Annotated in this window: 51 protein-coding genes and 2 pseudogenes (1 of these 53 running past the window's edge); 27 read left to right on the forward strand and 26 right to left on the reverse strand. The window is 71.0% G+C overall.

Translation table 11 applies throughout. The features are described 5' to 3' along the window. Positions 1–195 (reverse strand): hypothetical protein (locus ABZS54_RS13810; RefSeq protein WP_355534445.1); only part of this gene is annotated, 195 nt, incomplete at its 3' end. Positions 196–640: 445 nt separating this feature from the next. Here ABZS54_RS13810 and ABZS54_RS13815 point away from each other — a divergent pair. Beyond that, positions 641–2761 (forward strand): phosphocholine-specific phospholipase C, encoded by a 2121-nt coding sequence (locus ABZS54_RS13815; RefSeq protein ID WP_355534447.1) that lies wholly within the window; start codon positions 641–643, stop codon positions 2759–2761. Between the two features lie 261 nt (positions 2762–3022). Here the strand turns inward: ABZS54_RS13815 and ABZS54_RS13820 are convergent, their stop codons facing one another. Then, entirely contained in the window at positions 3023–3853 is an 831-nt protein-coding gene (locus tag ABZS54_RS13820; RefSeq protein WP_355534449.1) for an SDR family NAD(P)-dependent oxidoreductase, read from the reverse strand. Positions 3854–4151: 298 nt separating this feature from the next. Here ABZS54_RS13820 and ABZS54_RS13825 point away from each other — a divergent pair, with 298 nt between their 5' ends. Beyond that, positions 4152–5081 carry a LysR family transcriptional regulator gene (locus ABZS54_RS13825; RefSeq protein ID WP_355534451.1) on the forward strand — a complete coding sequence of 310 codons (930 nt, stop codon included), beginning with the start codon at positions 4152–4154 and terminating at the stop codon, positions 5079–5081. 214 nt (positions 5082–5295) lie between these two features. On the opposite strand, the gene ABZS54_RS13830 is transcribed toward ABZS54_RS13825, so the two are convergent. Together ABZS54_RS13830 and ABZS54_RS13835 are read right to left on the reverse strand one after the other, a co-directional pair. After that, positions 5296–5778 carry a hypothetical protein gene (locus ABZS54_RS13830; RefSeq protein ID WP_355534452.1) on the reverse strand — a complete coding sequence of 161 codons (483 nt, stop codon included), beginning with the start codon at positions 5776–5778 and terminating at the stop codon, positions 5296–5298. A 216-nt stretch (positions 5779–5994) separates the two neighbouring features. Continuing rightward, complete coding sequence (locus ABZS54_RS13835) at positions 5995–6519, reverse strand: hypothetical protein (protein WP_355534454.1); 525 nt, start codon at positions 6517–6519, stop codon at positions 5995–5997. Positions 6520–7044: 525 nt separating this feature from the next. On the opposite strand from ABZS54_RS13835, the gene ABZS54_RS13840 reads away from it, so the two are divergent. Then, the gene (locus ABZS54_RS13840; RefSeq protein ID WP_355534456.1) at positions 7045–8265 is read left to right on the forward strand and encodes a damage-control phosphatase ARMT1 family protein; all 1221 of its coding nucleotides are present in this window, start codon (positions 7045–7047) and stop codon (positions 8263–8265) included. A gap of 40 nt (positions 8266–8305) precedes the next feature. Here the strand turns inward: ABZS54_RS13840 and ABZS54_RS13845 are convergent, their stop codons facing one another. From ABZS54_RS13845 to ABZS54_RS13860, 4 genes are all read right to left on the reverse strand, one after another. Continuing rightward, complete coding sequence (locus ABZS54_RS13845; protein WP_355534458.1) at positions 8306–9079, reverse strand: hypothetical protein; 774 nt, start codon at positions 9077–9079, stop codon at positions 8306–8308. Continuing rightward, positions 9060–9614: a sigma-70 family RNA polymerase sigma factor gene (locus ABZS54_RS13850; RefSeq protein ID WP_355534460.1), complete on the reverse strand. Its 555-nt coding sequence runs from the start codon at positions 9612–9614 to the stop codon at positions 9060–9062. Before ABZS54_RS13850 ends, ABZS54_RS13845 begins: the two co-directional genes overlap by 20 nt. A 383-nt stretch (positions 9615–9997) precedes the next feature. Then, the gene (locus ABZS54_RS13855; RefSeq protein WP_355534462.1) at positions 9998–10384 is read right to left on the reverse strand and encodes a hypothetical protein; all 387 of its coding nucleotides are present in this window, start codon (positions 10382–10384) and stop codon (positions 9998–10000) included. Positions 10385–10643: 259 nt separating this feature from the next. Next, positions 10644–10907, reverse strand: coding sequence for a hypothetical protein (locus tag ABZS54_RS13860; protein ID WP_355534552.1), 264 nt, complete (start codon positions 10905–10907; stop codon positions 10644–10646). A gap of 76 nt (positions 10908–10983) precedes the next feature. Here ABZS54_RS13860 and ABZS54_RS13865 point away from each other — a divergent pair, with 76 nt between their 5' ends. From ABZS54_RS13865 to ABZS54_RS13890, 6 genes are all read left to right on the forward strand, one after another. Then, positions 10984–11166 carry a hypothetical protein gene (locus ABZS54_RS13865; RefSeq protein ID WP_355534464.1) on the forward strand — a complete coding sequence of 61 codons (183 nt, stop codon included), beginning with the start codon at positions 10984–10986 and terminating at the stop codon, positions 11164–11166. A 293-nt stretch (positions 11167–11459) separates the two neighbouring features. Beyond that, positions 11460–12374 (forward strand): helix-turn-helix domain-containing protein, encoded by a 915-nt coding sequence (locus tag ABZS54_RS13870; RefSeq protein WP_355534466.1) that lies wholly within the window; start codon positions 11460–11462, stop codon positions 12372–12374. A gap of 89 nt (positions 12375–12463) precedes the next feature. Then, positions 12464–12943, forward strand: coding sequence for a DUF3291 domain-containing protein (locus ABZS54_RS13875; RefSeq protein WP_355534468.1), 480 nt, complete (start codon positions 12464–12466; stop codon positions 12941–12943). A 411-nt stretch (positions 12944–13354) separates the two neighbouring features. Next, the gene (locus ABZS54_RS13880) at positions 13355–13897 is read left to right on the forward strand and encodes a DUF3995 domain-containing protein (RefSeq protein ID WP_355534470.1); all 543 of its coding nucleotides are present in this window, start codon (positions 13355–13357) and stop codon (positions 13895–13897) included. Between the two features lie 233 nt (positions 13898–14130). Continuing rightward, positions 14131–14571, forward strand: coding sequence for an RNA polymerase sigma factor (locus ABZS54_RS13885; protein WP_355534472.1), 441 nt, complete (start codon positions 14131–14133; stop codon positions 14569–14571). After that, complete coding sequence (locus ABZS54_RS13890) at positions 14568–15149, forward strand: hypothetical protein (protein ID WP_355534474.1); 582 nt, start codon at positions 14568–14570, stop codon at positions 15147–15149. The genes ABZS54_RS13885 and ABZS54_RS13890 overlap by 4 nt, the downstream gene beginning before the upstream one ends. Positions 15150–15203: 54 nt before the next feature. Here ABZS54_RS13890 and ABZS54_RS13895 read toward each other — a convergent pair whose 3' ends face one another. Continuing rightward, the gene (locus ABZS54_RS13895; RefSeq protein ID WP_355534476.1) at positions 15204–16181 is read right to left on the reverse strand and encodes an Lrp/AsnC family transcriptional regulator; all 978 of its coding nucleotides are present in this window, start codon (positions 16179–16181) and stop codon (positions 15204–15206) included. Between the two features lie 161 nt (positions 16182–16342). On the opposite strand from ABZS54_RS13895, the gene ABZS54_RS13900 reads away from it, so the two are divergent. The 3 genes from ABZS54_RS13900 to ABZS54_RS13910 all read left to right on the forward strand — a co-directional run bounded on the left by ABZS54_RS13900 (position 16343) and on the right by ABZS54_RS13910 (position 20041). Next, entirely contained in the window at positions 16343–17929 is a 1587-nt protein-coding gene (locus ABZS54_RS13900) for an MFS transporter (RefSeq protein ID WP_355534478.1), read from the forward strand. Between the two features lie 386 nt (positions 17930–18315). Continuing rightward, positions 18316–19479 (forward strand): MFS transporter, encoded by a 1164-nt coding sequence (locus ABZS54_RS13905; protein WP_355534480.1) that lies wholly within the window; start codon positions 18316–18318, stop codon positions 19477–19479. A gap of 157 nt (positions 19480–19636) precedes the next feature. Beyond that, entirely contained in the window at positions 19637–20041 is a 405-nt protein-coding gene (locus ABZS54_RS13910; RefSeq protein WP_355534554.1) for a RidA family protein, read from the forward strand. 151 nt (positions 20042–20192) lie between these two features. Here the strand turns inward: ABZS54_RS13910 and ABZS54_RS13915 are convergent, their stop codons facing one another. From ABZS54_RS13915 to ABZS54_RS13930, 4 genes and pseudogenes are all read right to left on the reverse strand, one after another. Next, positions 20193–21338, reverse strand: a complete 1146-nt coding sequence (locus tag ABZS54_RS13915; RefSeq protein WP_355534482.1) for a DUF6596 domain-containing protein — start codon at positions 21336–21338, stop codon at positions 20193–20195. Next, positions 21335–21742 carry a YciI family protein gene (locus tag ABZS54_RS13920; protein WP_355534556.1) on the reverse strand — a complete coding sequence of 136 codons (408 nt, stop codon included), beginning with the start codon at positions 21740–21742 and terminating at the stop codon, positions 21335–21337. The genes ABZS54_RS13915 and ABZS54_RS13920 overlap by 4 nt, the downstream gene beginning before the upstream one ends. A gap of 161 nt (positions 21743–21903) precedes the next feature. Then, on the reverse strand, positions 21904–22401 hold the full coding sequence (locus tag ABZS54_RS13925; RefSeq protein ID WP_355534484.1) for a pyridoxamine 5'-phosphate oxidase family protein: 498 nt from the start codon (positions 22399–22401) through the stop codon (positions 21904–21906). A gap of 582 nt (positions 22402–22983) precedes the next feature. Further along, positions 22984–23121 (reverse strand): annotated as a pseudogene (locus ABZS54_RS13930) (YbhB/YbcL family Raf kinase inhibitor-like protein); the annotation flags it as partial. A gap of 352 nt (positions 23122–23473) precedes the next feature. On the opposite strand from ABZS54_RS13930, the gene rox reads away from it, so the two are divergent. Continuing rightward, a complete protein-coding gene (rox, locus tag ABZS54_RS13935) occupies positions 23474–24919 on the forward strand; it encodes a rifampin monooxygenase (RefSeq protein WP_355534486.1) in 1446 nt (481 codons plus the stop codon). 763 nt (positions 24920–25682) lie between these two features. On the opposite strand, the gene ABZS54_RS13940 is transcribed toward rox, so the two are convergent. Both ABZS54_RS13940 and ABZS54_RS13945 read right to left on the reverse strand, forming a co-directional pair. Beyond that, entirely contained in the window at positions 25683–25865 is a 183-nt protein-coding gene (locus tag ABZS54_RS13940) for a hypothetical protein (protein WP_355534488.1), read from the reverse strand. A 4-nt stretch (positions 25866–25869) separates the two neighbouring features. Continuing rightward, the gene (locus tag ABZS54_RS13945; RefSeq protein ID WP_355534560.1) at positions 25870–26136 is read right to left on the reverse strand and encodes a hypothetical protein; all 267 of its coding nucleotides are present in this window, start codon (positions 26134–26136) and stop codon (positions 25870–25872) included. 2815 nt (positions 26137–28951) lie between these two features. Between ABZS54_RS13945 and ABZS54_RS13950 the strand changes: the two genes are divergently transcribed. Together ABZS54_RS13950 and ABZS54_RS13955 are read left to right on the forward strand one after the other, a co-directional pair. After that, positions 28952–29779, forward strand: coding sequence for a ParA family protein (locus tag ABZS54_RS13950; protein WP_079026817.1), 828 nt, complete (start codon positions 28952–28954; stop codon positions 29777–29779). Then, entirely contained in the window at positions 29779–31092 is a 1314-nt protein-coding gene (locus tag ABZS54_RS13955) for a hypothetical protein (RefSeq protein WP_355534490.1), read from the forward strand. Before ABZS54_RS13950 ends, ABZS54_RS13955 begins: the two co-directional genes overlap by 1 nt. A 653-nt stretch (positions 31093–31745) precedes the next feature. On the opposite strand, the gene ABZS54_RS13960 is transcribed toward ABZS54_RS13955, so the two are convergent. From ABZS54_RS13960 to ABZS54_RS13970, 3 genes are all read right to left on the reverse strand, one after another. Next, positions 31746–33713: a hypothetical protein gene (locus ABZS54_RS13960; protein ID WP_355534492.1), complete on the reverse strand. Its 1968-nt coding sequence runs from the start codon at positions 33711–33713 to the stop codon at positions 31746–31748. A gap of 387 nt (positions 33714–34100) precedes the next feature. Further along, positions 34101–34568, reverse strand: a complete 468-nt coding sequence (locus ABZS54_RS13965; protein WP_020554288.1) for a hypothetical protein — start codon at positions 34566–34568, stop codon at positions 34101–34103. A 15-nt stretch (positions 34569–34583) separates the two neighbouring features. Beyond that, positions 34584–34724, reverse strand: coding sequence for a hypothetical protein (locus ABZS54_RS13970; protein ID WP_355534494.1), 141 nt, complete (start codon positions 34722–34724; stop codon positions 34584–34586). A gap of 857 nt (positions 34725–35581) precedes the next feature. Between ABZS54_RS13970 and ABZS54_RS13975 the strand changes: the two genes are divergently transcribed. Continuing rightward, entirely contained in the window at positions 35582–36298 is a 717-nt protein-coding gene (locus ABZS54_RS13975; protein ID WP_355534496.1) for an HAD family hydrolase, read from the forward strand. Between the two features lie 76 nt (positions 36299–36374). Here the strand turns inward: ABZS54_RS13975 and dnaN are convergent, their stop codons facing one another. Further along, positions 36375–37538 carry a DNA polymerase III subunit beta gene (dnaN, locus tag ABZS54_RS13980; protein WP_355534498.1) on the reverse strand — a complete coding sequence of 388 codons (1164 nt, stop codon included), beginning with the start codon at positions 37536–37538 and terminating at the stop codon, positions 36375–36377. 378 nt (positions 37539–37916) lie between these two features. Continuing rightward, positions 37917–39239, reverse strand: coding sequence for an amidohydrolase family protein (locus ABZS54_RS13985; protein ID WP_355534500.1), 1323 nt, complete (start codon positions 39237–39239; stop codon positions 37917–37919). Between the two features lie 118 nt (positions 39240–39357). Between ABZS54_RS13985 and ABZS54_RS13990 the strand changes: the two genes are divergently transcribed. Then, complete coding sequence (locus ABZS54_RS13990) at positions 39358–39891, forward strand: MarR family transcriptional regulator (protein ID WP_355534502.1); 534 nt, start codon at positions 39358–39360, stop codon at positions 39889–39891. Positions 39892–40098: 207 nt separating this feature from the next. Here the strand turns inward: ABZS54_RS13990 and ABZS54_RS13995 are convergent, their stop codons facing one another. The 3 genes from ABZS54_RS13995 to ABZS54_RS14005 all read right to left on the reverse strand — a co-directional run bounded on the left by ABZS54_RS13995 (position 40099) and on the right by ABZS54_RS14005 (position 43586). Then, entirely contained in the window at positions 40099–41166 is a 1068-nt protein-coding gene (locus ABZS54_RS13995) for a DUF4328 domain-containing protein (RefSeq protein WP_355534504.1), read from the reverse strand. A gap of 626 nt (positions 41167–41792) precedes the next feature. Beyond that, positions 41793–42488 (reverse strand): SUMF1/EgtB/PvdO family nonheme iron enzyme, encoded by a 696-nt coding sequence (locus ABZS54_RS14000; protein WP_355534506.1) that lies wholly within the window; start codon positions 42486–42488, stop codon positions 41793–41795. 324 nt (positions 42489–42812) lie between these two features. Further along, the gene (locus ABZS54_RS14005) at positions 42813–43586 is read right to left on the reverse strand and encodes an MBL fold metallo-hydrolase (RefSeq protein WP_355534508.1); all 774 of its coding nucleotides are present in this window, start codon (positions 43584–43586) and stop codon (positions 42813–42815) included. A gap of 86 nt (positions 43587–43672) precedes the next feature. On the opposite strand from ABZS54_RS14005, the gene ABZS54_RS14010 reads away from it, so the two are divergent. Next, entirely contained in the window at positions 43673–44299 is a 627-nt protein-coding gene (locus tag ABZS54_RS14010; RefSeq protein WP_355534510.1) for an ABATE domain-containing protein, read from the forward strand. Positions 44300–44456: 157 nt separating this feature from the next. Here the strand turns inward: ABZS54_RS14010 and ABZS54_RS14015 are convergent. Further along, a pseudogene (locus ABZS54_RS14015) lies at positions 44457–44867 on the reverse strand (ADP-ribosylglycohydrolase family protein); the annotation flags it as partial. Positions 44868–45006: 139 nt separating this feature from the next. Next, on the reverse strand, positions 45007–45648 hold the full coding sequence (locus tag ABZS54_RS14020) for an NAD(P)H-binding protein (protein WP_355534512.1): 642 nt from the start codon (positions 45646–45648) through the stop codon (positions 45007–45009). 147 nt (positions 45649–45795) lie between these two features. Here ABZS54_RS14020 and ABZS54_RS14025 point away from each other — a divergent pair, with 147 nt between their 5' ends. The 8 genes from ABZS54_RS14025 (at position 45796) to ABZS54_RS14060 (ending at position 55140) form a co-directional block, all read left to right on the forward strand. Next, a complete protein-coding gene (locus ABZS54_RS14025) occupies positions 45796–46293 on the forward strand; it encodes a MarR family transcriptional regulator (RefSeq protein WP_355534514.1) in 498 nt (165 codons plus the stop codon). A 155-nt stretch (positions 46294–46448) separates the two neighbouring features. Further along, positions 46449–46973, forward strand: coding sequence for an SRPBCC family protein (locus ABZS54_RS14030; RefSeq protein ID WP_355534516.1), 525 nt, complete (start codon positions 46449–46451; stop codon positions 46971–46973). A gap of 795 nt (positions 46974–47768) precedes the next feature. Further along, a complete protein-coding gene (locus ABZS54_RS14035; RefSeq protein WP_355534518.1) occupies positions 47769–48959 on the forward strand; it encodes an ROK family transcriptional regulator in 1191 nt (396 codons plus the stop codon). Between the two features lie 452 nt (positions 48960–49411). Then, on the forward strand, positions 49412–50845 hold the full coding sequence (locus ABZS54_RS14040) for an APC family permease (RefSeq protein WP_355534520.1): 1434 nt from the start codon (positions 49412–49414) through the stop codon (positions 50843–50845). 124 nt (positions 50846–50969) lie between these two features. Then, the gene (locus ABZS54_RS14045) at positions 50970–52196 is read left to right on the forward strand and encodes an alanine racemase (protein WP_355534522.1); all 1227 of its coding nucleotides are present in this window, start codon (positions 50970–50972) and stop codon (positions 52194–52196) included. Positions 52197–52270: 74 nt separating this feature from the next. Then, positions 52271–53254: an ROK family protein gene (locus ABZS54_RS14050; RefSeq protein ID WP_355534524.1), complete on the forward strand. Its 984-nt coding sequence runs from the start codon at positions 52271–52273 to the stop codon at positions 53252–53254. 236 nt (positions 53255–53490) lie between these two features. Next, positions 53491–54534 (forward strand): SIS domain-containing protein, encoded by a 1044-nt coding sequence (locus ABZS54_RS14055; protein ID WP_355534525.1) that lies wholly within the window; start codon positions 53491–53493, stop codon positions 54532–54534. Positions 54535–54645: 111 nt separating this feature from the next. Next, entirely contained in the window at positions 54646–55140 is a 495-nt protein-coding gene (locus ABZS54_RS14060; RefSeq protein WP_355534527.1) for a metallophosphoesterase, read from the forward strand. Positions 55141–55541: 401 nt separating this feature from the next. Here ABZS54_RS14060 and ABZS54_RS14065 read toward each other — a convergent pair whose 3' ends face one another. Next, on the reverse strand, positions 55542–56354 hold the full coding sequence (locus ABZS54_RS14065) for an alpha/beta fold hydrolase (protein ID WP_355534529.1): 813 nt from the start codon (positions 56352–56354) through the stop codon (positions 55542–55544). A 98-nt stretch (positions 56355–56452) separates the two neighbouring features. Between ABZS54_RS14065 and ABZS54_RS14070 the strand changes: the two genes are divergently transcribed. Further along, positions 56453–56843, forward strand: partial view of a TetR/AcrR family transcriptional regulator gene (locus ABZS54_RS14070; protein ID WP_355534531.1) — the 5' portion only. It continues 218 nt past the right edge of the window; the window shows 391 of its 609 coding nt (coding positions 1–391); the start codon lies at positions 56453–56455; the stop codon falls past the right edge of the window.

Genomic DNA, 56843 nt, shown 5'->3' on the forward strand with positions numbered 1-56843 from the left:
GGCGCGGCCTGCCCCACCGCCCGCGCCGGTGCGGCCCGCGCAAGCACTTCGGCGACCACGGCCCGGCCCCGCCCGTTCGAGCCCGGTCACGCGGGCGGTCGAGCCCGGGCGGCCGCGCGGCCGGCCGCGCAGGACAGAGCCGATCACGTCGTGACCGACCGAGGTGAGCAGGGAGACCAACAGGCCGCCGATCACGCCGGTGGCTCCCGCAACGGGTACGCGTCGGCGACTGCCCCTTGGTACAGCCCCGCCCCAGGAGCGCTGTCCGGTGCCGGCCCGACGGTCGGATGCGCCGCACCCCGGCATCCCCGGACGCCGCGTCCCGGCCTGGCGAGGCGCTTCGGGATCGGGATGGCACACCCCCGCGCGATGTGACGGTCGACGCACGCGCGAGGCGGAGCACAGCCCCGCACGCCGGCAGTCCCGCACACCGACAGCACCGCACGCCGGAGGAAGTTTGCCTGCCCGTCACCCGCGATCCGCTCCCCGGTCGACGGCGGACCGATGAACTGCGTTCGTCCGAACACCTCCGCACGCCCGAACCATCCCCCTACGTGCGAACAGCTCGGCACACCCGAATCACCCCATCCGTGCGAATCCCTCGCACGGGCGCTGCTCCCCGCATCCGAAAGGGCTCTTCGTGTCGGCCTCCCCCCAGCCTCCCTCCGGCGTTTCCCGCCGCCGCCTGTTCCAGCTCGGCGCGGGCGGCGCGGGACTCGCCGTCGCCGGCTCGCTCCTGCCGCCGTCGGTCCAGCAGGCCCTCGCCTCCCCGCCCCGGCGCGGCGGGTTGAAGGCGATCAAGCACGTGGTCGTGCTCGTCCAGGAGAACCGGTCGTTCGACCACTACTACGGCACGCTGCGCGGCGTCCGGGGCTTCGGCGACCGCAACGCGATCCGGCTGCGGGACGGGCACGGCGTGTTCGAGCAGCCGGGCGGCCCCGCCGGTCGCGTGCTGCCGTTCCCGGTGCGCAAGGCGGCCCAGGACGCGTCCAAGGACCTGCAATACATCGGCGCGCTCGACCACAGCTGGGACGGCGGGCACAAGGCCTGGAACGACGGCTGGAACGACGGCTGGATCGGCGCCAAGTCGCCCGCGACGATGGCCTACTACGACCGCACCGACCTGCCGTTCCACTACGAGCTGGCGGACACGTTCACGATCTGCGACGCATACCACTGCGCGCTGCCGTCGTCGACCTCGCCCAACCGCAACTACCTGGTCAGCGGCTACACCGGCTACGAGCCCGGCAGCAGCACCCGGCGGGCGATCGACAACGCCGCCTACTCCGAGGACACCCACGCGGGCTACTCGTGGACCACCTACGCCGAGCAGCTCCAGCGTGCGGGCCGGTCCTGGAAGGTCTATCAGGAGTGGGACAACTACCAGGACAACAACCTGGAGTTCTACGTCACCTTCAAGCAGGTCGCGCGGAAGGCGCTGGCCGCGGCCGGCGACTTCAAGAGCCTGGACTCGTTCTACGGCAAGCTCGGCGGGCTGCCGGCCGCCGAGCAGGACGCGCTGCTGGCCAAGCTGGAGCAGGGCGTCGCCGCGCTGCCCGCCGCCGACCGGGTGCTGTACGAGCGTGGTCTGCGGCGCGGCCGGCCGCACTCGCTGGCGGACTCGCTGCGCGCCGACATCGCGGCGGGTGCCCTGCCCGAGGTGTCCTACCTGGTGCCCTCGGCGGCCGACTCCGAGCACCCGAGCGCGTCCTCGCCGGCCGCCAGCGCGACGATCACCTACCAGGTCCTGGACGCGATCGCGTCCAACCGGGAGGTCTGGGACTCGACCGTCGTACTGCTCACGTTCGACGAGAACGACGGCTTCTTCGACCACGTGCCGGCGCCGTGCCCGCCGGAGGAGGTCACGGACGAGTTCTACAACGGGCTGCCGATCGGGTTCGGCGCACGCGTGCCGATGATGGTCGTGTCGCCGTGGACCGTGGGCGGGTACGTCTCCTCGGAGATCTTCGACCACACCTCGGTAACCCGGTTCCTGGAGACCTGGACGGGAGTTCGCGCGCCCGACATCAGCGCGTGGCGACGGACCGTGTCCGGTGACCTGACCGGCGTCTTCGACTTCGATCGGGCCCGCCGTTCGCACGTGCCGCCGCGCCCGGCGCCGGCCCCGGCGTTCACCTCGCGCTGGCGGCCCGCGCCGCCGGCCGACCAGAAGCTGCCCGAGCCCGAGCGCGGTCGCCGCCCGGCCCGCCCGCTGCCGTACCAGCCGAACGCCTCCGCGCGGCTGGACGCCGCCAAGCGCACGCTGACGCTCGACCTCGCCAACGGCGGGCAGTCCAGTGTGCACCTCCAGCTGTTCCCGTACTCGGGCGACCTGCCCAAGCCCAAGCACTACGACGTGCGCGGGCGGCGCTCGGACACGATCGCGCTCAAGGGCGACCGCTACGACCTGACGCTGGTGGGCCCGAACGGCTTCCGCCGCGAGTTCGCCGGAACCACGGTGACGGCCGGCATCGAGGTCACTTCGCAGATCCGCGGCACCGGCCGGGTGCTGGATCTGGAACTGACCAACCATGGCTCCCAGTCGGTGACCTTCAAGCTCACCCCGAACGCCTACGGCCTCGGTTGCTCCGACCGAGAGCGTACGATCACCCTCAAGCCGGGCCGGGACCGTACGGTGCACTGGTCGACGGGTTCGGCCGACGGCTGGTACGACGTCACGGTGACGATCGAGGGCAACGACGGCTTCACCCGACGCCTGGCCGGTCACATCGAGAACGGCCGGGAGAGCGTCAGCGGCTGACCGGCAGGTCGCGGCGGCGACCCGCACCATCGCGCACGTCCCGGCGACTTCCCCACGCCGGGACGTGCGTTCCCCCGTTCCCCGGGTGCCGGCGTCCGCCTTGCCGGGCGGTGGGCGGCGGCGGCAGAGGGCCGGACAGCAAACGGTGGGCGGTGGGCGGCGATTCAGGCAGCGTTGCGCGCCGTGCCATCCGGCGGGTGCGTGGCCGCCCCGTCGCCGGCTGCCGGGGCCCGGGCGAACGCACCCCGGGGATGCGCGCGGTCACGCCCGGAAGGGGAGTACCGTGCGGGCGCGGACCAGTTCCCCGTACGGTTCGGGCGTCCCGGCCGCAAGCGTGGCCAGCCACAGGACGTCGGCGGCGGCGCGCTCGACCTCCGCGTCCCGCTCGGCGGGGTCCACCGGTTCGATCAGGTCCGCGCGGCACACGCTCGCGGCGTTGACCACGATGTCGCGCCGGGCCGCGTCCTCGGCCAGATCCCGGGCCAGGATCTTCATCGCCGCGACCCGGCCGATCATCGACGGAACGCCGATCCACGCCGGCCAGCCCTCGGCCGCCGCCCGGCCCTCCTCGACGGCGTGCACGTAGTCGTCCATCACCTCGGCCAACTCGGCCAGACTCGCCCGATCCACGTCGAAGCGCGCTCGCAGCCGGTACGGGAGGTGCCGCAGGCCGCCGAAGTCGCCCGCCAGGAGTACGAATCGGGCCCCGTCCGCGAGCAGCGGCACGAACGCCTCGATCAGTCGGTGGGTGCCGTGGTTGTCGGTCTGTACGTAGGACCTGACCTGTTCCTGATTGCGCACCCCGAAGGCGATCCGGGCGGCGGCGCCGGCGATCACCACGTCCACGCCGCCGTGTCGGTCGGCGAGCATATCGGCCAGCGCGCCGACGCCGGCCGCGTCGCCCGGTTCGAGTACCGCGAGCTGCGGCGCAAACCCCTCGCCGCGCAGCCGGGCGACGGCGGCCCGCCCATGTTCCGGGTCCCGGGAGGTCAGGTAGACCACGCCGTCGTCGCCGAAGCGACGGCACAACCCGCGCACCAGCGCGAGACTCAGCGCGCCGGTCGTGCCGGTGACGAGGGCGGTCTTGGCCATGGTGATCCCCGATTCCGTGAGGGTGGAGGTGTGCGGCAGTCGCCTCGATCAGTCGCCTCGATCCGGTGTTCGGGCGTTTCGTTCGGCGTATCTCTACGATCGTGCCGGGACGGCGCCCGAGCAACGACGAAGCTCGCAACCCTCGTTAACCCACGGGTTACCGATCACGAAGCGGGAATCGAAACCCGCTCCGCTCGGCTGACATCGGCGGGGCGCCGCGCGGGACCACGAGGCACCAGGGCAACCGGGCGCGGCGCAACACGACACGGCATGGTACGGAAACGAACGGCGGGGGCGTATGGAGCTGCGAGACATCGAGATCTTCCTGGTGCTGACGGAGGAGTTGCACTTCGGCCGCACCGCCGAGCGGTTGTTGGTCTCCTCGGCCAGGGTCAGCCAGGCGATCAAACAGCAGGAGCGTCGGATCGGCGCGCCCCTGTTCGAGCGGACGAGCCGACGCGTGGCGCTGACTCCGATCGGCCGGCAACTGCGCGACGACCTCGCGGCGGGCTATCAGCTCATCCAGGACGGGATCGAGCGGGCCGCCGCGGCCGCGCGCGGCCTCTCCGGAACGCTGCGTCTGGGCACGATGGATGCGACGCTGGCCGAGATCCCGGACGTCCTGGACACCTTCCGGACCCGGCATCCCGACTGCGAGCTGCGGATCCGCGAGGCGCACATCGGCGACCCGTTCGGCCTGCTGCGCAGCGGCGAGGTCGATCTGCAACTGGTGTGGCTGCCGGTGGAGGAGCCCGATCTGACGGTGGGTCCGATTGTGCTGACCGAGCCGCTGGTTCTCGCGGTGTCGGCCCGGCACGAATTCGCCGGCCGTACCTCGGTCTCGATCGAAGACCTGGCGATCGGGCCGGTGTTCCGAACCGACGACTCGGTCCCGGCGTACTGGGCCGAGGCGATCAACCCGACCCAGACGCCCAGCGGCAAGCCGATCCCGCGCGGCCCCTCCAGCGCCACGGCCCACGAGACGCTCACCGCGATCGCGGCCGGCCTGGGCATCTCGCCGGTGCCCCTGCACGCGGTCAAGTACTTCCCACGGGGCGACATCGCGTACATCCCCATCCACGACTCGCCCACCCTGGCCTGGGGCCTGGTCTGGCGCACAGCCGCCTACTCCCCACTCGCGCAGGCCTTCACCCGAGCCGCCACCGACACATTGGCGGCACCGACGGAGCCGACCAAGAATCCGACCTCCTCAACCCGCCGCCCCTGACCGCACGACCAAATCGGCAGCCGCCCGGGCCGACCGGAACACCACCCGGGCGCACGCCCGTCCGCTCCTCGGGCGCGCGGTTCCGCTCCACAAGCGAACCACCTCGCTCGGAACCGGCGACGGCCAACCCATCTTCGCGGACCGAAATCAGGTGTGAAGGCGGGGAATGCCGCGATGAGTCCCGAAGTTGGTCGGGGGGCTTGGTCAGGCCGGGTCAATGCCAGGAGACGACCTCCACGGAATCCGGCCTGGGGAACGGCATCGTCTCCCAACCCAGCGGCCAGTCGCCTTTGCGCTGCTCCGACGTCTCGACCTCCAGGCGTCGGGGAACCCGCCGGGTCCACCATCCGGCCCCGTGCTCGGGCTGCCCGGGCCACGGGACCGTGGCTCGGCGATACCTCTCGTCGATGCCGTCGAGTTCCGGCCGCCTGATCGCCTGGACACGTGTGGGGAGCATCGGCCAGGCCTGCGCCAAGGCGCTTCGGCACCAGATGTCGTTGTCGAACTCGGGCGCGCAGCACGAGTAGCCCTCTTCCACCTCGCTCGCCATGACCCTCCAATGTGCGAACAGCGAGTTGAGGGTGGCCGGCTGTCCGCCGGCCCATGTACCCGCGACTGCGGTAACGGCAGCGTGCACTGCGTGGTAATCCTCGGAGCTCAGCGCGAGTCCCGCCGCATGCTCGTCCGTCGGTTCCATGCGTCGACTATCGCCCGACGGGGGCGTTGTCTGCCACCACCTTCTTGCGCAACGCCTCCGATGCCTCGGCTGCCTCCGATGCCCCCGAATCCGGGCCACCCGCAGGACCCGCCCTGCAGGGCCGACCGCAGGCTATGCGCCGCGGCCGGGCATCATCCATTCCGGTGGGCAGGGTCCGGTCCTGCCGCGGCCGGCCCAAGTGCTCCGAGCGGCCCGTCAGGGCCAGAAACCGATGACGCTCTCGTCGCGCACGAGGTGTTCGACGACGACGGGCACCACATCGTCCCGATCATCGCCCAGGACGGCGATATCGGGTAGGAGCCGGCCATTCGACATCTGGTGGATCCAGCTCGTCAGGCTGCGGCCGGCTGTGTAGCCGCATGGGGCAAGCAGCAAGGGATCGTTGCCGAGTCGCATGCACAGAACGAACGCTTGCTCGTCGCTCACCCGGACCCTGATCAGCGAGTAGCGGAAGTCATCGTCGATTCGCAGCAGTTGGCGGGCTCCGTTGAGGATGGAGCGGTCGAAAAGGGTGGTGCTCCGGCCGCAACGGGCGAACTGCGGGAGCCAGGCGGCCTGCCATGCGGCGTCGGTGGCGCATGCGAGGGAATAGTTGGTGATCACGCCGAGATCGGTGGCGGCGGCCGGCAGTCGCCGCAGATCATCCGGGGCTTGGAGCACCGTCAGTGTGATCGGGGGTTCGTCGCCGCCGACGGCCCGAACCGTCTGGACGGCGACCACGGGGGCGTCGTCCGGAAGATCCCCCAAGGCCCCCGGCGCAAGCGCGAACTGCAGACGGACTTCCTACAACGGCTGCGGGAGGCAGACCTCGCAGCGGCCGATGAGTCGGGAGCGCTGATCCTCCGCGACCCCGACGCGCCCGTGCCCTTCATCCGCTTCCGAAACGGTTAGCCACGCGGGTGGCGGCGGAATGGACCGCGGAACCGGAGTCGGAGGTGTGGGGGTTCGCAGAAGCCGCGCGGTCTCGGGTGCGTCCAGCCCTGCGGGGTTCGCAGAAGCCGCGCGGTCTCGGTGCGTCCGGTCGCTGCCGGGGGTCCTTGGCCGGGAGCGTGGAGTACGCCGGCCAAAGGACCCGTCGAACGGCGGTCGCCCTTCCGCCGCGGTGTACAAACGTCGCGCCCGGGCCCACAGCTTCCGTACGGAAGAAGCGGACCGGGTCGTCGTCGGGGAGAGCGCCGTCGAGGAAGGGCCACCGGATCGAGGAGTGGAGCATGGCTGAGTCGCCGCGACACTAGGGTGATCGACGTGCCGCCATTGCCGATCATGTGGAGCGAACCCGGCTCCTTTGCGCTCAGCGTCTTCCGCGACCGCCACCCCGAACTGGTACGCCGGTTGGCCAAAGCCTTCCCGCTCGCCCCGCAACAGCTCGACGCGCTGGAGGCACTCGTCGCGGAGACGCTGCACGATGTCGTTCGCCCCCTGCCCCCGGATGCCCACGACGCGGCGCAGTGGGCGGCCTGGGCCGAACCCGGCGGGTACTACGAACGCTCCTGGGCGCAGGCCCCGTTCCTGTGGGCCGAAAGCTACTTCTACCGCCGACTGCTCGACGCCTTCGGCTACTTCGACGGCGGGTCGGGCGCCCACCCCTGGCGCGGTATCGATCCGTTCGGCCCGACAAAGCACGTCGAACTCGAAGGCCCCGCCGTCGACGACGCACTCGCCGGCCTCGCGGCACCCGCCCGGCTCGACGCGGAGGAACTGCCGTACGCACTCGTCATGGCGTCGCTGTGGGGCAACCGCGCCGACCTGAGCTTCCGTATCACCGTGGAGACCGACCCCGCCGCGGCGGCGGGGCACCGCGACGGACCGCAGGGACCGCTGGTCGCCGACGACACGGATCCGCTCCTGCGCCACCTCGCAGCCCACCCGGGCGGCCGCGTGTGCGTGGTCGCCGACAACGCGGGCGGCGAACTGCTCCCCGACCTCGTGCTGATCGACCACCTGCTCGACACCGGACTCGCGGCCGACGTCGTGCTGCACGTCAAACCACACCCGTACTACCTATCCGACGCGACACCCGCCGACGTGCTCGCGTGCCTGCGCCGATTGCAGACCGCCCCCGGATACGCGGGGCGCGTGGGCAAACGCCTGTGGCAGGCAACGGCCGCACGCCGACTCGACATCCGCGCCCATGCGTTCGCATGTGCGCCGCTGCCCTACGCCGCGATGCCCGAGGACCTGCGGGCCGACTTCGCCTCCGCGACGGTGACCATCCTCAAGGGAGACCTGAACCACCGCCGCCTGGTCGGCGACCTGCACTGGCCGCCGACCACACCCTTCGCCGACACGGTCGGCTACTTCCCGGGCCCCGTCGCGTCGCTGCGCACCCTCAAGTCCGACGTGATCGTCGGCGTGGCCCCGGACACCGTGCGCCGCCTCGACGCCACCGAGCCCGCGTGGCGCACGTCGGGCACGCACGCCCTCGTGCAGTTCCACGTACCCGACCCTTCGGACCGCGTCCGCTGAAGACGCGTGCGAGCCGCGGCGGGGCCCGGCACGGTATTCGTCACTCTCGCGCCCCCAGCGGTGCCCGGGAGATCAGCAACGGATGGGACGCGTCGATCGGAACGAAGGTTGGCCTCGTGGGGTCAGCCGTCGGCACCGTCATCACCAACGCCACCGTGAACCGCGTCGGATCCGCCCACACCTGCCGCCAGTCCAACGCCCCGCACAACCAGTCGGGGGCGGACTGTCGAATCGTCGGAGGCCTCTTGGAAGCATCCCAGTCCGGCAGGACGAGCGGGCGCCCCGGGCCGAGCGCGCCGGCCTGGGTCGGACCGCCCACCACGATCCCGTCCCGCAACACCAGCACCATCGGATAGATCTCGGTGGCAATCAGTCCCACCGGCGCGGGCGAGTCGAGAGTGGCCGTAACCCGCAGCGGCCCGTCGAGCGAATCGGCGGGCCGTTCCGTCGACAACCCCGACAGGCCGAACCCCTCGAATCGCTCCGCGGTGGGCAATGCGATCGGTTGACCACAGGTGAACGGGCCCGGTTCCTGCGCCCCCCACGAAGCGCCTCCGGAAGTGGGCGGCGCGGCCACCGGGGCCGGCGGATCGGCGGAATCGGATCCGTAGGCAACCGCGGCGAGTGTCCCCGCGGCGCACAGGGTGACTGCGACGGCAGCCCCCGCCGTACGCAGGCGGCGACGGCGCCGTCGGCGGCCTGCCTCGGCCACCATGTCCCGGTGGGGCATCTCCCGCAACGGCCGCACCTCTCGGGACAGGGTGTCCAGGGCCCGACGGACGTCGTCCCCGTCGTCATCCGCGTTCGAATTCACGATTTCCCTCCTTTGTGCTCGTCGTCTCGTCGTTCGTCGCCTCGACCTTCGTCGACAGGCGTCGCAGTGCGCCGCGTGCCGCGTTCAACTGGCTCTTGACCGACCCTTGTCCGCAGCGCAGGATGTTCGCGATCTCGGCGATCGGAAGGTCCTCGAGGTAGTACAGGACCAGACAGGCCCGCTGGCCCGGGGGCAACGTCGCCAGCAACTCGCGCGTCCACGACCGCGCACACGCCGCCTCCTCCGGTCCCTCCTCCTCGTACGAGACGCGCCGAGCGCGGAACATCGGCCGCAGACGTGCCCATCGCCCGGCCCGCCGGGACTCGTCGATCACCAGGTTGACGACCGCCCGGCGGACGTACGCCTCCAATTCCGCGGGTTCGCTCGGGTGCCGCCGGGCCAGAGTGCGCACCAGCGCCTCCTGCACCAGATCGTCCGCCCGATCGTCGTCCCCGCACAGCAGGAAGGCGTAGCGCTTCAGCGCCCGGCCGCGAACCGCCACCAAGGACTGCACCGCTCCGCCGTCAACACCCATCCGCCCTCCCCCATCCGAGTGCCCGGCCCTCGCCGCCACCAATTTCCGTCACACCCTGAAGAACGAACAACAAGCGGGTCGGGTTGGCCGCCGGCACAGGCAACTTGGGGAAGGTCCACCGTCACGATCGCGGCCCTGCCCGGGGGCGGCCGGCACCGACGACGACAGCGCCCCCGGGCACGCCGTGCAGAACAGCCGAGATTCGCTCCGGCACGCCGGTCCGAGCGCGGCGCGCCCGGGGGCCGAAGACGCGGACGCGGCGCGCCCCGGGAGCAAGTCGCGAACGCCGCAACCCCCGCCGCGGCTTCGCCCGCTACCCCGCCCCGCCGTGACATCTTCGCTTCCCCCTCGCACCGCTGGTCCGACCCGCGCGCCCATCTGCTTCAGGGCAAGGGCTGGGAGGCGGTACGCGAGGACGTCCTGGCGGGCCTGAGCCTGGAGGAGAACGGCGAACGGCACCTCAAGGAACTGATCGAGGTCCTGGACGCGACGTGGAAGCAGATGGCCGAGCGCCTTGAGGAGGCCGGAGCGACGCGAAGATCAGCATCGAGGTGCAGCCCATCGGGCCGGGCGAAGCTGAACGTGGAGAAGCTCCACGCGCCGGGCGAGCCGAAGTCGTGGGCGTGGCTGCGCAAAAGGACGGCCCGTGGTGAGTCGGAGGCGGCGGCCAGGTCGTATACCCGTGAGGCGACCGCGGCGGCTTCGTCGATTTCGTTGGCGTCGACGTATGCCTGTGCCAGCCATGACGAGTACAGCGCTATTTCCCTCACGTGCGTGGTGTCGTGGCGCTCCAGTGCGGCGGTCAGCACAGGGACGGCCCGCAGCGGCCGATGGGTCTCGGTGAAGACCCGGCCGCCGGCCGCCGACGACCGGAACCCCTTGCGCGAACGGGTGTTCTGGCGCTTCCGCTACGAGACGTGCGCCCGCGCGGAGGAGGTCCTGCAACTCGACGTCCCGGACCTGGACCCGGAGTTCCGCCGGGCCCACGTCGTCGAGAAGGGCGGCGACCTCGCGTACGTCCACCGGGACTCAGCCCCGGCGGCGGGCGGCGGGGTCGCGTCCGGCGACGTGCCGGGCGACCGCGTCGACGCCGGGGCGTGCGTACCGCTCCGGGGAGCGGACGAAGGCGTGCCGGGAGCGGGCCGGCAGCATCGGGGTGGAGGTGCCGCCCTCCGCGTCGTGGGTGAGCGCGGAATGCCGCAGCCGGTGCAGCGTGAAGCCGTCCAGGTTCTCGATGTCCTCCACATTCAGGCACAGCACCTCATCGGCTCTCGCCGCCGACTCGTAGAGCATCTTCAGCACGTCCTCTCCCGCAGCGCGACATCCAGGGCGCCACAGGGCGGCGATCTGGTCCTCCGCGAGGGCCTTGGTGCGGTCCGGCGGACTGGCCCGGCACGGCGACGACCTGGGCCGGATCGAGCCGGGCCGGCTCGCCGACCTGCTGGTCCTGGACGGCGACCCGACGATCGACATCGGCGTACTGGCCGACCGGCCGCCCCTGGCGGTGCTCAAGGGCGGCCAGGTGGTCGCGGGCGTGCTGCCGGGGCGATGAGGTCCTCGCACGCCCGTTCACGCTCCACCCAGATCCGACCCCGGGAGTACCCATGGCGTCTCCGACCCGATCCGCAGGCTCGACTTCGGCTGAGCACCCCCACGCGACCCACGGCCGCGATCCACAGCCGCGACCCACCGCGCGATCCGCCACGCACCCGACCACGCGACCCACCGCGCGACCCACCCGCAAGGCCGCCCGCCTCCGAGACCCGCACCTCGATCGCGCCCGCGCCACGGCGCTCGGCCGAACCGTGCCGGGCTCGATGGCGCCGACTCGCCTACACTCCGGTTGTGTCCGACCTTGCCTCCCCTCCCCCGCCCGGCGACGACGCCCTAGACGCGGTCGGCGTGCTCGCCGATCCGGTACGCCGGGCCCTGTACCGCTACGTCGCCGCGGCCGAGGGCCCGGTCGGGCGGGCGGCGGCGGCCGACGCGGTCGGGATCCAGCGCACGCTCGCGGCGTTCCATCTGGACAAGCTGGTCGAGGCGGGGCTGCTGAGTACGGAGTTCGCGCGGCCTGCGGGGCGGAGCGGCCCGGGCGCCGGTCGACCGGCGAAGCTGTATCGGCGCAGCCCGGTCGAGACCAGCGTGACGCTGCCACCGCGGGCCTACGACACGGCCGGGCAGATCCTGGCGGACGCGGTCGAGCGGGCGGGCGCGGGTCGGGCGGTGGATGCGGCCGCGTACGACACGGGGCGGGTCGCCGGGCGCGCACTCGGTGGTCCGGCGGCGGAGGGCGCGGACGAGCACGATCGTGTGGTCGCGGCGCTGACGGCGCGCGGGTACGAGCCGGTACCGGAGCGCGGACACGATGCCGTTCCGGAGCCCGGGCCGGAGAGCGTTCCGGAGCCGGGGCACGACTCCGTTCCGGGGCCGGGCCGGACAGCGGTTGCCGAGGCAAACCACGCGGCGGGCCAGGCGGCGGCCCAGGTGCCGGGCCACGCGGCGGTCGACGAGAGCGTCGTCCCGACGGCGGCCGACGAGTCGCCGGACCACGCCCGGATCCTGCTCCGGAACTGCCCCTTCCACCAACTGGCCGAGGACTTCCCGCCGCTGGTGTGCGGGATGAATCTGGCACTCCTCCAAGGGCTGCTCGATGGTCTGGGCGCGACCGGATACCGGGCCAGGCTCGACTCCGTGCCGGGACGCTGCTGCGTGGTCGTCGAGCGGGCGGCGGAAGTGAACGAGAAGGGAGCGGCCGACTGATCCGCACCTCCCGAGCCCTCTCGACTGGCACCGAATCTCTAAAAACAATTTTCGTTGACATACAGTTCGGGACCTGGTGAGGTGATCCCATGCCCTCGACACACCACATCGCCCAGTTCAACGTCGCACGCATGCTCGCCCCTCTGGACACACCGACCATGGCCGAATTCGTCGCCGGCCTCGATCCGATGAACGATCTCGCGGACCACGCAACCGGCTTCGTCTGGCGACTGAAGGGCGAGGACGAGGGTGTCGTGGACACGACCGACATCCGCCCGTACGACTCCGACACGATCGTGACCATGTCGGTCTGGGAAACCCCGGATCAGCTCTGGGACTTCGTCTACCGCAGCGGCCACCTGGAATACCTGCGCCGCCGCCAGGACTGGTTCGAACACCTCGCCGAGATCTCGCAGGTCCTGTGGTGGCTCCCGGCCGGCACCGTCCCGACCTCCGCCGACGGCAAGATCCGCCTGGACCACCTGCGCGAACACGGCCCGACCCCCTACGCCTTCACCTTCCGCAACCGCTTCCCGCAGCCGGAACCGGAGCCGGCCGAAATCGCCTGACGGGGCGACCGCAGACGGCGACGGGCATGCAGCCGGCTCGACGACGGCGCACGCTGCCGAAGGCGGCCCAGGCGCGGCTTGCGTCCGCACGTGCGCGCTGTACCGCAGGTCGCGCCGGGCTGCCGGCCGAACACACCCCGGCCTACGGCAGCGTGATCACCACCTTGCCGAACGGGGCGCCGGTACGCAGGTGTTCGTACGCCTTCGCGGCCTCGTCGACAGGAGAAGCCGTAATACACGCCTGCCATCAGGACCGAAGAACGCGATCCAGCAGGAGCGATACAGGACCGTGAGGGCCTTGCGGATGGGCATCCTGCGGTGTGCCCGGCGTCACACGGAACCTTTCCCGGTCCGGTGCCCTCTTCCCGACGACCGGCTGACACCTCGTCAGCCCCGAGAAGGGACCGTGCCGTGCACATCACCAGCGGAACCGCCGGAGCCACCGAACCCAGCACAACGGCCCGACCGACCACCGGCACGCCCACCGCCGCCGGAAGACGCGCCGGTACGGCGGTCGCCGCGCTGCTCACCGCCGATGCCCTCCTTCACGCGCTCTGGGCGACCGGCTCGACCTGGCCCGCCGGCAGCACCGAGGCACTCTCACAGGGACTGCTCAACGCCGACGTTCCGTTCACCCCGCGCACTCTGCTGCCGCTCTGCGCGCTGCTCGGCACGGGCGCCGTCGGCGTATTCGCGCACAGCCGCGGTCGAGGCGGCCGGGTGAGCGCGCTGATCACCGCGGCGGTCGCCGCCGGACTCGCGATCCGGAGCACGGCGGGCGTGGTCTGGGCGGTGGGCATCGGGACCGACCCGGGCAGTACGTTCCATCGCCTCAACCTCGCCCTCTACACGCCGGTTTGCATGGCATTCGGCTACGCGGCCGCACGACTCGCCCTGACCGGATTCCGCCGGACGTCGAGCCGACCGCCCCGGACCCCGGTCGCCGGGAGATGATCACCACCGTGCCGGATCGCCGAACCGAAGACCGAACCGAAGAGCGAAGCCGCGACCGAACCGACGACCGAAGCCAAGGCCGAGTCGAAGACGGAATCGGTGGCCGAGCCGAGCACGGGATCGATCGGGGGACCGAGAACCGCGCCGAAGGCCGGGCCGAGAACCGGGCCGCCGACCGCCGTACGCGTGGCATCGCCCTCGCCCGCGCCGCCCATCGTGGCGACACCCTCGCGATGAGCGACCTGCTCGATCACCTGATCCCCTACGTCGCCACCATCTGCGGTCCGATCGCCCTGGACGCCCGTCAGGACGCGGTACAGGAAACGCTGGTCGTGGTCTTCCGCGCGCTGCGCAACCTCGAGGAACCGGAGGCGCTGTACGGCTGGGTCCGTGCGATCGCGGTGCGCGAGGCGATTCGGATCGCCCGCCGGGCGGGACGCGACACCCCGGTCGAATCGACCGAACTGCCCGCGCCCGGCGACCCGCAGCTGGCCGCCGACATCGACGACGTACTGGCCAGGCTGTCGCCCGAGCACCGCGCCGTACTGGTCCTGCGCGACGTCGAGGGCCTGGACGAACAAACCGCCGCCGACCTGCTCGGCGTCCCCGAAGGCACCGTCAAGTCCCGGCTGCATCGCGCCCGGGCGGGATTCCGAAGGATGTGGACGGCATGACGGAGCCACTCGACTCCGGCAACATCGGACCGGGCGATGCAGAACCCGTACTCGTCGATCCCCCCGGCACCGAACCCATTCGGCTCGAACCCGCCGGCACCGAACCCATTCGCCTCGAACCCCCCGGCGTGGATCCCGTTCGCGTCGACGCGGTGGCCCGCCTGCGTGCGCTGACCGCCGGCATCCCGGGTGCTCGTGTCGTCGAGGGCGTGGTGCCCGCGCCGTTCGCCGACGTCTGGGCGGTGATGGGCGACCTGGAGCACGGCTTCGGCCGGTTCCAGCCGGACATGCGCCGCATCCGGGTGTCCCGGCGCGACGGCGATCGCGTCGAGGCATACGCGCGCAGCCGCTACGGCATGCGGGCCCGCTTCGACGGCATCCTGCGCCCGGGCTGGTGCTGGCTGCAGAGCCGGTTCGTGATCATCGGCATGGCCGCGGTCGCCGAGCACGACACGACCCGGGTCGCCCTCACCGGCGGCGTCCGGGTACCGGGTCGAGCCGCCATCGTGCCGGTCGGCGCCGGACGCGAACTACGCCTGGCCCTGGCTCGATTGCACGCGGTGGTCGGCGACGGCTGAGCCGGCTACCCCCGGCTCGCCGCGAGCTCCGCTCCCGGCGCCGGCGGCGGGTCGTCAGCCGCGCAGCGTGGCGGCGGCCTTGTAGGTGCGCAGGACCGGTGCGGTCTCGATACGGGTGATCGCATCCAAGGCGACGCGGCGAATCAGGTAGTGGTGCAGGGCCTCCGCGTCGCGACACAGGGCGTGGGCGACCAGGTTGGTGGGACCGGTGGTGGCGGCCACGACGGCGAGTTCCTCGTGGCCGGCCAATACGGTGGCGACCTCGTCGAGGCGGCTGGGGGCGACCTGCATCCACAACAGCGCGGACACGGTGGCGCCGAGGAAGGCGGGTTCGATGTCGATGTCGAAGAACAGCGCGCCGCGTGAACGCAGTTGGGTCAACCGGCGAGTGACCGTGGAGGGCGTGGAGCCGGTCGCGGCGGCCAGGTCCGCGTAACCGGCCCGGGCGTCCTCACGCAGCACCGCCAGCAGGCGCAGGTCGGCGTCGGTGAGCGGGTACGGGTCGTCGCCCTCGACGTCGGCGACCGGCACGTCGTGGGCGCGCAGCCGGGCCTCCTGTTCGGGGGTGAGCGCGCCGACCCGGCCGCGCCACGCGGTGAGCCCGCCCAGGTAGGTGTGCAACAGGTAGTGCGCGGAGACCGCGGTGATGCCGGCGGTGCGGGGGATGTCACGCAGCAGGAGGGAGTGGGCGTCCGGGCCGCTGGGCGCGGTTTCGATGATCGCGACGATCTCGGTGCCGCCGGAGGTCAGCCGGACCCACGAGGTGTCGGGGCGGCGGGCCAACGCGACCGCGATGTCGTGCGCGGTGCGGGTGGCGGCGGTCAGGCGGACGAACCACTGATGCGCGCGGGTGCTGCACGGGGTCGGCAGGGCGACCACGCGCAGGCCGCCTTCGGCGTGCAGGCGGCGGTAGCGGCGCACCACGGTCTGGGTCGAGGAGCCGAGGACCTCGGCGATGAGGGTGAACGGGGCGCGCGCGTCCACGTGGAGGGCGTGGATCAGGCCACGGTCGAGATCGTCTAGTTCGAGCATATCCCCCAAAATAGCCGACCCCTATGGAAGTAATCATCGGTTCGACCGCCGAAAGTGGAACCAGACGTGAAGGCCGGACCAGGGTGGTGCTCAAGCGGAACACCGGGACGGCAGACCGGCAGACCGCGGATCCACGCACCGGACGACTCACGGGGGGCCCCATGACCGAGCATCCCACCCAGCACTCCACCGAGCCTGCCAAGCACCCCGCCAGGCACTCCACCGAGCCCACCGCGCACTCCACCGAACCCACCGACACAACCGGCGCCGCCACCCGCACCGCCCACGACGCCCCGGCCGCGCCGCCCGACCGACCGGCCCCCGTCGCGTATCGCCGGCGGTGGACCGCCTTGATCGCGCTGCTCACCGCCGAGGCGATGAACCTCCTCGACGCCACGATCGTCCAGGTCGCCGGCCCCGTCATCCACACCGACCTCGGCGGTCCCGCCGCCGCGATCCCCTGGTACAGCGCCGCCTACACCCTCGCCTTCGCCCTCGGCCTGCTCACCGCCGCCCGTCTCGGCGACATCGCCGGCCGCCGCCGGATCTTCCGAATCGGCGTCACCGCGTTCGCCCTCACTTCACTGGCCTGCGCACTCGCCCCCACCGCCGGCGTCCTCATCGGCATGCGCGCGGCGCAAGGTGCCGCCGCCGCCCTGATCATCCCTCAGACGTTCGGACTGATCCGCGCCATGTTCGACGGCGACGAACTGCCCAAGGCACTGGGCACCATCGGCCCGGTCATGGGCCTGTCCGCGGTCCTCGGCCCGGTCCTTGGCGGCGTGCTCACGCACGCCGACCTGTTCGGCACCTCCTGGCGCGCGGTGTTCCTGGTCAACCTGCCTCTCGCCGCCGCCGTCCTGGCCATCGCCCCACTGCTGCGCGAGGACCGTGCCCCGGTACGCCCCCGCCTCGACCCGACCGGCACCGCCCTGGCCATGATCGGCACCGCGCTGCTGGTGTGCCCACTCACCGCCGGCACCGGCGCACCGAGTGCCGGCGCATGGGCCGCCGCCGCGCTCGGCGCACTCGTCCTGATCGTGTTCACCGCCCACCAGCGCCGCGCAGCCGCCGCCGGCCGCATCCCGCTGATCGAGCCGTCCCTGCTGCACGGTCGCGCCTTCCCCGCCGCGCTGGCCACCTCCACCCTGTTCTTCGCCGTCATGAACGGCGTCATGATCACCGTGGTGCTGCACCTGGAACTGGGCCTGGGCAACGGCCCGCTCACCGCCGGCCTCACCCTGCTGCCGTGGTCCGCCGGCCTGGCCGTCGCCTCCTGGGCCGCCGGCAGCCACCTCGTCCCCCGCTACGGCACCCGTGTCCTGCACGCCGGCATCGCCACCCTCGCCGCCGGCATCGCCACCGCGGCCCTGGCCTACCGGGCCACGCCCGCCGACGACTACCCTCTCGGCCTGCCGTTCGCCCTCGCCTTGGCCGGCCTCGGCGTGGGCCTGTTCACCGCGCCGTTCTTCACCGCCGCGCTGCGCCACGTCTCGCCGCAGGAGACCGGCTCGGCGGCGGGGCTCCTCAACGCCGTCCAGCAACTCGGCGGCACACTCGGCGTCGCCATCGTCGGCGGCGTCTACCTGACCGGCGACAGCTCCGGACAGGCCGCGGGACTGAGCGCGCAGCACGCACTGGCGACGGCCGCAGCCCTGCTCGCCGCGACCGCGCCGGCCGCCTGGGCGATGACCACCCGCCGCCGCGCCCCGATCGGCCCGGCGGAAGCCACCGGCAACGTGCACTGACCCGGTCGCCGGCCGGGCCGTTTTCGAATCAGCGGTCCAGCTACCGACGGGGTTGCATTCTGGATATTAGAAGTCCAGAATAAACCTACGGCGGACGCCCACCAGACCGGCTCCCGCGGGTCGTCGGGCATATACCCCACCCCGCCGCACGCCTCTCATCGAGGGACCCTCACCATCGATTCTGGATATCAAATATCGTGAATAAGCGAGCCCCCCACCCCGGGACCCGATTCCAATCCTCGTCCCGGCCCGCGTCTCAGCCCCAGCTCCAACCTGAGCCCCGGCCCCAACTCCGAACCCCTCCCGAGCCACAACCTCCACCGCTCTCGCCGCCGCCCCCATCACCCCCACCGCCGGCCTCGCCACCATCCCCGGAACCTCCCTCGATGCTCCGGGCCTGGCTCGCCGTAGGCGCCGTCGCGCTCGGGATCTTCTCCCTCATGACGTCCGAACTGCTGCCCGTGGGCCTCCTGACGCCCGTCGGAAGCACGCTCGACGTCTCCGAGGGCACCGCCGGCCTGATGGTCACCGCGCCCGGAATCGTCGCCGCGTTCGCCGCCCCGGTGATCGCCGTTTCCGCCGGCAGGCTGGATCGCCGGGTACTGCTCGCCGCCCTGATCGCCCTCGTCGGCATCGCGAACCTGTCCTGCGCCGTCGCGCCGAACTTCGCGGTGGTCCTGGGAGCCCGCGTACTGGTCGGCGTGGGCGTCGGCGGATTCTGGGCGATCGCGGGCGGCTTGGCCCTGCGCCTGGTGCCACCGGCTCAGGTCGCCCGGGCCACCGCCGTCGTCTTCGGCGGCGTCTCGACGGCGTCCGTATTGGGCGTACCGGCAGGCACCTTCATGGGTGAACTCACCGGCTGGCGCACCGCATTCGCGGCCGTCGGCGGCCTGGGCCTGATCGCGCTGGTGGTGCTGGTATTCCTGCTGCCCCCGCTGCCCGCCTCACCCTCGGCCCGCCCGATGACCTTCCGCGACCTGTCCCGACTCGGTCGCGACAACCGCGGGGTACGAATCGGCCTGGCGCTCACGTTCCTGCTGATCACCGGCCACTTCGTCGCATACACCTTCGTCCGGCCCATCCTGCGGAACGTATCCGGTGTCGACGAAGGTCTGATCGGCGTTCTGCTCCTCGGCTACGGCGTGGCCGGTGTCGCCGGCAACTTCGCGGCGGGCGCCCGGGCCTCGCGGGAGGCACGACGCACCCTGCTCACCATCACGGCCGCGCTGACCACGGTGCTGACCCTGCTCGCCCTCCTGCACGACGTTCCGGCCGCCGGCATCACCCTGCTGATCGTGTGGGGCCTGGCCTACGGCGGCGTACCGGTAAGCCTGCAGACCTGGATGCTCACCGCCGCGCCACAGGCCACCGAGGCGGCAACGTCCCTGTTCGTAGCGGTTTTCAACCTGTCCATCGCCCTCGGCGCCCTCCTCGGGGCACTGGCGGTGGACGGCATCGCCACCGCCGCCGCCCCATGGCTGGGCGCCGCACTCGTGTTCCTCACCGCCCTGACCGCAATTGCCGCCCGACGCCCGCCCACCGGCCGATGACCAGCCACCGAACCGGCCACCCCGGCCGAACCGGCCACCCCGGATCGACAGCGTGACCCACGACCACACCCCCAGCGGCACCCAAAACAGCATCCACCACGGCACCGATACCCGCACCGGCAAGCCCGCCGGCAACCGCACCAAGGAGAACCCGACCATGAGCCGTTCCATCACCATCACCAACCCGGCCGAGCTGCACAACCCGGTGACCTTCGGCTACAGCCACGTCGTCGACGCACCCAGCCCCGACCTGGTCGTCATCGCCGGCCAGTACGGCTCCAACCCGACCGGCGCCGTCGACTCGTCGGACTTCGCAGCCCAGGTCGAACGCTCCTTCGCCAATCTGGGCACCGCCCTCGCCGCAGCCGGCCTGGGCTTCCAGGACGTGGCCCGCCTCGGCACATACATCGTGGATCACGACCACACCAAGCTCGAAGCCCTCCTCGCGGTGATCAACCGCATCTGGGGCAACCAGCCGCCGGCCCAAACCCTCCTCGGCGTCGCCGCCTTGGCCCTCCCCGACATGCTCTTCGAGGTCGACGCAATTGCGGTTCGCCCATAACCGCGTCCCAACGAGTCCAATTGGACTCACCGACCACCCCTCACGCGTGGTCCGAGGCCCTGGTCTCGGACCACGCGCCACGCCCTGACCATCAGGCCGAAGGTGCGCTCCGAGTCCCATCGCGTCTCGGTGAATGCCTGCGGCCCACCGCTCAGTTGCGCAGCTGTGAGTTGAGCCGTGCGGCCTGTCGCGTGAGGTGGTCGCGTTCGGGGAGGCTGGGCGCCGATCGGGCGGCTTCGGCGTAGAGGCGTGCCGCAGTCACCGGGTCGCCGTCACGCTCGTGGAGGTAGGCCGCGACAGCGGTGCGGCGGGGCAGTGCGGGGTCGAGCACCGCCAGGGCGGCCAGGCCGGCCCGTGGCCCGTCGGCCTCGCCGACCGCGACGGCCCGGTTGAGCCGGGCCACCGGGCTGCCGGTGAGGCGCACCAGTTCGTCGTACCACTCGACGATCTGCACCCAGTCGGTCTCCTCGACCGTTCGGGCGTCGGCGTGGAGCGCGGCGATGGCGGCCTGAGCCTGGAACTCGCCCAGGCGGTCGCAGGCGAGGGCGGTCCGAAGCACATCGACGCCCTCGGCGATCAGGCGGGTGTTCCACAGACTGCGGTCCTGCTCGGCGAGAGGCACGAGGCTGCCGTCGGGACCGGTCCGTGCCGGGCGCCGTGCGTGGTGGAGCAGCATGAGCGCGAGCAGGCCCGCGACCTCCTCGTGGTGGGTCTTGGCCGCCAGTTGACGAGTGAGCCGGATCGCCTCGGCGGCGAGGTCGACGTCGCCGGAGTAGCCCTCGTTGAAGACCAGGTAGAGCACGCGCAGCACCGTGGCGACGCCACCGGGTTGGTGGAACCGGACGCCCGAAACGGTGCGCTTGGCCCGGCTGATCCGCTGCGCCATGGTCGCCTCCGGCACCAGGTATGCCTGCGCGATCTGCCGCGTGGTCAGGCCGCCTACCGCGCGCAGCGTGAGCGCGACGGCCGAGGCCGGTGTCAAGGACGGGTGCGCACACAGGAAGTACAGCCGGAGCGTGTCGTCCACCACCTCGGCCGGGCCGGACTCGGGCTCGCCCTCGACGCGTACCTCGCGGTGCCGTCGCGAGGTGTCGGCGCGGGCGGCGTCGAGGAACTTGCGCCAGGCCACGGTGACCAGCCAGCCCTTGGGGTCCCGCGGCGGACCGTCCGGCCACACCCGCACGGCCTCGACCAGGGCGTCCTGCACGGCATCCTCGGCCGCCGCGAAGTCGGCTCCGCGTCGGACGAGGATCCCGATGACTGCGGGCACCAGCTCCCGGAGCAGCGACTCGTTCACTCCGTGACCGTGGGCTGCTCGCCGTAGAACGGGCGTACCTCAAGCCACTCGTGGATCGGCTTCCCGCCCGCACCCGGAGCCGCCGACAACTCGCCGGCCAGTTCGAGCGCCCGCTCGTGGGTCTCGACGTCGATCACCATCCAGCCGGCGATCAGATCCTTGGTCTCCGCGAACGGGCCGTCGGTGACCGGCGGCCGCCCCTCGCCGTCGTAGCGGACGAACGTGCCCTCCGGGGAGAGCGCCTGACTGTCCACGAACTCGCCGGTGTCCTCCAGCCGAGCGGCGAAGTCACGCATGTACTGAACGTGGGCCGAAATCTCCTCCGGCGTCCACTGGTCCATCGCCACGTCGTTGACCGATGCCGGCGCGCCCCGGTAGTGCTTGAGCAGCAGATACTTGGCCATCATGTTCTCCTTGGGGCGGTACGGCCCGGTGGCCGCGTTCACTCGGGGGACGAAGCCGCAGGCGGATTCTCGACATCCCACCGCAACGCATCTTGGCGGATTTCGAAAACTCCGCGCACGCCGCACCGCCGATCCGCCCGGCGCGGGCGACCGCGCGGCACTCAAGCGCGTCGGCGCTCCTCCCGCTGCCGAACCAGCTCCTCGACCGCGCTCGGCAGAGTCGTCTCGAAGTCGATCAGCTTCGCCCACGTCGGGGTCACGACGATCCGGACCATGCCGTCGTAGAGGGAACGCACCTCCGCCTCCCAGTGCACCCGTTGCTCGGGCGTCATCTCGTAGGTGCCGTTCATCCGGAGATACTCGTCCGGGATGCCGTCGACGACGTCCAACTCGGCCCGACCTCGAATGAGCAGGATCTTGGGCGGGTGCGCCTCGGTGTCGATCGTCAGGGCAACCGTGGGGTTCTTGCGCAGGCCCGGGAGCTTCGGGGCGTTCTTCGTAGTGCACATGACGATCTGCGAACCGTTCCAGGTGAACGCGATCGGGACATTGCGGGGGGTGCCGTCCTTGGCGACGTAGGCCAGGCGGGTCAGGTCACGGGCCAACAGTTCCCGGCTGATCGGTCGGTTCAGAATCTCGGTGATCTCGTTGGGTTGCACGGTTGTTCCTCTCGTTGTCGTTTTCCTGGTCCGCCCGGCGCCCCCTCGGGCTTGCGCACGCGAGTGGTGTGCGATGGCGGGAAGTGGACTCATCGTTTCCGGCGGCCGGTTCGAGTAACCATGCGGCCGCCGTGGAGCGCCGCACCGACCTGCCGCCAGAGGATCCACGCGAAACGCGAGTCGGATCGCTCCGGTCGGCGAGCCGCGGGCTCGCGGGCCGGCGACGATGCGGTCGATGCCCACGTGCTCCGTCCGTTCGATCAATGTGGTTCTCCTTCGTCCCGCGGCCCGTCGTGGCCGCTGGTGTCCCCGGGACGGAGCCGGCGCCACCTTCTCGACATCCGAAAGCGTGCCGATTTCCAAAACCTGCTTCCGGCCGTCACCGCCCCAGGGCACCCACCCGCGCCACCAAGCGAGCGCCCGCCCGCGTGCAAGCCGATCCGCTCACGGACCGGTGCTGCAGAGGTCGAGGCGGCTGTGCATGTGAACCGGCACGCCTCGGCCCCCGTTCGGCTCCGTGAAGTCGTGCCGTCGTGGCGTCGTGGCGTCGTGGCGTCGGACATCGCCCCGTGAAGCCGGGGCTGCCGGCGTGGACTCCGGGGTGATGCCGAGGGCGGTCACGCACGGGAGGTCGAGCGCGTGGACGGCGATGTAGTAGCGGTGCCTGCCCGCCGGCGGCGCGGCACCGACGTAAGCGGCCCCGGACACGGGCGCGTCCATCGAATTCCGGTCGGCGGAAGACCTCGTACCGGGTCGCCGGCGCGCGGGCGACAAAAGACAAAGGCAAGGAGTTCCCACTCCTTGCCTGTCTCAACATATAGCGCACCGGGGGCCTTGCGGCAAGGCCCCGGTCGTGCTTCAGAATGCTCGTTCAAGGCCAGGACCTGCGGATATGACAAGATTCGTGAAGCTCGCGCGTCGTTGTCGACGGGTGAATTGCGCGGCGAACGTCGCACCGCCGATGGGACTCGCGGGTGCGGTTGCAGGGATTCGGCGCGCAGGTGCGGGTGTACCTGCCGCCGACTGCCCTAAGCAGTCGGCCGAAATCCAATCTCGTTGAATGGGCGTTTTGATGATTGACGTAATCGTGGTCGGCGGCGGACCGACCGGCTTGATGCTGGCCGGCGAGTTGCGACTGGCGGGTGTGCATGTGGTCGTGCTGGAGAGGTTGACCGAGCCGACCGGGCAGTCCCGCGGGCGCGGCCTGCACACGCGCAGCGTCGAGCTGATGGACCAGCGCGGCCTGCTGGACCGGTTCCTCGCGGTCGGTGAAAAGTTCCAGGTCGGCGGTCTCTTCGGCGGTGTCGTCAAGCCGTGGCCGGACCGGTTGGACACGGCGCACCCGTACGGCCTCGCCATCTCGCAGCCGGCCACCGAGCAGCTTCTCAACGACCATGCCCTCGAACTCGGTGTCGAGATCCGGCGCGGCTGCGAAGTGGTCGGGCTGAGCCAGGACGAGGACGCGGTGACCGTCGAGTTGGCGGACGGCACACACCTACGCTCGCGCTACCTCGTCGGGTGCGACGGCGCCCGCAGTGCGGTGCGCAAGCAGCTCGGCGTCGGTTTCCCCGGCGAGCCCGCCACGGTCGAGACGCTGCTGGGTGACATGGAGGCGACCGAGGATCCGGCGAAAATCCAAGCCATCGTCGCGGAAGTGCAGAAGACCCACCTGCGGTTCGGCGTCATCCCCGACGGGGACGGGGTGTACCGCGTCATCGTGCCCGCCGACGGCGTGGCCGAGGACCGTGCGACCGCGCCGACCCTCGATGAGTTCAAGCAGCAACTACGGGCCGTCGCCGGCACCGACTTCGGCGTGCACTCGCCGCGCTGGCTGTCCCGGTTCGGTGACGCCACCCGGCAGGCCGAGCGATACCGGGTCGGCCGAGTGCTGCTGGCCGGCGACGCGGCGCACATCCACCCGCCGACCGGCGGGCAGGGGCTCAACCTCGGCGTACAGGACGCGTTCAACCTCGGCTGGAAGCTGGCCGCCGCGGTCAACGGCTGGGCACCGGAGGGCCTGCTGGACAGCTATCACACCGAACGGCACCCGGTGGGCGCCAGTGTGCTGGACAACACCCGCGCGCAGATCACCCTGCTGGGGACCGATCCGGGAGCGACCGCGCTGCGGGAGCTGTTCTCGAAGCTGATGGACTTCGAGGAGGTGAACCGGTTCGTGACCGGCCTCATCACCGCGGTCGGGGTCCGCTACGACTTCGGCGAGGGCCACGAACTGCTCGGCCGGCGAATGCGGGACGTGCAGCTCAAGCAGGGTCGTCTCTACGAGCTGATGCGCGGCGGCCGCGGCCTGCTGCTCGACCGGACCGGCCGGCTTTCGGTGGAGGGCTGGGCGAATCGGATCGACCACGTCGTCGACATCGGCGAGGACTTGGACGTGCCCGAGGAACTGGACATGCCCGCCGTGCTGTTGCGGCCGGACGGACATGTGGTGTGGGTCGGTGAGTACCAGCAGGATCTGCTCAGCCGGCTGCCCGAGTGGTTCGGCGCTGCCACCGGCTGAGCACGCCGGTGCAGTTCGAAGGGGACGGAACCCGTCCCCGGCCGGGCTCGGCGCTACTCGGTGTTTTTCCGTGCGTCTCAGCAAGATCCTTCGCGATGCGTTGCGTTGCTGGGCGTTTCGAGGTGGCTCGGTGCCGCGGGCCCGACGGATGCGATCGGCGCCGGCGGCAAGTCCGCCGGCGCGGATCGCGGCATCCCCGGTCAAAGCGCCTCGACGAGCGTACGGTCAATGGCCGGCTCGATGCCGGCCCGAGCGCACCGCCCGTCAGCGCCACCCTGCCGACCCAGCCAGGTCCGGCGGGAACAGACTCGGTCAGGTGTCACCCGGCTTGAGTCGCAAACGGACCAACAACGACGTTCAGAGGCCAACTCAAGCGCCGACTACCCGAGCGCAGTCCGCCTCGCATGCTCATGGCACCTCTGCGGCGGCGCTCTGACCTGCGCCGATGCTGTGTACGCCGTTCTGAGGGGCTGAAACGGGAAGGTGCAGGGGATCACCCTACCGACCACTGATATCGGCTTAACCGGGAGTTCCGGTATATGCGCAGGTCAGATGGGGTCTCTCGGCTGCCGATGGTGGGTTCTCGAGTCGATCTTGCCGAATCGTCACGTCGCGTGCGTCCGCAGGCGAGACCGAGGGGTACTTCGAGGACGATGCAGTTGGTCCTCCGGGCGGTTGGTCGTCCGGGCGCGTCGGATTCCGAAGTGGCAGCCGGAAGTGGGCGTGGCTGTGTTACGGCGGGAGCACCGGAAGATGGTGGAGATCATCCCGGACGCGCCGGGCCCGTGCGGGCCAGGCAGATCGTGCCCAGGCTCGGGCCGGCCGCCCAGGCCGGGAAGATCGAGGGAAGGCGGTCGAAGCTGAAGCGGCTGGTCGAGCGGGAATGGCTGGACGAGGACGACCCGGGGCTGTTCACCGCGTCCCGCCGCTGGGCGTCATCGCCCACGGCGTCATCTCCAGGCCCGGAAGCCCGGGGCGAAGCCTGAGCCGCCGACCACCTGACCACGATCCTCGCCGGCCACGCCGCCCTCACCGCCCGCGCCGCCATCGACATGCTCGCCCAAGCCGAACACAAGCAACTGCCCACACCCCTGAGCGAGTCCGTCGAGGTCTGCCGACGCTACCCGACCGGCCAACTCGACCAACTGGGCTACGACGCCGCCCACGAAGCCGGGTGGCCGATCGCCACCGGCGCGGTCGAAGGAGCATGCCGTCATCTCATCGCCGACCGCCTCGACATCACCGGCGCCCGCTGGGCCTCAACGACGCCGAAGCCGTCCTCCACCTCCGCCCCTTCGTGGCGCGCGACGCTCGGCGGGGGAGTGTGCCGGAGCTGCGCGGCGGAAACCGAGGCCGGCCGGCGTGCCGATTCTCGAGTGCTGTGGGTGGAAGAGAGCGATCCTTTGATGCACCAGGGCGGCCCGTGGCGGCTGCGCGGCTTCCGGGAGTTGATCCCGGGACGCGACTCACTGGGATCAGGGTGCTCGTCTTCGCTGAGAGTGCATGGCCCTTGCGGCAGCCCCTGCGGCGACCCTGCTACCGAGGTTCTCGCTGCTCTTCACCTTCCTTGGCGATTGCGTGTGCACCGATCTCGGGCGTGCGGATGACAGGATCGCGTCGAGAGATCAAGGCAGCGTGCATCCAGAGTGCCTGGATGCTCCCGATGCGGCAGCGCGAATTTCATCACTGCCAGAAGTTGGAGATGATTCACGTGCGGAGGACCGGAGAGCCCTCAAGCGCAGATTCTGCTGCCCATGAGGAGCCGTTAGGTAGCGTGTTCGCAGCGCAAATCCCGAGTATTCGACTCGCCGGATCAAGACGGACGACACGCGCTTCCCGCATCGAGCCCCGCGACGACGAGCCCACAGACTAGGGCTCTGACCTGCTTGTTTCACAAGTTCACAACTTGTGCAACGCAAGATGTTGCACATGCTGGAGCAGGTAATGCACGGTAAGTTGTTCACGTAACTGTTCATTGTCCTGTTGCGTAAACTGTTCTCGAACATGCACGACGTGATGCACTGCAAGCTATGACGCAACATGTTCGGCTTGTTGATACAGAATAAGTCCGTCGACTTGCAACGCTAAAACGGCGCCTGTGCGGGCGGGCGTGCGGGCGTCTGTTGCGGCGGGCGTGTGGCCGTATGTGCGGGCGTATGAATGAACGTGCGGACCTGCGGATGGGCGTAGGGACGGGCGGGTGAAGCTACGGGCGTATGTACGGCTGTATCTGCGGGCGGACCTATGGATGGCTGGATGGCTGGGTTGATGGGTGGGCGTGCAGTCGGACGGGCGGGCCAACGGATGTTGATGCGGGTGTTGCTTCGGATGGATCAGTGTCCGGGCGGGCATGCAGCTGGATGGCTGACTGGGACGACGGCCGGGCGGAACACTGGCTGTGCGGATGGGTCTACGGCTCTGCGGACGGAGCTATGGGCGGACACATGGCTCTGTGTATGAGTGGGCGGAGCGATGTTGGGATGGGCGGATGAATCTGCGGACGGGCGGTCGTGACAGTGGGTGGAACGAACTATGGGTGGTCGGCTGGATGGACGTACGGGCGAACAGATGGGTCTGCGGATGGGCGGACGGATCTTCGGATGGACCTTGGGATGTACGGGCGTACAGATGGATGGGTGACCGGATGACTGGCCGGGCGTCCGGATGGATGGACGGTCGGAACGAGCAACAGATCGATCGAGCTGCGGGCGGCTCTGTATTCGGACGCACGGATTGATGGATGAACGTCCGAACGGGCGGCTCGACGAAGCAGCGGTCGGGCGGCTCAAACGCTCTGCGGGCGAAGCGCTGTGCGTGGGTAGCGGCGGGCGTACGGCCGGAACGACGGGCGGGCCGAACGACGGGCGGGCGGCTGCCCCGGTGTATCTGCGGATTGATCGGACGATCCACGGGACACGCACTGGATGGCCGAATCTGCGGCCGGGCCTATCTACGTACGGCCCGATCCGACGGTCTTGCGAGCAACCGAGCTACGGCTCACGGGACGGCCGGCGCGACGTCCGGCCGGCGCGACAGCGCGATCGAACCGCGTTGCTCGCGAGCGACGGACGGTCCAAGCAACGCACGATCAGGTCAATCTCGGTAGCGGCGTGCGGCCGACACACACAAGCTCGCGGCGCGCGGATCTGCGGCTGTACGGGTCTCTCTGCGGCGCCGTGGAGGCTGAACGGGCGGAGCGCACAGCTGGACAAGCAAACGGCCGCTGTGGGGCTCTCACGGACAACAGAGCGATCCACCGAGCAACCGGCGGGCGGATGGCACACACGGTCGCGGACCAACCGTACGAACACGCGCACCACCGGGCGGGTGGGCGGACGCCCGGATCACCGCGCAGGCCTCCGGGCGAACGGACCGACAGACGGATGCCCGGACAGGCGAACACGCGACCGGCTGACCGAGTGGGCGGGCAAACGAACGTGCGGACGGCCAAGCCGACGGCCGACCCGTCACAACGCGCAGCATCGCCGGATCGCCGGTCCCCGCGTGCCGATCATGTGCCGATCGCGTGCCCCTCGTGTGTCGATCGGGGAGTTGCGGGTTCGTGGCGGTGGTGCGGAGGGGTGATGTTGCCGGCCCATCCGGGGTGTCCTCGGATGCTCGTCCCGGGTCGACCATTGGGCCCGTGTCTCGATATGTCGAACCGATGCCCTATAAATCGAGAGTTCCATCCCCAATTCGTGCGCCAAAAGAGTCTGTTGGGGGCGCTGATTCGGCCGACCAAACGGGTTAACCAGGACATACGGGTGGGTTTTCCGAGTGTCACAGTGAATTTTGAGAATCCGCTGCTAACCTGACAGACAAAACTTAGGCCGGACCCCTCAAGGACGTCTTGAAGGATCTGCCCGCTAGATCCTGGTTCGTTGCGCTTTCGGGCTTCCGACGGAAGTATCGAGCAGCTACCCCGGAGGTGCGTCGTCTTCCCTGTCAGGTGCAGCGGACGGCTCTGACAGGCCACCGGCAGAAACCCGGCTCCCGCAGGCGGTCGGTCGCTCTACTTCGAGAGGACGCACGATGGGTGCAGTAGTGGCGGTGGCCAGCCAGAAGGGGGGTCCCGGGAAGACGACGACGACGGTGAACCTCGCGAGCGCTCTGGCGATCAACGGCTTTCACGCCCTCGTGGTCGACCTGGAGCCCCAGGCGCAGGCCGGCGTCGCACTCGGCGTCGTTCCACAGCCCCAGCGCTCGGTCGGCTTCGCGCTCTACGCGCAGCTGAACGGCATGACGCCCGACGTGCCGGAGATGATCTTCGACCGCAGCGAGCTGCTCAAGTCCTTCGAGACCACCGGCAGCCTCAGCCTCTTCGGCTCGGTGCAGAGCACGATGGTCGACGCCGAACGCAAGATCGCCGGGATGGACTTCTCCACCACCGGGATCCTGCGGCGCATCCTCGAACCCATCCGGCGGACCCCGACGATCATCCTGATCGACACCCCGCCCAGCGTCAGCGCCCTGTCCGCGGTCGCCCTCGCCGCCGCCGACTTCGTGGTCGCGGTGTGCGAACCGCTGTACGCGACCGTCCAGGGCGCCGCGGTGATCAAGGGCCTGACCGCCGCCACCTCCGAGCGCACCCTCGGCGAGTGCGAGCCGCGTTTCATCGGCACGGTCATCAACAAGGCCAACGCCCCGTCCCGCCGCACCAGCGAGGACGACCAGGTCGAGCAGCGACTCGCCGACTACGGCCTCGACCCCTTCCAGACGCAGATCCGCCGGGACAGCCGGATCTCGCAGGCGTACGAAATCGGGCGCCCCGTCTGCATAGAGCAACCGAACATCGCCGCGAGCGTTGCCTACACCGAGCTGGCCATCGAACTGTTCGACCGTGTGAAGCAGGCAGCCTGATGACAGACGAGAAGCCCGCGCCCAAGTCCAGGGCCAAAGCGCGAAAGGCCCCCGCCGTCCAGTCGTCGGTCCTGGCTGCCGCGCTCCAGGACGCCATGAACGGCAGCTTCCTCAACTCGGGCACCGATTCGACGGCGGCGCTTCTGGCACAGATGGGCGGCGGAAGCGGATCCGGCGGTACGACCTCGGGACCGCCGTTCAAGAACGCGGCGCCGACCGTACCGGCTCCCGCACCCGCACCGACCCCGGAGCCCGAGCCGGTCCACGCGGCGGCCGCACCCGCCGCCGATGAGGCCACCGCTGCGGCGACCCCGCGCGTCGAGGCACCGCAGGCCCCCACAGCCGTGTCCCAGCCTGCCCAGGAACCGACTCCGACCCCGGAGACGATCGCGGAACCCACCGCGGAACCCGCGCCGGAAGCAACCGTGACGGCGACCCCCGAACCGGCGGCTCACGCCCGGGCCCCGCAGCCCGAGTCGGCAGCCCACGCCGACCCCACCCGGGGCCCGACAGCCACCGCGCCGCCCACCCCGGAACCTCTCCCCGAGGCGGCTCGCCCGGAGCCGACACCCGAGCCGGCCCCCACCGCACCTGTCCTGGCCGTCGAACCGACACCCCAGCCCACGCCCGAGCCCGCAGCAGCCCAAACCCCGGCTCCAACTCCGGCTCCGGCCCCCGTCGCCGAACCAACCCCCCGCGCGCCCGAGCCGGTCCGGGCCCCTCCGCCCCAGCCGCCCCAGCCGGCCAAGGCGTCCGCACCCGCCAAGGCCCCGGCCGCCCGCGCACCGCGACGCAGCGCCCCCGCTCCGGCGGCGGCCGCACCGACTCCGGTCGGTACCGGATCCGCCGAGGAGCGTTCGGCGCATGCTTCGCTGCTCGAAAGCTTTCTCGACGCCCGGATAAACTCCAAGGGTTGGGAGACCTGGGGTTTCCGGCTCCTGCCCGACGTCAAGGCACGCTTGGGCAAGCGGCTCACCGCCGACAAGCGTTCGTCGCAGAACCGGCGGCTGGCGCTCGGCCACTACCTCAACGCCGCATTGCTCGAACTCCCGGAGGACAACGACGAGCAGATCGAAATGATCCGCTCGTTCCTGCGCGCCAGGGGCGGGATCACCGACCCGAGCCAGTCCTCCAGCTATCGGGTGAGTCCGGCCGTGTACGAACTCGCGCGCGACCTGGACACCGAACTCACCGCGACCGAGAAGCGCGGTCTGGTCGTGTACCTGTTCTCGGCCGCCGTCGAACTGTTCCTCGAACGCCTCGACGCAGAGGGCGCCCTCGGCCGCCCGGAGATCTTCTCGCCGCAGCAGTGACCCGCCGTCGACGGGCACGGAGGACACCCAATCCCCCGTGCCCGTCGGCGGCACTCTCATGCCACCCGCCGGAACGTCTCGCGTAGGACAACTCCCGCAGACGGCAGCCGAGAACGCCGACCGGCACCCCCGGATCCCGCGTATGGCGGCGACGGCAGAGCGGCAACGAAAGTCACATTTCATTCGTGGCCGCAGACCACGAGCAGCCCGGCCCGCGCGGCAGCCCCACACCCTGGCCCGATCCCAGGCCAAGACCCGCGCCCTGCGCACGACCGGTGCGGCACCTGCGGAGAAGGCCACACCTTCGTGTGAATATCGGCGAACTCGTGCGCATCCATGAGAATTCATGAGAATCCGCGTGAATTCTTGCGAACTCACGCGAATCCCTTCCGCCTGCGCACTGCGGCCTCGACCTCGATCTCGAAACATTCGTCCGAATCGTCCTGTTCATATGCATAGGACTCTCCGATCGGGCGAAGCAGCGCGCCAAACACCCGACTTCGCGGTGCCTCACCGCCTCACCACCTCATCGATCCTTCGCCCCGAGGCGGCCTCCGAACCGCCGGACTCCGAGCGCCGAGCCGCTGAGCGGTCTCCTGACGGCACATCGATCCGGTAGCCACCGAACCACCCGTCCACCGCCGCAAAGACGCTCAGAACGCCGCCTGGAGGGTCCGGGGCGCCCCTCCCGCGGCCTCGGCCCGCTCCCGGTCCTCGCGGCAGTCGGCGCAGACCCCGTCCTCGCGCAGGCCGCGGACCGCCCGGTCGCAGTCATCGCAGGTCCCGATCGGCGCCGGGGCCACCATCGGCCGGACCTCCGCAGCCGCCGCGAACGATGCCGCCGTCTGCCGGGCCCGGTACGCGCCCCGGCGTTCGGCGCCGAAGCGCTCGTCCGCCTCGGCCCGCCGATCCTGGTCCTGCCGAGCGCAGTTGCGGCACGCGAACGGGTCCCCGGCCACACCTGCACCGGGACCGGCCGTGGGCAGCCACAGGCGGCCGTCCTCGCAGTTCGGGTCCTCGCACCCACGCCGGGCCAGCCCCCGGCCGCCCAGCCAGCCCACAGGGCTCCCGACGGCCCCGTCCTGGGTCCGCCAGCGGTCCGCCAGCCGGGCGAAGACCCGGTTCGCGTCGCCGACTTCGGCCACGGCCCGATCGACCAGACGAGCGGCCACGATCCGCTGTCCGGTGCTCATCCTGGCCACCAGCGGCGCGATTCCGACGAACGCCCTCGCCGCCGTCGCGGAGATGGTGGTCCGGTGGTCCGGCGTCGGCACGGGGCGAATTCGACGGGGTTCCGCCGTAGGCGTTTCCTGCGCAGGCGTCGCCGTCGAAGCCGTTCGCGGCTTCTCCGCGGGCTCGTGCCCGTCTACCACGCAGGACGCCCTCCGGGCGGAACCCCCCCGGGAGTTCGCCTTCATCCGTAGGTCAATCGGAGTGTCTTCCTTATACGTGACGGAGGTCCCAACCCCCTGCGAACCCGACGTCCATTGACCCTCCGCACCCAGGCTCCGACCTGCCGAAACGCCGTTCCGGGCCGGCTCGGCCGAGCCGTCGACACCCGTTCCCGAGACGGCCTCCACGGGTGTCGCGGAAGTCACGTGCGACTCCCCCGCGGTCACCGAGCGTGTCGTCTCCGGGACCTCGCTGCCGGCCTCCTCGCCATGACGCGCAGAGACACGACCACATGTGACGACGAGCGCTCCGTCCGTCGTCCGGTCGCTTGCCCGCCCGGTTGCCCACTCACGTGTCGCGCGATGCGTCTCACCGGCCTCGACCTCGATTGCGTCCTCGGCTTCCTCCTCGGTCACCTCTTCGTGATCCCCGTGATCCCCGTGACCCTCGAAAGCCCCAGGAGTGTGATCCCCGATAGTCCCGTGATCCCCAAGCGCCCCGAGGGCCCCGAGAAATTCCGCGGCGAAAATGTCGACAGGCTTGATCGCCTCGGTGTCCACACCGGCGGTGGCGGCGGGCTCGTGCTCGTTCGGGTGCTCGAAGGGCCGGAGCGGTACGAGCATGTTGCGGCCCTGCCACCCTTCACGGCGGCCCACCTCCACCCAGCCCCAGCGCTCCAGGTCGGAGACCACACCGCGGGCCGCGCGAACGCTCACCGGCTCACCGATCCGGCGCCCGGATTGGTGTCGCAGCACGTCGGCGAGCTCGGCGTAGGTCAGGTGGTGGCCGCGGGCCCGGGCGTAGCAGATGACCGCGTACGCCCGAGCATGCCGGTGCGGGACCGCGCCCAGGAGGGCGACGGGCACCATCACCCACGGCTCGCCCTTTTCCGGCGTGCGCAGCCGGCGGACCGCCGAAGTCCCGGTCCCGGAAGGCTTGGTGCGGCGTACGACAGTGAGTTCCTCGCCTGCGGTGAGCTGCTTTTGCGCGGCGTACAGCGACGACGGGGCCTTGAGGGCCACCCGGCCGTCGGGCTGGGTCACCGAGCGGACGGTCAGGCCCAGATAGCGGGCGATGGTGGTGAGGTCGGCGATGCAGCCGGGCTGGTTGGGGCCGGCTGCCAGGTGGCCGACCTTGGCGGCGAAGACGAAGGCAAGGTCGCTGTACGCCTCGCCGGTCACCACACGCAGCGGGACCTTGACCGAGGCCCGGCGGACCGAGTCCGGCATGGTCGGATCGACGCCCCTGGCGCCGCCGACGCGAACTCGCGCGGCGCGCAGGGCGGCACGGACCCGAGCCTGCATCGTGAATGCAGAGGATTCGGGCACACTTGAAGAGGGCAAGGACCTGGCTGAAGACAGCACTGGGCCTGCCTCGGGGATCGCAGGTATGATCTGCTCCTGAAGCTGGTGAAGAGAAAGAGGTAGGGGTGACCCGACCGTTCGGCGCGTGGAAGTACCGGAACGGCTGGGTCTCACTGTTCGGTTGTGTAAGCGGCCGGCAGGCCTCCTTTCTCCGACGGCGCCCTTAGGGGCGCTGAGCTGCGAGCGAGTGGACTAGGGCTGGACTCCTAGGCCACTCGCTCTGCTTTTGCGGCCGTACTTCCCGAGCGGCGGTCAGGCGGCACCGTGGCGTCGTCCGACCTGCTCCTGTTCGGCGGCGAGGGCCCGCAGAGCCTGCTGGGCCCACGCGCCGAGCGTGAGGTACTGGTAAGGCGTGTTTTCTTCGACGAACCGCAGTGCGAGCGCGGCGTGTTCGCTCGGTCTAACGGCCAGGTCGGCTCCCGAGGGATGCACGTAGAGGCCGGTCATCGGGTCGACATCGGCGAGATCGCCCACTCGTGAGTGCTCGATGGCCAGGTGTTCCCACAGGCGCAGACGTTGTGGCGTATTGCGCGCATAGTTCTCGCCCGGCCAGCTGATCCTCCGCAATGCCTCGAAGGTGAGCAGGGGCAGTACGTCGCTGGGCGAGAGCACCGTCGGGTGCAGCACGTTTCGGTCCCGTGCCTCGTAGCCCACCTTGCTGGGCAGACCCGCGATGGCCGCGAGCCTCGCCACGGTCCAACGCTCCCGGGAAGTGGCCATGACCGTCCTTTCGTGTCAACGACCAAACCCTATCGCGATCTCCGGCAAATAACTTCCTGTCAGGAGAGTCGGCGTGTCGCGCATCGCGATGACGTCATCACAAGAACGGCGCAAAAGCCCAGAAAATAAGGCATTGGCGTTGTGTTCGATCTGCATGTTGGAAGATCCACCCGCACGTCCATCCCCTGTCACGCATGAATACCCAGGCGTCGAGTGTGCGCTCCGTTGTGTGATCCAGTGCTTGAGCGAGTGTCGGATCCACCGTTCGGACCATCGTTCGACCGTCTGCTCCAGCGCGCCGACGCGCCGTCGTGAGACCCGCCGCGAGACCTATCGACAGTCCCATCGCGCGGGCCGCCGTTTCGCCCGTTGCTCCGACCGGCCGCCCATGTCTCCGTGCGTCCGTCGTTCGCGCCGCACAGCCGCCCGCACACCCGCACATACAGCCATGCGCTTTGACGAACGGGTTGGGATTCAGAAGGCCATGCATGTGCATGGACATCACCACGCACAGATCAACGGACAATCTCCCGTGCGGATCGCCGCACAGCTCGCCATGCAAGTTGCAGGTCAATAGCTGTTTGAGGGGGGATGAGCAGACGGCCCCGAGCTCGACCGGAATCATGGATCGGATCGGTGCCGAGACGTGGCCGCAGCCGAATCTGCGCGGCCGTGAATGGCGACGAATGGCGACGAATAGTCGGCTCGGGCGGGTGTTTGATCGAGTCGACCGATGCGGTAAGAGCGACGAAATCACCTGTATACGCACAGAGTTCGTCGTTATGTGAGATATGCCGCGCACTGCGGAGGGGTCGGGTGGTACGGAGGGACTGCTTGACGGCTGGAGGGGGCGGGTGCGGAGAGACTCTGAGCGGCGAGGGGAAACGGAACACTGATCGCACTCTGTGATCTTCGAGACACGTTCGGTGCACCCCGGCGTCGGTGCGAAAAGGGCCGAATGCGATGCTCGTGGCAGCCGCCGTACGGGGTGGTTGTCGATGATCGGAGTGTTCATGACGACTGATGGAGCCGCTTCCCGGCTGGTGTTGTGGGACATCGACCACACGCTGATCGACGGCGGGACCGTGGCCCGACGGGCGTACACGGCGGCATTTCGTCGGGTCTCCGGGCGTTCGCCGGTCCATCCCTGGCAGTTCGACGGACGTACCGAGTTGGCCATGGCGAGTGAGGTGCTGCGTGCGCACGGACTGCCGCCCGAGGGTGGCATGCTCGACGCCTTCCTGGACCTGATCATTGCCGAACTACGGGATCGCGAGGCGGAGTTGGCCGCGGAAGGCCGGGTCCTCGCCGGTGCGTCCGAGGCGCTCGCCGCGCTGGGGGCGATACCCGGGGTGTGCCAGTCGGTGCTGACCGGCAATCCGTACGCGCTCGCGGTGTTGAAGATGCGGGTCTTCGGCCTCGCCGACCACGTGGACTTCCGGGTCGGCGCGTACGGCGACGACGCCTACGAGCGGGCCGACCTGCCGGCCCGCGCCCTCGCACGTGCCGAAAAGCACCTCGGCCGGCGGCACGTCGGCGCGGACACCGTGATCATCGGCGACACCCCGCGCGACATCGCCGCAGCCCGGGCCGTGGGCGCGTGGTCCGTCGCGGTGGCGACCGGGACGACGAGCGCGGCGGCGCTGACGGCGGCGGGCGCCGACGTCGTCCTGGCGGACCTGGCCGATACGGACGCGGTGCTCGGTGCGCTGCTGGGTCCGGCGCGATGAGCAGCCCGTGGGTGCGATCGGCCGACGCGACCTGCCTGGTCATCCCCCGTTTCGCCGGTTCGCTCGGCCTGGCCGATCAGGCGCCGCGCATCGGCATCAGCAGGTAGTGATAGTCCGGGTCGTCGCGGTCGTCGTGCGGTCCGGGTGTACCGGGTGTGCGGGGCGCGTCGGGTGCGGCGTCCGTCAGGATGGTCGGCTTCGTCGGCGTGCTGAACAACAGGCGTGCGGTCGGTGTACGAAGCGCGGCCAGGCCGTCCAGGAGGTGGGCCGGGTTGAAGGCGACGCTGGTCGGCTCGCCGGTCAGCGCGACCGGCAGCGTCGCGCCGGCCTCGGCCTCGTCGGTGCTGCCGGCCTCGACCCGCAGCGACTCCCGCCCGAACGACAACCGGACCGGAGCGTTGCGGGTGACCACCGGCGACACCCGTCGAAGGGCCTCGATCAGCGCCGCGACCTCGATCGTTGCGACGGCGGTGGTCTCGTTGTCGAACAGCCGGTCGTAGCGCGGGAACTCGTGGTCGAGCAGCCGCGTCGTCGCGTGCCGCCCGCTCCCGGCCAGGCCGAGCAGGCCGCGGCGGCCCGGCTCCGGTCCGAGCGCGAGGCGCAGGTCCGTGTCGATTCCCGAGTGTTTCGTCAGGTCGGCCAGCATCCTGGCGGGCACCAGGGCCGTCCGGGCCGGATCCTCGGTGGCCGGCCGCCAGGGCAGCCGTCGCACCGCCAGCCGATATCGATCGGTGGCGGCCAGGACCAGTGCGTCGTGTGTCAGGTGCAGCCGGATCGCGGTGAGCACGGGCAGGCTCTCGTCCCGGGCCGCGGCGATCGCGACCTGCGCGACGGCCTCGGCGAATGCGGCCGCACGCACGGTGCCCGCGGTCTCCGGGAGCAGCGGCGTGGCGGGGTAATCGGCGAGGGCCGGCAGCGGCAGCGCGAAGTAGGCGCCCGCGCAGGTCACCCGGGCTCGGGCCGGATCCACGGTGAGGTCGACCGGCTGATCGCGGGGGAGTGCGCGGGCGATGTCGGCGAGCAGTCGGCCCGGGACCAGGATCTCGCCTATCCGGGCGACCTCGGCGGCGACCTCGATGCCGGCCGATACCTCGTGGTTGTACGCGGAGATGGCCAGGGTGCCGTCGCCCGCCTTGAGTCGGAACGCGGCGAGAGCGGGGACGACCGGCCGGGCGGGCAGCGCGCGAACGGCCCAGCCGATGCCCTCGACGAGGCGGTCGCGGGTGATCCGTACCTTCACAGGGGCCCTTTCCGAGAACTCGACGAGGGGGGAGCGGGTGCGTCGCTTGGTGATCGAATCCTTGTTCGATTGCTGGGGGAGTGAGACTAACGGGGCGCTCGGACAGCCCACGTACGTGACGACAGCCCCGTGTGCCGAAGGACAGCCCGCATACCGTGACGACGGCCCGCGTGCCGCGACAGCCGAGGCGAGGTTCGACGTTTGCCGCCGAGAACCGGTGATCGGTGGATTCGGGTGATCAACGGTCGAGCCGCACGGACTCGTCCGCCGACGCTTGCTCGTCCGGTCGCTGCCGCTCCGTTCCCTCGGCGCCTCTCCGCCTTCTTGGTGTCTCCTCGTTCGGTCCGGGGCATGCGGGGTCCGTCCGGGGCCGGTGTGTCAGGCCGTGCCGGCCAGGTGTTCGGCGGACTTGCGGGCGTCGGCGATGGCGCCGGCCAGGTGCGGGTGGGTGAGCCGGCCCGCACGCTTGACGGGGCGGCCGGCCACCAGGACGGTGTCGACGTTACCCGCGTGGGCGGATGCCACCACGGCCCCGGCGATGTCGTGGCCGGCGCCGACCAGGTTGATCGCGTCGGCGCACAGCAGGATCAGGTCGGCCTGCTTGCCCACGGCCAGTGATCCGATCCGATCGGCCAGGCCCAGTGCGGCGGCTCCGCCGATGGTCGCCATGCGCAGCATGTCGGCCGCGAACAACCGTGGACCGTCCGCGAGTTGGCTGGTGAGCAGGGCGGCGCGGAGCAGCGAGAACATGTCGCCCGGACCGCTGGTGACCACATCGACGCCGAGCCCGGTGACCAGTCCTGTGGCGCGAGCGCGGTTGATCATCGGTGCGCCGTGTCCCATCTGGGCCTCGATGTGCGGCGCGATCGAGAGGGTGCCGCCGGAGTCGGCGATCATCGCGAGTTCGTCGTCGGGCAGCGAGTTGCCGTGGATGTAGAGGGTGCGCGCGGTCAACAGGCCGTGGTCGCGCAGGGTCTCGATGGGGCGATGGGCGACCGGGCCGCTGCCGACGTGTACGGCCAACGGGATGTCGAGGTCGGCGGCCAGGCGCCAGTCCTGCTCGACCAGATCGATCGGGGTGTACGAGGGGCCGCCGGGGGCGAGCGCGAGGGTGACCAGATCGTCGTCGCCGGGGAACAGGCGTTTGCGCAGGTCGCGGACGATGCGTGGGTCGCGGGCGGCGGGGTCGAACGGCGGGTGGCCGTAGCCGAACACGGCCCGGATGCCGGCTGCGCGCAGTCCGTGGACCGCCGCGTCGCCGTGTTCGGCGCGGTGCTGGACGTGGGAGAAGTCGTGCACGGTGGTGATGCCCGCGTCCAGGCACTCCAGCGCGCCGACGAGGTTGCCCGCGTACACGTCCTCGGGGCGCATCGCGGGGGAGAGCCGGCCGAGCACCCGGCCGAGGTAGTTGCCGAGGTCGCTGTCGACGGCCACCGCGCGCAGCACCGACTGCCAGACGTGGCGATGGGTGTCGACGAATCCGGGCAGCACGATCCGGTCGTGGGCGTCGAGGACTTCGGCCCCCTTGGCGGCCAGGGCCGGTCCGACGGCGACGATCGCGCCGTGCTCGATCAGCACGTCGGTGTCGGGCCGGACACTGACCTCCGGGTCGGTGTCGACGACGGTGCCGCCGCGAAGGAGCAGTCGGGTGGGGTGGGGCGCGGCGGAAGGGGTTGCTGCGGGGGTGGGCCGGGCGGACATCTGGACCTCCGAGAGGGATCGAGCGGATTCGGCCGCACCGGTCGTGGTGCGGCGGACGGAAGCATCTCACATGAAAGCTTTTTAGAAAGCTATCAGATGTGTGTAATACGCTGTCAAGATGACCGCACCAAAGGACCGCGCGAGCGCACTCATCAGCGCGTGGCAGGCCGAACTGCCCGACGTGCTGGACGCGACGACGGAACTGAGCAAGCGGATCATGTTGCTCGCCGCCGATCTGGACGAGGCCACCCGCCGCGAGCTGCCCGAATTCGGCCTCACCCCGGCCCAGTTCGGCGTACTGGTCGCCCTGCGACGGGTCGGCGCGCCCTATCGGCTCAAGCCCACCGAGCTCAGCCGCGCGTTGTTGCTGTCCTCGGGCGGCACCAGCAACGTCACCAATCACCTGGTCGCCGAGGGCCTCGCCGAGCGCCTTCCGGACCAGGGCGACGGTCGCGGCACGCTGATCAGCCTGACCCCTCGCGGCGTGCAGGTCGCGGAGGACGCGGTCCGTGCCAACGCCGCCGCACACGCCGAGGTCTGGCGGGGCGCGTCGGCGGCGGCGATCGAGGCGGCGACCCTGGCACTGCGCGAGATCGCCGCCGCGACCGAGGCACCCCGATCGACGCGGCGGTCGGCGCGCGGGAACGGGTGAGGGACGGGTCCGCCGGTCCGGCGCCTGGTCGTCGCCGGGGACGAATGGCCGTGCGGCCGGGGCGACTTCGTGGTCGGGGCGATGCGGCCGGCCGCCGGGGGCGACCGGGTTCGGAGTGATCGGCCCGCGCAAGTGGATCCGGCGTCGATCGTGTTCTCGGGCATGCCGGCGCGGGATGCCCGAGGTGGGGACTCTCTCGCGGCTCGGTCAGAAGGGCGCCGGCGGGTGCTGCGGCCGGGGCGGGGGTTGGCGGGGGACCGGGGGCGGCAGTCGGCCCTCGGTCGTCCGCCCGTGATCGGGCTGCGCCGGGTGGGCGTGCTGCGTCGGGTACGGCGCGGGTGCGGGCTGTATCGAAGGCGCCGCGTACATGGGGTACGGGTGGTGCATCGGGTGCATCGGGTGCATCGACGCCATCGGGTGCATGCCCGGTGCCATGTGGAAGGCGCGCTCGTACTCGGACTGGAACGTGGTGATTCGGGCCACGACCGCGATGGCCAGGCCGGCGGCGGCGATCAGTAGCAGGAAGGCCCAGCCCGCCGCGGTGTCGGCGGTGCGGTAGGACTCGTGGTAGGCGATCCAGGAGTCGCTGCCGATCGCATCGTTGCGGCCGTCCGTCTTCCGGCCGATCACGCCGAAGACGATCACGATGTTCGCGGCGAGGTAGGTCGACCACCAGGTCCACAGCAGCGGATGCCGGCCCGGGGTGAAGCCGCCGCGCAGGGGCGCCCGGGGGTCGCTTGCCTTCCAGATGTCGTGCGCGATCAGCGGTGGGAACCACAGGTTGACCACGGGGCAGAACCAGCCGCCGATTGCCCAGCCGCTGGAGAAATGTTGCGCGGACGGCGGGAACACCTCGACGTTGCACCGTGCCCGATGGAACCAGATGACGAACACGACCATGACCGCGACGATGGCCAGACTCGACATTCCCCACCACAGGCCGATGGATCGGTTCGCCGCGTCGGGGTCGGCGGACAGCCATCCGCCGTGCAGGGTTTCGTCGACCAGGTTGGCCCGATGGAAGAGCGCGATCGCCGCGAGCATGGACAGTACGGCGGTGACGCCGAGCAGGACATACAGTGCGATGGCCAGTCCGCGCAGGGACCGGAAGACCGGCGCGTACCAGCCCGCCGGCGGCGTAGCGGCCGGGCCGAAACGGGCGAAGCGCAGGTCCGTGGACGACGTCGCGTCGGCGGACGGGGCGTACTCCTGGTGACCGCAGTTGGTATAGCGGTCCGGCAGTGTCGATCGGGCGCCACAGCTTGCACACAACACGAGTTCGGATCATCCCTCGTCGATGGTCGATACCGGCCATGCGGGTCGATGGGGCGGCGAGGTCACGGTCGGCGACCGTCCTCGTATAGCCCACATGGCGTAAGCGGCATCATGCCGTGCGTTATCCCCGCGCGTCACGCGTGAGACGAGGGCGTGACGCAAGTCCAAGCCGCCGGGCCAGGCGCCTTGGTGCGGGGGCGTCACCGCTTCGTGACCCCGGGTGTCCCGTGCTGCCGGTGGCCCGTATCCGGCGGGCCCGGGCGGCGCATGAGGCCGGCGGCCGCGGCCCCTGGCCTTTGGCGTGTGGTCTCCCACGTCCGCGGCGCCGCCGACGGGGTATCGCGTGGGGCGTCATCGAGCCGCCACAGCCGGCATTCGTCCGCGGCGCTGTCGGCCGGGAGGGCGGAATCTCGGAGGCGGCCTCGACCGCAGGTCGAACCCGATCGTGCCGCTCGGCTCGCATACGTCACGAAGCCCGAACGAGAACATGGCCGCCGTCACGGCTCTCTATCGACCGGCGGCGGCACGAGCGATCAGCCCGCCGCGCGGTACACGGCAGGGCGCACGGAACGGGCGCTTCGGCGAACGAGGGCATGGTCGCGAGGGTCGCCGTGGGCGGCTCCGAGTCAGGACGTGCCGGAGCGGGCGATCCGGAAACCCACGTCGTCGACCCGGTAGGTCGGGTGGCTGCGGCGGCGGGCGGAGGCTCGGCAACTCCAGTGTTCGTCGAACCAACCACCGCCGCGCAGCACCCGGTAACTGCCGTAGACCTCGGCGTCGTAGACGTCCCAGCACCAGTCCCACACATTGCCGAGCATGTCGTAGAGGCCCCACGCGTTGGGCTGCTTGCCCCCTACCTCGTGGATGCGCTCGTCCGAGTTCGCGCGATACCAGGCGATGTCGTCGAGTGGCCCATAGTGCGCTCCGGTCGTACCGGCCCGGCACGCATGTTCCCACTCGGCCTCGGTCGGCAGCCGGTAGCCGTCCGCGGACGTGTCCCACGCGACAGACTCGTCGTCGTCGGCCCCGATGCCGTACGTGCCCTCCGTGCCGTACGCCGGAGTGAACCCGTCACGTCGCGACAGGGCGTTGCAGAACCGCACCGCGTCCCACCAGGAAACACCCTCGACCGGCAGCCGGTCACCGTGCGGGCCGCTCGGCCGCAGACCGGTGATCTCCGCGTACAGCGCCTGAGTGACCGGGAACGCCGCCAATCGGTAGGGCGCGAGTTCGACCGACCAACTGCGCCGGGTCCGCCGGTCGGACAGCGTCACGTGCCCGGCCGGGACGGCGACCATCGCGTATCCCGCGCTCGTGTCCATGATCACGCGATCCTATGACACCGGGTTCGCGGGCGAACGTGTCGCAGGCCTGCTGCGCCCGGGAGTTGCGCCGCGGCCTCCATCGACGGATTCAATCCCGGGGCGACGACCCCGGTCCAGGGTTCGCCGGCCGAGTCGCTGACAGAGAGGTAGCGCCGCGCGGAAAGGTCCGGATGCGCCCCAGAGTGCTGGTGGCGACCACCTGCGTTTCGTCCAGGGTGACTTCGGTGAACGGATCGGACGAGCACCCGGCCGCCCACCATGCGGGTCGGCCCAGGCGCCACCCGCCCCACACCCACGCCCGCCCATTCCGCCCCGCCCCCGTCAGCTCAATTCCAGCCGGTCGATCAGGCCCGCTGCGGTGAAAGCGTCGATCAGGGTGTTGCGGCCCTCGGTGAAGTGGCCCCAACTGTCGAAGTGGACCGGGACGATGCGGCGCGCGCCGAGGATTGCGGCGGCTTCGGCGGCCTGAGTGCTGTCGAGGGTGAGGAGCGCGCCGTCCAAGACAGAGGTGCGGGCCGCGCCGGCGAACAGGACGGCGGTGTCGACCGGGCCGATGCGCGCGGCGATCTTCTCGACCACGGCCAGGGAGGCGTTGTCGCCGCTGACATAGACCGTGGGCAGGTCGGACGCGGTCAGTACGAAGCCGACGACCTCGCCCGTGACCGGTTCGCAGCCCTCGGGGCCGTGCTGGGCGGGAGTGGCCGTCACGGTGACGGTGCCGCCGTCCGGGCGGGGGAGGTCCACCCCCTCCCAGGGACCCAGACCCCGAGCGGTACCGCCGAGCCGGCCCGCGCCGCCGGCGGTGGTCAGGACCAGCGGGATGTCGGCGAGCAGCGCCCGACCGGAGTGGTCGAGGTTGTCAGGGTGTTCGTCGTGCGAGAGCAGGACCACGTCGATGGGGCCGAGTTCGGCCGGGTCGATGGCCGCAGGAGCGGTCTTGGTCAGGATGCGTTCGGCGCCGACGAAGTAGTCGCCGGGCTCGTCGAAGGCGGGGTCGGTGAGGAACCTGAGGCCGCCGAACTCGATCAGGGCGGAGGGGCCGCCGAACACGCGGATGTCGATCTGCTCGTTGGTTGCGCTGCTGCTGCCGGTCACTGCACACCTCACGGATAATGGTCACGTTTTCCGTGAGAAAAGCTAGCCGATACTCACGGAGAACGGCAAGGCTTAACATGAGAGCCATGAAGGAGAACGTGGCCAGCGCCCCTGCTCACCTCGCGCCCGTCGTCCCTCCGCCCGCGCCGGGGGCGGACCGATATCTCGCCCTCGACCTGGCCAACAGCGACCTCGCGCTGCCCGGCGGTCAGGACGTCGACCTGCTGGGCTCACCCGCGTCCGCGAAGGATTGGCTGGTCGAGCGCGAGCTCGCGCCGCCGGACAGTCGGCTGTACAACGTGTGCGCGGGTCGGTTGCGCGCCCTCCGCGACGTCGTGCGAGCGCTGCTCTCGTCCCGGATCGCCGATCTCCCGGCGCCGGCCGCATCGGTACAGGCCATCAACGACGCGCTCACCAGCGCCCCGTCGGCCGCACTCCTCTACTGGGACGAGGCCCGAGGCCCGTACCGCGCCCAGGCACACCCCATCGACCAGATCGTCAACCACGCCATCGCGATCCTCGCCGCGGACGCCGCCGACCTGGTCACCGGCCCGGACGCCGAACGACTGGCCCCTTGCGGCGCCACCCCCTGCCGACGCTTCCTCATCCGCACGCACGCCTCCCGCCAATGGTGCTCGACCCGCTGCGGCGACCGCGTCCGCGCGGCCCGCGCCTACGCACGCCGCACCCAGGCGAAGACGCAATCGCACTGAGAACGCGCGCCGTCCCGAGCGCGTGTCGATGAGCGGGTGACGCCGTGCCACCCCAGGCGGTCGAGCCGATAGGCGACCCGGGCCGATCCCCGGGGTGGCACCGACCGGTGACGTACCGACCAGCCAAACCATGGTCGATTCGCTGGTCCCGGCGGCCGGTGGCGTAGCGCTCGCGGTGCTCGGGGTGAACCTCCGCGAGCGTCTCCGCGATCGCGGCCGAGGGATCGTCGCCGATCAGGGCCACCCGGAGCAACTCGTGGAAGATCGCGGTGCCTTCCCACGCGGCCCGGTCGCCGTGCGTGAGCGCGGCGATCCGGCGGGCGGCGGCCATGGTGGCCGTGCGGCCGTCGGGCGCGAAGTGTCCTTGCACCGGGGGCGCTCGCTGCTGTCGTCTCGTAGCGAACGCCTGTGCTGGATATGACCGGACCCGGCGCGCGAAGTCATCGCTCCGTGGGGGCGGCGCGGTCGACTGCCCCGAGCCGGTGACCGGCCGGGTGCCGGCCCCGGTTCTTTGCGTGGGTGATACCCCGCGTGCGAAGGCGGGACTTCGGGAGAGGAGGTGGCGCACCGGGGAGGCCTACGGTCGAGGCCGAGCACGGCAGCGCCCGCGTGACTGCCGGCGTGCTCGGCGTCGCCATCCTCGCCGCAGTCGCCGTGTCGGCGGCGACCGGGTATCGGCCGATCGGGACGGGGCCCATCGGGCCCGCTCAGTACGCGACGGTGAAGCGGGCGCGGTGGTGCCGCGGCTGCTCCGCCTCGTCGATGAGGGCGACTGCGAGGTCCTCGACGGAGATGGCCGAGACGCCGTCGGGGTCGACGAGGAGTTCGTCGGTGCCGAGTCGGAAGGTACCGGTGCGGGTGCCGGGCTCCAGGTTGGCGGGCGGGCTGAGGTAGGTCCAGTCGATCTCGGTGTCGGTGCGGAAGACGTCGAGCTGGGCGTTGCAGGCCAGGGCGATGCCGCGCCACGCGGTGGGCACGAATCGCGGGTCGTCGACCGCCATGGTGTCGCTCGTGCCCGGCACGGTCAGGCTGCCCGCGCCGCCGACGGTCAGCAGGCGTACCCCCGTGCCGGTGAGCCCGGACAGCAGCGCCTCGGCCGTGTCGGCCAACGCCTGTTCGTTGCCGGGTGCCGGGCGGGTGGCGCTGATCACCAGGTCCTTGCCGGTACTCAGCGCGGCCACGTCCTCGACCCGTGCGGCGTCGCCGACTCGGGCCTCGGCCTCGGGGTGCAGTTCGGGAAAGCGGGCCGCGTCGCGGACCACGGCGGTGACCTCGTGGCCCCGGGAGAGGGCCTCGGAGACGACTCGGCTGCCCACGTTTCCGGCTGCTCCGAACACGGTGATGCGCATGGTGGTGTGCCCCTCTCGGATGGTCGATCGGTGGTTCGATCGAGTGGCTGATCTCTTAGTGCTAAGAGAAATGTATCTCATCGCTAAGGTAATCGAAAGGAGGGGAGTCGATCCGGATCACTCCATCGACTCGGCTAACCTGACGCCGTGGCAGATCACGTCGACCTTGTGCTGGAGCAATGGGGTACGCAGCGCCCCGACCTGGACGCGTCGCCCATGGCGGTACTCGCCCGGCTGTCCCGCGCCGCGCGTCTGGTCGGTGCCGAACTGGCCCGGACCTTCGGCGAACACGGGCTCGACGCCTCGTCGTTCGACGTACTCGCCACGCTGCGCCGGCATCCGTCCCCGCATCGGCTGAGCCCCACCGAGTTGATGCGGGCCTCCATGGTCACCTCGGGCGCCATCACCCAGCGCCTGGATCGCCTGGAGGCGCGCGGCCTGGTGTCCCGCGGTACCAGCGCGTCGGACGGCCGCGGCGTACTGGTCGCACTCACCGACGAGGGCCGCGAACTGATCGACCGGGTGTTGCCCGCGCACCTCGACACCGAACGCCGTGTGCTCGCCGCACTCGGCGTCAAACAGCGGGCGGCCCTCGCCGACGGGCTCCGCACACTCCTGGAATCCCTGGGGGACGGCACGGACTGACGACTCGGTACGCCGGGCGGCTTCCGGGCGTCGCGGGCGGGTACGCCGGCTCGCCGAGTGGGCCCGCCTGGCCCGCGCGGTGCGGCCGGGCCGACCCGCGCGAGCCCTGCGCGGATCGCGAATGGAACGGTCCTCGAACGGATAGCAGCACGCACATGGTTCTTCACACGCGTTCCGTGCAGGTCGCAGCGTCCACCGACCGGGTGTACATGCTCTTGTCCGACACGGACAAGCTTCCCGAATTCTTCCCTCCGGTGACCGCCGTCCGGGCCACCTCGGGCCGCGCGGTGGTGGTGACCGCCGGCGAGTCGGCGCATTCCGTGGCGGCCGAGGTCGACCTGGATCGGGACGGTCCGGGCACCCGGATCGAATGGGTCGTGCGCGGTACGCCCTACAGCGGCATCGTGATCGTCCAGGACGGCCCGGGCGACGTGAACAGCATCGTCACCGTCGTGGTCGACGACGGCCAGGACCCGCTGGACTACGGTGCGGTCGAGCGCGAGCGCCTCCACGACGCGGGCCAGTTCGGCGGCAAGAAGGGTCACGAGGCGTTGCCCGTGGACGCGCTCACCCGCCACCGCCAGGTTGGCGCGGACGCCGACCTGGCCATCGGCGACATCCTGGAACACGGCCTCGACCACCTCCGCGCCTACGTCGAGACGGGTCGACGGCAGGGTTGAATCCGACCCGTGCGCACCCAGACCGACCCGGCCCACGCCGACCGTCGCTCGGGGTGCGCTCACATTTCGGCGCGGTGGCCGGCCGGTCCGGGCCGGTTGGGTGGCCCGCGCTCCGTGCGCAACGCCTTTGACATGCGGGGTCGTTGGCCGCCGCCCGCGCCGGTGCAACTTCCGGCAGCTGTAGCTGTACGACCTGAGATCGCGTCCTGATCCGCGACTGTCGATTCGCGCCCGGGATCGCGCACGCGGCGCTGCTGTGCAGCCGGGGCGATTCTCCCTCCGGACGAAGGCCGGCGGCGACCTGAACGGCTGAGCACCCACCGACCCGACCACCAACCCCGAGCGCGCCACGACCCGGCCGGCAGCCCACCGCCCCGCATCAACATCCGCGCGCGGTGCTCGCGGTACTCGCCGCGTCCGACGAGTCCGCCCTGGCCCGCACGAGCGATGGTGCCGAGCGGGCCGAGCTGCTCGCCGAGGACCCGCCGGCCGCCGACCTCGCCGCGCTGGGCGAGCAGGCACGCGAGGCGGTGGCGGAGGGCATGCGAGATCTCGCCGAGGCCGGCCGAGAGCCCCGTTCGCCCCCGCCGTTCGCCCCTGCCGACCGCTCGCCCCGCCGAATCGGCCGTCTCGCCGGCCGTTTGCCCCGCCAACAGCTCGCTCGTTCGCTTGCGGGCCGCGCCGGGGCTCTGGGGTGGTTCCTCGCTCGGGGGGTTCTTGACGGAGTCTTGACACCGCCTAATGGCGGGCCTAATTTGCTCTCACTCTGAAATATTTTCACTCTGAGAGGTGCACATGGCGGAGACGGCCGATGCCCGATGGGCCAACCGCTCCAGCCTGCTCGCGGTGCTGTTGGCCGGTGGGCAGCACAGCCGCGCCGGTCTCACCCAGCAGACCGGGCTCAGTGCGGCCACCGTTTCGCGCGTGGTCGAGGGGTTGCTCGACGAGGGCCTGGTTCGTGAGGGTGCCGTCCTGCAGACCGGGAGGCGCGGGCGGCAGGGCGTGGTGATCGAGGTGGCCGCCGAGCGCGGGGTCGCGGTCGGGGTCGACCTCGGTGGCACCACCTGTCGATTCCTGGCCACCGACCTGCTGGGCCACTCGCCGCGCTACCGCGAGGAGCCCACCCCCCGACACCTGGCGGCCGACGACCTCGCGGACTGGCTCGCCGAGCGGGTCCGCGCGCTGTATGCCGACGCGGCCGCGCCCGATGTGCTGCGCGCGGGCGTGATAGGTCTGCCCGGCGCGGTCGCGGCCGACGGGTTGGGCGTGCGCGGCGCGACCAACCTCCCGCAGATCGAGGGCGACCTGTTCACCCGCCGGGTGCGCCGCGCGCTGGAGGGCACCGTCGCCTTCGGCAACGACGCGGATCTGGCCCTGGAGGGCGAGTTGCGGCACGGCGCCGCCCGCACCGCCGACACCGCCGTGATGTTCACCGTCGGCGCCGGCTTCGGCGCCGGTGTGGCCGTGAACCGGCACGTGCGGGGCGGACCGACCGGCCTGGTAGGCGAGTTCGGCTTTCTGCCGGTGGACTCCGACGACCACACCGTGGAGGAACTGGTCGGCGCCGAGGGCCTGATGCGGGCCGCTCGCGAAGCCGGTCTGGACGTGGCCACCGCCGCCGACCTGTTCGTCGACTCCTCGCCGGCGGCCCGGGCCGTGATCGACCGGTTCGAGCGCGCGCTCGGCGTGGCGTTGATCGCGGTGACGATCGCCTACGAACCCGAACTGGTCGTTCTCGGCGGCCGGGTCTCGGCCTCGATCGACGCCGCGATGACCACTCGCTTGCGCGAACGGGTGCGCCGACGATTGCCCGCGTGCCCCGAACTCGTGCACTCCGAACTGGCCGATCTCGCAGGCGCGTTGGGCGCGGTCTCGCGCGGCCTGACCGCACTGCGGGTCCGCTTCGACGTCGCGGCGGATGCGGCGGCGGCGGTCCGGGCCGACCTGGAACTGCCCACACTGCTCGCACCGGCGGGCACCCGCTGACGGACCACCCGCCCACCCCGGGCGGAGCGCCGCGGCGAACCCACGAACCGCGGCGAATCCCGAATCGCAGCGAACCACGGACTGCGGCACCCACGGACCGCGCCAACCCACGGACCGCGCCAAACCCGCCAACCGTGGTCACCCCACCAATCGCGCCTCCAGCGGCCGCGCCCAACCCGCCAACCGCAACGACCCCCACGCCTCGCACCCACCACAGTCGTCGAAGCGCACCCACCCGGGTCGTCGAATCGTCCCCCTCCGACACCGGCCGGCCACCGGCACCTCCGCAGCCGACCGACCCTTCGCTCCCGTCAAAGGCACATCGGGCCGCCGCACCAGGCGGCCCGCGCACCCTCAGGGGTCCGTCCCACCCCACCGAAACGCCTGGAGTACCACCAATGTCCACCCCACTGCCGTCGAAAGGCGGGTCCCTCCGCCGGAACACGCTGTCCGTGTTCGGTGCCGTCGCCATGTGTATGGCCTTCATGGGCCCGGCCACCAGCGTCGCGTTCAACACGCCTCCCGCCGCGGCGGGAGCCGGGTACGCGCTGCCCCTCGCCATCGTGCTGGCCATGGTGGCCAGCCTCCTGGTCGCCAACACGATCGCCGCGTTCGCCCGCAAACTGCCTGCGGCCGGCTTCGCCTACACCTACAACAGCCACGGCTTCGGCAAGTCCGGCGGCTTCCTCTCCGGGTGGTTGTTGCTGCTCACCTACGGCATGGTCGGGCCGATGTTGTTCGCCGCGCTCGGCGGCTACAGCCACGACTTCCTGGACAGCCAGTTCGACGTCCGGGTGCCGTGGCAGGTGATGTCGCTGGCGTTCGCCGCCGTGGTATGGGGCGTCAACTCGCTCGGCGTGTCCAGTTCGGCCAAGACCGCGTTGATCTTCCTGGTCCTGGAGGTCGGCGTACTGCTCGGCCTGGCCGGGGTGATCCTCGGCGATGGCGGCGACTCGGGTTTGGCGGTGGCGCCGTTCGATCCGGCCAATTCCATCGACGGCTTCAGCGGCCTGGGCACCGGCATGTTGTGGGGCATCCTGATGTTCATCGGCTTCGAGTCGGTGGCCACCCTGGGTGAGGAGGCGCGCGGTGCCAAGCGCAGCATTCCGCTCGCGCTGTTCACCGCGGTCGCGGTGATCGGCACGTTCTATGTGCTGATGGCGTACTCGACCTCGATCGGCTTCGGCTCCGCGCACGGCTCCCAACTGGCCGAGGACGCCGCGCCGTTGACCACCCTGGTGGATCGCTACTGGGGTGTCACCTGGATCCTCGCGCTGACCGTGATCGTCAGCCAATTCGCCAACGTCGTCTCCGGCTCGAACGCGGCCGTGCGGGTGCTGTTCTCGATGGGCCGCGAGGGCGTGCTCCCGCGCTTCCTGGGCCGGACCAACGAACGCCACGTGCCGCAGTCGGCGATCACCGCCTACCTGGGCTTCTCGCTCGTCTTCGCGCTGGTACTGGGCAGCGGCTTCGGCGGCGACCTGGGTCCGCTGGGCGTGTACGGGTTCGCGGGCACCATCCTCGGGCTCGGGATGGTGATCATCTACATCCTGATGAGCGTCGCGGTGACCCGGTTCTACCTGCGCGAGCACCGGGGCGAGTTCTCCATGCTGCGACACGGGATCCTGCCCGGCGCGACCGTGCTGCTGATGCTGCTGCCGATATACGGCCAGCTGTGGCCGGTGCCCGATCACCCGAACAACCTCGTGCCGTACGTGATCGTCGGCTGGATGCTGCTGGGCACCGTGTATCTGGTCTGGGCGCACCGCTCGCGTCCGCAGGTGCTGGCCGCGATGGGTCGCGTGTTCGAGGACGAACCGGACGCCGGCGAGGCGGCCGCGGAGCCGGGGGAGGGGGCGATACCCGTGTCGGTCGCCCGGACCTGATCCGCGCCGGAAACGTTCGACGGCCTCGACGTCCGACGACCTTCCGACATCTGCTCGCCGGCCCGCTCCGTCCGGGCGTCCGCCCCGCCCGCCCCGTCCGCTCGTCTCAAAGGAGAGTCTCCCGATGTTCCTCGACCGACTCCTCGCCCACAACCGCCCGCTGATCGAGGCCGTCGTGACGGCTCATCAGGAGGGTCGCCTGCTTGCCAACACGTACGTGGCGGACCTGGACACGGTGGCACGCAACGCCGCCACGATCGCCGAGGCCGCGCGCTCGCGAGGACTGTCCACGTACGTGATGGCCAAGCAGTACGGGCGCAATCCCGACGTCACACGCACCGCGATCGAGGCGGGGCTCGGCCCGGTGGTCGCGGTGGACACCGCGTGCGTGTCGGCCGCGGTCCGGCACGGCCTGCCGGTCGGGCATGTCGGGCACCTGGTGCAGCCGCATCGGGGCAGCGAGGACTTCGTGGTCGGCGCCGACCCCGAGGTGGTCACCGTGTTCTCGGTGGACGCGGCGCGGCGAATCGGCGCGGCGGCGGCACGGCGCGGCGGCCCTCCCGTGTCGGTGCTGCTGCGCGTGCACGGTGACGGGGACCGGTTCTACTTCGGCCACGGCGGGGGGTTCCCGGCCGCCGACGTGGTGGCCGCCGCGCGCGAGGTCGACGCGGTGGAGGGCGTAGCGGTGCACGGCGTGACCACGTTTCCGTGCCTGCTCGCCGACCCGGAGCAGCGGCGGATCACGGGCACGCCCAACCTGGCCACGGTCGTCGCGGCTGCCGAGCGGCTGCGCGCGGCCGGGTTCGCCATCCGTCAGGTGAACGCGCCCGGGACCACGTCGGCGCGTTCGCTGACGATCGCCGCCGACGCGGGCGCCACGCATGTCGAGCCGGGCAACGCGATCCACGGGACGACTCCGCTGCACGTGTTCTCCGAGGAGGCGCCGGAGCAGCCGGCGATCGTGTACGTGACCGAGGTGTCGCACGTGGACGGCGACGACGCGTACGCGTTCGCCGCCGGGCACTACGTCGACAAGGTACTGGGCGAGTTCCGACTCACCGCGCTGGTGGGCCGGGACCCGGCGACCGCGGTCGAGCGGGTGGTGCGGGTGGATACCGCTCCGGACGGGGCGATCCACTACTACACGGTGCTTCGGGACGCGCGCCGGCTGGGGATCGGGCCGGGCGACACGGTGGTGATGTGCTTCCGGCCGCAGGCGTTCGTGACGCGTGGGCGGACGCAGTCGGTGGCCGGGTTGCACGGGGCCGGGCGGGAGGGTGCCGCCGCGGGTGCGGTGGTGTGGGGCGAGCGGTACGACGCGGAGGCGCGGGTGGTGGGTGATCCGTCCTGACCGGGCCGATGCGACGGCCACTGCCTCATTACCCCTGCCATGTGCGATTGCCCGACTCGAGGATTGTGACGATCGTGTTCGACTCCGCTGACCTGGTCGACCCGCCGCTGCCGCGCGACTCCCTCGGGATAGTCGCGCTCGACATCGGCGGCACCAAGACGGCCATGGCCGCCCTCGATGCGGCCGGTACGGTGCTCGCGGAGCGCCGGGTGGCCACCCGCGAGCCGGGCGAGGACATGGCGCATGCGCTGGATCGGCTGCTGCGGCTGGCCCGGGAGCAGGTCGCGGCGGTGACCCGGGGCGGGCGGCGCGAGATCGTGGCGGTGGGCCTGGTCTGTCCCGGCACGGTGACCTCGGCCGGGGTGGAGCTGTCGCCGAACCTGCCCGGGATCGAAAACGTGGACGTACTCGGCCTGGCGCGCGAGGCGTTCGGGTCGGTGCCGGTGGTGGTGGCCAACGACGTCAAGGCGGCGGGGTTGGCCGAGTTGCGCTCGGGCGCACTGGTTGCCGCCGATCCGGGGCTTTTCGTCAATCTGGGTACGGGAGTTGCCGCCGCGCTCACGGTCGGCGGCCGGGTCGTGGGCGGCGCGCGGGGTGTGGCCGGCGAGATCGGCTACTCGCTGGTGCCGGGTCGGCCCGACGAGCCGGACCTGGAATCGTTGATCGGTGGCGGCCCGCTCACGGCCCGTACGCAGTCCCTGTACGCACTCGCCGGCAACGGCCTGCCGCCGGACGCGGCGGCGATCCTGACCTCCACCGACCCGCGCCTGCGGGCCATCGCCGATCATGCCCTCGATGTGCTGGCGGGCCACGTTCTCAACCTGTATCTGGCGCTGGATCCGACGCGGATTGCGCTGGGCGGCGGGCTGATGGCCGTGTCCGAGCGGGTGCTCGATGTCCTGCGGAGTTTCCTCGCGAAGCACACTCCGGGCACGGCCGATCCGGGCGAGGTGATCGTGGCGGCGCGTTACATCCACGACGGGGCGCTGCGGGGCGCTGCCGCGCTGGCGTGGGACGTGGCGGGGGGTGAGCGGCCGGGGTGGGCGTTGCTGACGTGAAGGCGCTTGTTCGCTCCGCGGGTGGGGCGGGTTGTGCGCCGAGGCGACTGCCCACGGCCGCAGCCAAAGCCAAAGCCAAAGCCAAAGCCAAAGCCAAAGCCAAAGCCAAAGCCAAAGCCATGGCCGCAGCCACAGCGATAGCCATGGCCACGGTCAAGGTCACGGCCACGGTCAGGTTTGGGTGTTGCGGTTTTGTTTTCGGTCCTTGTTGTTCGAAATCGATCGATGGGATGAACATGACGAACACGGCTTCTCCCGCCGTTCCCGCTCCCGGCGCCGTGATGGCTGCCGAGATGGCCGAACAACCCGACGTATTGCGGCGGTTGGTGGGTCGGCTGCCGGAGCTGGCGGCCGCGATTCGGGATGCGTTGCCGGTGCCGTTGCACGGGTCGGTATTGATCGCGCGTGGGTCTTCGGACAACGCGGCGGCGTTCGGGCGCTACCTGTACGAGTTGGCCTCCGGGCGGCCGGCCGGGCTGGCCGCGCCCAGCCTGGTGACCAGGTACGACGCGCACACCGACTACACCGGCTACCTGGTCACCGCGTTGAGCCAGTCGGGTCGTACGCCCGAGATCGTCACGGCCGTGCGGGCCGCGCGTGAGCGGGGTGCCCGGGTGGTGGCGGTCACCAACGAGGCGGACAGCGTGCTTGCGGCACAGGCGCATGTGCTTGCCGCGACGGATGCGGGTACGGAGATCGCGGTTCCGGCCACGAAGACGGTCACCGCGCAGCTTGTGGCCATGGTCGGGATCGCGCTTGCGCTCGGTCCGTTGCCGTCGACGGTCGCGGATCTTGCGGATCTGGCCGGGCTACCGGACGCGGTGAGTCGGGTACTGGCCGGTGCCGACGCGTGTGAGGCGTTGGCCGCGGACTGGGCGCACCACGATCGCCTGGTGGTGGCGGGACGTGGGCTCGGGGGTGCGGTGGCATTGGAGGGCGCGCTCAAGATTCGGGAGACGTCGGGGGTCTTCGCCGAGGGCATCTCGGTCGCCGATCTGCTGCATGGGCCGATCGCCGCGCTGGGCGACCGGGTACCGGTGTTGCTGATCGACCTGGGCGGCCCGACCGCACCGGACATCGCTGCCCTTCGCGCGCGCCTGGTCGCCGACGGCATACCGCACGCGACGGTGGCGCCCGAACTGGGCGACCTGCGTACGGAATCCGCCCGCGCGATCGCCACCACCGTGCATCTGCAAAATCTCGCCCGCACCTTCGCCCTGCACCGCGGCGCCAATCCGGATGCCCCGATCGGCCTGGCCAAGGTCACTCCGACCACCTGATCGTTCGAGCGCCTCGCCCGGGTCGTGGCCGGTGTGTCGACGCCGGCCACGACAGGGTTCAGCCGGGCCCGGTGTTGCCCGCAGGGGTGGTTCGGCTCGTACGGTGGAGGTATGCGCATTCTGCTTACGTCCGATACGCATCTGCCCCGACGGGCCAAGGTGCTTCCCGAGCGGTTGCTCGCCGAGTTGGCGGCGGTCGATGTGGTGATTCACGCGGGTGACTGGGTCGACGCCGCCGCGCTGGACCTGTTCGAGGCCCGGTCGCGGCGGCTGGTCGGGGTGTACGGCAACAACGACGGGCCGGATCTGCGAAGCCGGTTGCCCGAGGTGGCCCGAGTCGAGCTGGGCGGGGTGCGGTTCGCCGTCGTGCACGAGACCGGTCCGGCGGAGGGTCGGGAACAGCGGTGTGCGGCCCGGTATCCCGATGCGGATGTGCTGGTGTTCGGGCACAGCCACATCCCGTGGGACACCGTGGCCGACTCCGGCCTGCGCCTGCTCAACCCCGGCTCGCCCACCGACCGACGCCGACAGCCGCATCACACGTACATGACGCTGGCCGCCGACGCGGGCGAGGTCGCCGAGGTGGCCCTGCACGACCTGGATTGAGCTCCTGGCCATGTGGTCGGTGAAGTTGCGGAGCCCGAGGGCGGAACCGCGCAGGTGCTCGGGTCGGGACGGTTCCAGGTAGCGCCCAGCACGTCGGGTCTTCCCTTGACGACCAGCACGCTCGCCATCGCGGGGTACGTAGGCGTCGTCACGAACGCTGGTCCGTCACCGTCGAGATGACCCAAGCCGAGAGCGCGGTTTCCGAGGCGTAGGTGGGTCCGTGCGTGTTGCCCTGCCCCACGCGGGCGCGGTGCGCTACGGCGCGGCGCCGGGGTGACACCTCCGCAAGCAATGCGCCGGCTCGGGACAACCGCCGGGGGTTGGCCTGCGCCCGCGAACCGCTCCGGGCCGCGAGAGAGGCCGGTGACCGTTGTCCGCCGGCGAGGCGTTCGCGGTGTGCCTCAGTGACCCACTCGGTGCGTCGCCTCGACCTCGGCCAGGAAGCCGGTGATCGCGGCTTCCCATGCCGCCGGTCGTTCGGCGAACGGCAGGTGGCCCGCGTCCAGTTCGACAACGCGCACGGTGCGCAGGCCGGCTGCGAGGGCGTGGTGGTGGTTCGGTTCGACCAAGCGGTCGCCCGTGGTGGACACGACCAGGACCGGGATATCGATCGTGGCCAGGTCGGCGCGTACGTCCAGGCGCTCGACCAGTTCGGTGTGTTCGGGCGTGCCGGGCGGCGGGGTGTCCGCCGTCGTTCGGAGCAGGCCGGCCAACTCGTCGGCGGAGAGGGCGGCCAGGGCGTCCGGGCTCAGTGCGAGCGGGGTCACGAACGCGGCGAACGTCGCGCGGTCGCCGGATTCGTACAGCCCGCGCCAGACGCGCGCGGCCAGCCGCAGGCGGTGGTCGGCGTGCGCGAACGGTGCGGTGAGGACGAGCGCGGTCACCCGCTCGGGATGCCGGGTCGCGGCGCGGACGGCGACCGCGCCGCCGAGGGAGTAGCCGGAGATCGCGAACGTGTCCAGGCCCTCGGCGACCCCGGCCGCGACCAATTGATCGGCGAGTTCGTCCAGGTCCAGCGGTGCTTCGGCGCGCGGGGTGTCGCCGGTGCCGGGGAAGTCGACGCCGACCACGGTGTGGCCGGATGCCAGGCCGGTCAGGATCGGGCCGTAGTTGGCGGTGATGCCGCCGCCGGCGCCGTGGGCCAGGACCAGGCCGGGGCCGGTGCCCACGACGGTGCGGGCGTAGGTCGGCGTGGGCAGGGTGACGGTGGACATGCGGGCTCCCGACTGGACGAGCAATATGTAGTGGTCGCTATAAATCTCCCTGTAGCAGAGTCTCCCGGGTTTCATAACGAGCGCTATACAATGGACGCATGTCCGGTACCCCAGGCCGCCCGCGCGGCTTCGATCGCGAGGCCGCGCTGGACCGCGCGGTGCTCGAGTTTTGGCAACACGGCTACGAGGCGACCTCGGTGGCCTCGCTGACGGCCGCGATGGGCATCAAGCCGCCCAGCCTGTACGCGGCCTTCGGTGACAAGCGCAAGCTCTTCAGCGAGGCCATTCGGCGCTACGGGGTCACCTACGGTGCGGTCGCCGGTGATGTGATCGCCGCGGCGCCGGACGCGCGCCGGGCGATGGAGAGTTTGCTGTACGCGCTGGCCGACGCGTACACCGAGCCCGGTCACCCGCCGGGCTGCATGGTGATCACCGCGGCGGTCAACTGCACCTCGGCGTCCGAGGAGGTCAAGGCCGAACTGCGCGCGA

The organism is Embleya sp. NPDC005575 (assembly GCF_040605455.1).
Classification (GTDB): Bacteria; Actinomycetota; Actinomycetes; order Streptomycetales; family Streptomycetaceae; genus Embleya.

What these genes read in the sequence shown, in the direction of transcription:
- ABZS54_RS14045 (WP_355534522.1), top strand. Translation starts at nt 50,970, where the DNA reads ATGTTCCTCGACCGACTCCTCGCCCACAACCGCCCGCTGATCGAGGCC.
- ABZS54_RS13945 (WP_355534560.1), bottom strand. Translation starts at nt 26,136, where the DNA reads ATGACGGCATGCTCCTTCGACCGCGCCGGTGGCGATCGGCCACCCGGC.
- ABZS54_RS13905 (WP_355534480.1), top strand. Translation starts at nt 18,316, where the DNA reads ATGCTCCGGGCCTGGCTCGCCGTAGGCGCCGTCGCGCTCGGGATCTTC.
- ABZS54_RS13955 (WP_355534490.1), top strand. Translation starts at nt 29,779, where the DNA reads ATGACAGACGAGAAGCCCGCGCCCAAGTCCAGGGCCAAAGCGCGAAAG.
- ABZS54_RS13920 (WP_355534556.1), bottom strand. Translation starts at nt 21,742, where the DNA reads ATGGCCAAGTATCTGCTGCTCAAGCACTACCGGGGCGCGCCGGCATCG.
- ABZS54_RS14055 (WP_355534525.1), top strand. Translation starts at nt 53,491, where the DNA reads ATGACGAACACGGCTTCTCCCGCCGTTCCCGCTCCCGGCGCCGTGATG.
- ABZS54_RS13900 (WP_355534478.1), top strand. Translation starts at nt 16,343, where the DNA reads ATGACCGAGCATCCCACCCAGCACTCCACCGAGCCTGCCAAGCACCCC.
- ABZS54_RS13895 (WP_355534476.1), bottom strand. Translation starts at nt 16,181, where the DNA reads ATGCTCGAACTAGACGATCTCGACCGTGGCCTGATCCACGCCCTCCAC.
- ABZS54_RS13820 (WP_355534449.1), bottom strand. Translation starts at nt 3,853, where the DNA reads ATGGCCAAGACCGCCCTCGTCACCGGCACGACCGGCGCGCTGAGTCTC.
- ABZS54_RS13965 (WP_020554288.1), bottom strand. Translation starts at nt 34,568, where the DNA reads ATGGCCACTTCCCGGGAGCGTTGGACCGTGGCGAGGCTCGCGGCCATC.
- ABZS54_RS14030 (WP_355534516.1), top strand. Translation starts at nt 46,449, where the DNA reads ATGGTTCTTCACACGCGTTCCGTGCAGGTCGCAGCGTCCACCGACCGG.
- ABZS54_RS13885 (WP_355534472.1), top strand. Translation starts at nt 14,131, where the DNA reads ATGAGCGACCTGCTCGATCACCTGATCCCCTACGTCGCCACCATCTGC.
- ABZS54_RS13875 (WP_355534468.1), top strand. Translation starts at nt 12,464, where the DNA reads ATGCCCTCGACACACCACATCGCCCAGTTCAACGTCGCACGCATGCTC.
- ABZS54_RS14060 (WP_355534527.1), top strand. Translation starts at nt 54,646, where the DNA reads ATGCGCATTCTGCTTACGTCCGATACGCATCTGCCCCGACGGGCCAAG.
- rox (WP_355534486.1), top strand. Translation starts at nt 23,474, where the DNA reads ATGATTGACGTAATCGTGGTCGGCGGCGGACCGACCGGCTTGATGCTG.
- ABZS54_RS13860 (WP_355534552.1), bottom strand. Translation starts at nt 10,907, where the DNA reads ATGCTCTACGAGTCGGCGGCGAGAGCCGATGAGGTGCTGTGCCTGAAT.
- ABZS54_RS14010 (WP_355534510.1), top strand. Translation starts at nt 43,673, where the DNA reads ATGAAGGAGAACGTGGCCAGCGCCCCTGCTCACCTCGCGCCCGTCGTC.
- ABZS54_RS14035 (WP_355534518.1), top strand. Translation starts at nt 47,769, where the DNA reads ATGGCGGAGACGGCCGATGCCCGATGGGCCAACCGCTCCAGCCTGCTC.
- ABZS54_RS14020 (WP_355534512.1), bottom strand. Translation starts at nt 45,648, where the DNA reads ATGCGCATCACCGTGTTCGGAGCAGCCGGAAACGTGGGCAGCCGAGTC.
- ABZS54_RS13825 (WP_355534451.1), top strand. Translation starts at nt 4,152, where the DNA reads ATGGAGCTGCGAGACATCGAGATCTTCCTGGTGCTGACGGAGGAGTTG.
- ABZS54_RS13910 (WP_355534554.1), top strand. Translation starts at nt 19,637, where the DNA reads ATGAGCCGTTCCATCACCATCACCAACCCGGCCGAGCTGCACAACCCG.
- ABZS54_RS13960 (WP_355534492.1), bottom strand. Translation starts at nt 33,713, where the DNA reads ATGCCGGACTCGGTCCGCCGGGCCTCGGTCAAGGTCCCGCTGCGTGTG.
- ABZS54_RS13830 (WP_355534452.1), bottom strand. Translation starts at nt 5,778, where the DNA reads ATGGAACCGACGGACGAGCATGCGGCGGGACTCGCGCTGAGCTCCGAG.
- ABZS54_RS13850 (WP_355534460.1), bottom strand. Translation starts at nt 9,614, where the DNA reads ATGGGTGTTGACGGCGGAGCGGTGCAGTCCTTGGTGGCGGTTCGCGGC.
- ABZS54_RS13990 (WP_355534502.1), top strand. Translation starts at nt 39,358, where the DNA reads ATGACCGCACCAAAGGACCGCGCGAGCGCACTCATCAGCGCGTGGCAG.
- ABZS54_RS13985 (WP_355534500.1), bottom strand. Translation starts at nt 39,239, where the DNA reads ATGTCCGCCCGGCCCACCCCCGCAGCAACCCCTTCCGCCGCGCCCCAC.
- ABZS54_RS13950 (WP_079026817.1), top strand. Translation starts at nt 28,952, where the DNA reads ATGGGTGCAGTAGTGGCGGTGGCCAGCCAGAAGGGGGGTCCCGGGAAG.
- ABZS54_RS13970 (WP_355534494.1), bottom strand. Translation starts at nt 34,724, where the DNA reads ATGCAGATCGAACACAACGCCAATGCCTTATTTTCTGGGCTTTTGCGC.
- ABZS54_RS14000 (WP_355534506.1), bottom strand. Translation starts at nt 42,488, where the DNA reads ATGGACACGAGCGCGGGATACGCGATGGTCGCCGTCCCGGCCGGGCAC.
- ABZS54_RS13890 (WP_355534474.1), top strand. Translation starts at nt 14,568, where the DNA reads ATGACGGAGCCACTCGACTCCGGCAACATCGGACCGGGCGATGCAGAA.
- ABZS54_RS13975 (WP_355534496.1), top strand. Translation starts at nt 35,582, where the DNA reads ATGACGACTGATGGAGCCGCTTCCCGGCTGGTGTTGTGGGACATCGAC.
- ABZS54_RS14065 (WP_355534529.1), bottom strand. Translation starts at nt 56,354, where the DNA reads ATGTCCACCGTCACCCTGCCCACGCCGACCTACGCCCGCACCGTCGTG.